54 protein-coding genes, 1 pseudogene and 2 other annotated features (1 of these 57 running past the window's edge) are annotated in these 57,671 nt (G+C 36.4%); of the genes and pseudogenes, 7 read left to right on the top strand and 48 right to left on the bottom strand.

From position 1 onward, the window contains the following. The 9 genes from BUB12_RS02790 to BUB12_RS02745 all read right to left on the bottom strand — a co-directional run. Positions 1-253, bottom strand: partial view of an ASCH domain-containing protein gene (locus tag BUB12_RS02790; protein WP_072887787.1) — the 5' portion only. Its footprint begins 206 nt before the window's first position; only the first 253 of its 459 coding nucleotides appear in the window; its start codon is at positions 251-253; its stop codon lies off the left edge, out of view. Between the two features lie 163 nt (positions 254-416). After that, positions 417-758 (bottom strand): ASCH domain-containing protein, encoded by a 342-nt coding sequence (locus BUB12_RS02785; protein WP_234982547.1) that lies wholly within the window; start codon positions 756-758, stop codon positions 417-419. A 195-nt stretch (positions 759-953) separates the two neighbouring features. Continuing rightward, complete coding sequence (gene dtd, locus BUB12_RS02780) at positions 954-1,403, bottom strand: D-aminoacyl-tRNA deacylase (protein WP_072887785.1); 450 nt, start codon at positions 1,401-1,403, stop codon at positions 954-956. 22 nt (positions 1,404-1,425) lie between these two features. Continuing rightward, positions 1,426-3,627: a RelA/SpoT family protein gene (locus tag BUB12_RS02775; RefSeq protein WP_072887783.1), complete on the bottom strand. Its 2,202-nt coding sequence runs from the start codon at positions 3,625-3,627 to the stop codon at positions 1,426-1,428. A gap of 229 nt (positions 3,628-3,856) precedes the next feature. Continuing rightward, positions 3,857-4,369, bottom strand: coding sequence for an adenine phosphoribosyltransferase (locus BUB12_RS02770; RefSeq protein WP_072887781.1), 513 nt, complete (start codon positions 4,367-4,369; stop codon positions 3,857-3,859). After that, positions 4,359-6,698: a single-stranded-DNA-specific exonuclease RecJ gene (gene recJ / locus BUB12_RS02765; protein ID WP_072887780.1), complete on the bottom strand. Its 2,340-nt coding sequence runs from the start codon at positions 6,696-6,698 to the stop codon at positions 4,359-4,361. The genes BUB12_RS02770 and recJ overlap by 11 nt, the downstream gene beginning before the upstream one ends. A gap of 450 nt (positions 6,699-7,148) precedes the next feature. Continuing rightward, positions 7,149-7,451, bottom strand: a complete 303-nt coding sequence (locus BUB12_RS02755; RefSeq protein ID WP_072887776.1) for a LapA family protein — start codon at positions 7,449-7,451, stop codon at positions 7,149-7,151. Positions 7,452-7,565: 114 nt separating this feature from the next. Continuing rightward, positions 7,566-9,857 (bottom strand): protein translocase subunit SecDF, encoded by a 2,292-nt coding sequence (secDF, locus tag BUB12_RS02750; RefSeq protein WP_072887774.1) that lies wholly within the window; start codon positions 9,855-9,857, stop codon positions 7,566-7,568. Between the two features lie 45 nt (positions 9,858-9,902). After that, a complete protein-coding gene (locus tag BUB12_RS02745; protein ID WP_234982546.1) occupies positions 9,903-10,244 on the bottom strand; it encodes a post-transcriptional regulator in 342 nt (113 codons plus the stop codon). 72 nt (positions 10,245-10,316) lie between these two features. Here BUB12_RS02745 and spoVB point away from each other — a divergent pair, with 72 nt between their 5' ends. Together spoVB and BUB12_RS02735 are read left to right on the top strand one after the other, a co-directional pair. Further along, positions 10,317-11,867, top strand: coding sequence for a stage V sporulation protein B (gene spoVB / locus BUB12_RS02740; protein WP_072887770.1), 1,551 nt, complete (start codon positions 10,317-10,319; stop codon positions 11,865-11,867). Between the two features lie 166 nt (positions 11,868-12,033). Beyond that, on the top strand, positions 12,034-12,414 hold the full coding sequence (locus tag BUB12_RS02735; RefSeq protein ID WP_072887769.1) for a TIGR04086 family membrane protein: 381 nt from the start codon (positions 12,034-12,036) through the stop codon (positions 12,412-12,414). A 57-nt stretch (positions 12,415-12,471) separates the two neighbouring features. On the opposite strand, the gene yajC is transcribed toward BUB12_RS02735, so the two are convergent. The 30 genes and pseudogenes from yajC to BUB12_RS02585 all read right to left on the bottom strand — a co-directional run bounded on the left by yajC (position 12,472) and on the right by BUB12_RS02585 (position 39,967). Then, positions 12,472-12,732 carry a preprotein translocase subunit YajC gene (gene yajC / locus BUB12_RS02730; RefSeq protein ID WP_072887767.1) on the bottom strand — a complete coding sequence of 87 codons (261 nt, stop codon included), beginning with the start codon at positions 12,730-12,732 and terminating at the stop codon, positions 12,472-12,474. Positions 12,733-12,751: 19 nt separating this feature from the next. Next, a complete protein-coding gene (gene tgt, locus BUB12_RS02725; RefSeq protein WP_072887765.1) occupies positions 12,752-13,894 on the bottom strand; it encodes a tRNA guanosine(34) transglycosylase Tgt in 1,143 nt (380 codons plus the stop codon). A 71-nt stretch (positions 13,895-13,965) separates the two neighbouring features. Continuing rightward, on the bottom strand, positions 13,966-14,991 hold the full coding sequence (queA, locus tag BUB12_RS02720) for a tRNA preQ1(34) S-adenosylmethionine ribosyltransferase-isomerase QueA (RefSeq protein ID WP_072887763.1): 1,026 nt from the start codon (positions 14,989-14,991) through the stop codon (positions 13,966-13,968). A gap of 21 nt (positions 14,992-15,012) precedes the next feature. Continuing rightward, entirely contained in the window at positions 15,013-15,210 is a 198-nt protein-coding gene (locus BUB12_RS02715) for a DUF2905 domain-containing protein (RefSeq protein WP_072887761.1), read from the bottom strand. After that, positions 15,210-16,211 (bottom strand): Holliday junction branch migration DNA helicase RuvB, encoded by a 1,002-nt coding sequence (gene ruvB, locus BUB12_RS02710; RefSeq protein ID WP_072887759.1) that lies wholly within the window; start codon positions 16,209-16,211, stop codon positions 15,210-15,212. Before ruvB ends, BUB12_RS02715 begins: the two co-directional genes overlap by 1 nt. Positions 16,212-16,223: 12 nt before the next feature. After that, positions 16,224-16,826, bottom strand: a complete 603-nt coding sequence (gene ruvA / locus BUB12_RS02705; RefSeq protein WP_072887757.1) for a Holliday junction branch migration protein RuvA — start codon at positions 16,824-16,826, stop codon at positions 16,224-16,226. Positions 16,827-17,363: 537 nt separating this feature from the next. Then, positions 17,364-18,095 carry a YebC/PmpR family DNA-binding transcriptional regulator gene (locus BUB12_RS02700; RefSeq protein WP_072887755.1) on the bottom strand — a complete coding sequence of 244 codons (732 nt, stop codon included), beginning with the start codon at positions 18,093-18,095 and terminating at the stop codon, positions 17,364-17,366. Between the two features lie 1,116 nt (positions 18,096-19,211). Next, positions 19,212-19,748, bottom strand: a complete 537-nt coding sequence (locus tag BUB12_RS02695; RefSeq protein WP_072887752.1) for a YhcN/YlaJ family sporulation lipoprotein — start codon at positions 19,746-19,748, stop codon at positions 19,212-19,214. Between the two features lie 70 nt (positions 19,749-19,818). Then, entirely contained in the window at positions 19,819-20,550 is a 732-nt protein-coding gene (gene nadE / locus BUB12_RS02690; RefSeq protein WP_072887750.1) for an NAD(+) synthase, read from the bottom strand. Positions 20,551-20,582: 32 nt separating this feature from the next. Further along, complete coding sequence (locus BUB12_RS02685; protein WP_234982545.1) at positions 20,583-21,548, bottom strand: phosphotransferase; 966 nt, start codon at positions 21,546-21,548, stop codon at positions 20,583-20,585. Further along, positions 21,529-22,392, bottom strand: coding sequence for a SafA/ExsA family spore coat assembly protein (gene safA / locus BUB12_RS02680; RefSeq protein WP_072887746.1), 864 nt, complete (start codon positions 22,390-22,392; stop codon positions 21,529-21,531). Before safA ends, BUB12_RS02685 begins: the two co-directional genes overlap by 20 nt. A gap of 161 nt (positions 22,393-22,553) precedes the next feature. After that, a complete protein-coding gene (gene obgE / locus BUB12_RS02675) occupies positions 22,554-23,834 on the bottom strand; it encodes a GTPase ObgE (RefSeq protein WP_072887744.1) in 1,281 nt (426 codons plus the stop codon). Between the two features lie 63 nt (positions 23,835-23,897). After that, entirely contained in the window at positions 23,898-24,428 is a 531-nt protein-coding gene (locus BUB12_RS02670; protein WP_072887742.1) for a Spo0B domain-containing protein, read from the bottom strand. A gap of 216 nt (positions 24,429-24,644) precedes the next feature. Beyond that, entirely contained in the window at positions 24,645-24,935 is a 291-nt protein-coding gene (rpmA, locus tag BUB12_RS02665) for a 50S ribosomal protein L27 (protein ID WP_072887740.1), read from the bottom strand. A 14-nt stretch (positions 24,936-24,949) separates the two neighbouring features. Beyond that, positions 24,950-25,279 (bottom strand): ribosomal-processing cysteine protease Prp, encoded by a 330-nt coding sequence (locus tag BUB12_RS02660; protein ID WP_072887738.1) that lies wholly within the window; start codon positions 25,277-25,279, stop codon positions 24,950-24,952. Positions 25,280-25,290: 11 nt separating this feature from the next. After that, positions 25,291-25,599: a 50S ribosomal protein L21 gene (gene rplU / locus BUB12_RS02655; protein ID WP_072887736.1), complete on the bottom strand. Its 309-nt coding sequence runs from the start codon at positions 25,597-25,599 to the stop codon at positions 25,291-25,293. 16 nt (positions 25,600-25,615) lie between these two features. Next, positions 25,616-25,691 (bottom strand) — a sequence feature (ribosomal protein L21 leader region). Positions 25,692-25,749: 58 nt separating this feature from the next. After that, the gene (locus tag BUB12_RS02650) at positions 25,750-26,610 is read right to left on the bottom strand and encodes a M50 family metallopeptidase (RefSeq protein WP_072887735.1); all 861 of its coding nucleotides are present in this window, start codon (positions 26,608-26,610) and stop codon (positions 25,750-25,752) included. Continuing rightward, complete coding sequence (locus tag BUB12_RS02645) at positions 26,597-27,367, bottom strand: M23 family metallopeptidase (protein WP_072887733.1); 771 nt, start codon at positions 27,365-27,367, stop codon at positions 26,597-26,599. Before BUB12_RS02645 ends, BUB12_RS02650 begins: the two co-directional genes overlap by 14 nt. A gap of 183 nt (positions 27,368-27,550) precedes the next feature. Further along, positions 27,551-27,856 (bottom strand): TIGR04104 family putative zinc finger protein, encoded by a 306-nt coding sequence (locus BUB12_RS18250; RefSeq protein WP_072887731.1) that lies wholly within the window; start codon positions 27,854-27,856, stop codon positions 27,551-27,553. A gap of 192 nt (positions 27,857-28,048) precedes the next feature. After that, positions 28,049-28,849 carry a septum site-determining protein MinD gene (gene minD, locus BUB12_RS02635; RefSeq protein ID WP_072887729.1) on the bottom strand — a complete coding sequence of 267 codons (801 nt, stop codon included), beginning with the start codon at positions 28,847-28,849 and terminating at the stop codon, positions 28,049-28,051. Then, positions 28,842-29,528 (bottom strand): septum site-determining protein MinC, encoded by a 687-nt coding sequence (minC, locus tag BUB12_RS02630; protein ID WP_072887728.1) that lies wholly within the window; start codon positions 29,526-29,528, stop codon positions 28,842-28,844. Before minC ends, minD begins: the two co-directional genes overlap by 8 nt. Before the next feature lie 111 nt (positions 29,529-29,639). Continuing rightward, positions 29,640-30,167: a rod shape-determining protein MreD gene (gene mreD / locus BUB12_RS02625; RefSeq protein ID WP_072887726.1), complete on the bottom strand. Its 528-nt coding sequence runs from the start codon at positions 30,165-30,167 to the stop codon at positions 29,640-29,642. A gap of 2 nt (positions 30,168-30,169) precedes the next feature. Next, complete coding sequence (gene mreC / locus BUB12_RS02620) at positions 30,170-31,030, bottom strand: rod shape-determining protein MreC (protein ID WP_072887724.1); 861 nt, start codon at positions 31,028-31,030, stop codon at positions 30,170-30,172. 13 nt (positions 31,031-31,043) lie between these two features. Next, entirely contained in the window at positions 31,044-32,108 is a 1,065-nt protein-coding gene (locus tag BUB12_RS02615; RefSeq protein ID WP_084063202.1) for a rod shape-determining protein, read from the bottom strand. A 198-nt stretch (positions 32,109-32,306) separates the two neighbouring features. After that, a pseudogene (locus tag BUB12_RS02610) lies at positions 32,307-32,447 on the bottom strand (JAB domain-containing protein); the annotation flags it as partial. Positions 32,448-32,526: 79 nt separating this feature from the next. Beyond that, positions 32,527-34,410 (bottom strand): reverse transcriptase/maturase family protein, encoded by a 1,884-nt coding sequence (locus BUB12_RS02605; RefSeq protein WP_072887721.1) that lies wholly within the window; start codon positions 34,408-34,410, stop codon positions 32,527-32,529. 550 nt (positions 34,411-34,960) lie between these two features. Beyond that, positions 34,961-35,530: a RadC family protein gene (radC, locus tag BUB12_RS02600; RefSeq protein WP_072887719.1), complete on the bottom strand. Its 570-nt coding sequence runs from the start codon at positions 35,528-35,530 to the stop codon at positions 34,961-34,963. Positions 35,531-35,721: 191 nt separating this feature from the next. Beyond that, positions 35,722-36,645 (bottom strand): hypothetical protein, encoded by a 924-nt coding sequence (locus BUB12_RS02595; RefSeq protein WP_072887717.1) that lies wholly within the window; start codon positions 36,643-36,645, stop codon positions 35,722-35,724. Positions 36,646-36,858: 213 nt separating this feature from the next. Next, positions 36,859-38,595: a sensor domain-containing diguanylate cyclase gene (locus BUB12_RS02590; RefSeq protein WP_084063200.1), complete on the bottom strand. Its 1,737-nt coding sequence runs from the start codon at positions 38,593-38,595 to the stop codon at positions 36,859-36,861. A 94-nt stretch (positions 38,596-38,689) separates the two neighbouring features. After that, a complete protein-coding gene (locus tag BUB12_RS02585; RefSeq protein WP_072887715.1) occupies positions 38,690-39,967 on the bottom strand; it encodes a bifunctional folylpolyglutamate synthase/dihydrofolate synthase in 1,278 nt (425 codons plus the stop codon). Between the two features lie 89 nt (positions 39,968-40,056). Between BUB12_RS02585 and BUB12_RS02580 the strand changes: the two genes are divergently transcribed. Together BUB12_RS02580 and BUB12_RS02575 are read left to right on the top strand one after the other, a co-directional pair. Beyond that, the gene (locus BUB12_RS02580; protein WP_072887713.1) at positions 40,057-40,971 is read left to right on the top strand and encodes an ATP-grasp domain-containing protein; all 915 of its coding nucleotides are present in this window, start codon (positions 40,057-40,059) and stop codon (positions 40,969-40,971) included. Then, on the top strand, positions 40,964-41,812 hold the full coding sequence (locus tag BUB12_RS02575) for an ATP-grasp domain-containing protein (protein WP_234982543.1): 849 nt from the start codon (positions 40,964-40,966) through the stop codon (positions 41,810-41,812). The genes BUB12_RS02580 and BUB12_RS02575 overlap by 8 nt, the downstream gene beginning before the upstream one ends. 216 nt (positions 41,813-42,028) lie before the next feature. Here the strand turns inward: BUB12_RS02575 and BUB12_RS02570 are convergent, their stop codons facing one another. Next, positions 42,029-44,671, bottom strand: a complete 2,643-nt coding sequence (locus tag BUB12_RS02570) for a valine--tRNA ligase (RefSeq protein ID WP_072887710.1) — start codon at positions 44,669-44,671, stop codon at positions 42,029-42,031. Positions 44,672-44,788: 117 nt separating this feature from the next. After that, positions 44,789-45,020, bottom strand: a binding site (T-box leader). 159 nt (positions 45,021-45,179) lie between these two features. Between BUB12_RS02570 and BUB12_RS02565 the strand changes: the two genes are divergently transcribed. Then, positions 45,180-45,368, top strand: coding sequence for a hypothetical protein (locus BUB12_RS02565; protein ID WP_072887708.1), 189 nt, complete (start codon positions 45,180-45,182; stop codon positions 45,366-45,368). Here BUB12_RS02565 and BUB12_RS02560 read toward each other — a convergent pair. After that, positions 45,365-46,369, bottom strand: a complete 1,005-nt coding sequence (locus tag BUB12_RS02560; RefSeq protein ID WP_072887707.1) for a phosphotransferase — start codon at positions 46,367-46,369, stop codon at positions 45,365-45,367. The genes BUB12_RS02565 and BUB12_RS02560 overlap by 4 nt on opposite strands. Positions 46,370-46,434: 65 nt before the next feature. Beyond that, entirely contained in the window at positions 46,435-47,538 is a 1,104-nt protein-coding gene (gene spoVID, locus BUB12_RS02555; RefSeq protein ID WP_072887706.1) for a stage VI sporulation protein D, read from the bottom strand. Between the two features lie 316 nt (positions 47,539-47,854). Here spoVID and BUB12_RS02550 point away from each other — a divergent pair, with 316 nt between their 5' ends. Next, positions 47,855-48,766 carry a nuclease-related domain-containing protein gene (locus BUB12_RS02550; protein WP_234982541.1) on the top strand — a complete coding sequence of 304 codons (912 nt, stop codon included), beginning with the start codon at positions 47,855-47,857 and terminating at the stop codon, positions 48,764-48,766. Between the two features lie 1,702 nt (positions 48,767-50,468). On the opposite strand, the gene hemL is transcribed toward BUB12_RS02550, so the two are convergent. The 6 genes from hemL to hemA form a co-directional block, all read right to left on the bottom strand. Continuing rightward, positions 50,469-51,755, bottom strand: coding sequence for a glutamate-1-semialdehyde 2,1-aminomutase (gene hemL / locus BUB12_RS02545; protein ID WP_072887705.1), 1,287 nt, complete (start codon positions 51,753-51,755; stop codon positions 50,469-50,471). 20 nt (positions 51,756-51,775) lie between these two features. After that, positions 51,776-52,753 (bottom strand): porphobilinogen synthase, encoded by a 978-nt coding sequence (hemB, locus tag BUB12_RS02540; RefSeq protein ID WP_072887703.1) that lies wholly within the window; start codon positions 52,751-52,753, stop codon positions 51,776-51,778. A 6-nt stretch (positions 52,754-52,759) separates the two neighbouring features. Then, positions 52,760-53,491 (bottom strand): uroporphyrinogen-III synthase, encoded by a 732-nt coding sequence (locus BUB12_RS02535; RefSeq protein ID WP_234982539.1) that lies wholly within the window; start codon positions 53,489-53,491, stop codon positions 52,760-52,762. A 14-nt stretch (positions 53,492-53,505) separates the two neighbouring features. Beyond that, positions 53,506-54,435: a hydroxymethylbilane synthase gene (gene hemC, locus BUB12_RS02530; protein ID WP_072887700.1), complete on the bottom strand. Its 930-nt coding sequence runs from the start codon at positions 54,433-54,435 to the stop codon at positions 53,506-53,508. 18 nt (positions 54,436-54,453) lie between these two features. Next, positions 54,454-55,275 carry a cytochrome C assembly family protein gene (locus BUB12_RS02525; protein WP_072887698.1) on the bottom strand — a complete coding sequence of 274 codons (822 nt, stop codon included), beginning with the start codon at positions 55,273-55,275 and terminating at the stop codon, positions 54,454-54,456. A 77-nt stretch (positions 55,276-55,352) separates the two neighbouring features. Further along, the gene (gene hemA / locus BUB12_RS02520) at positions 55,353-56,726 is read right to left on the bottom strand and encodes a glutamyl-tRNA reductase (RefSeq protein WP_072887697.1); all 1,374 of its coding nucleotides are present in this window, start codon (positions 56,724-56,726) and stop codon (positions 55,353-55,355) included. Positions 56,727-57,044: 318 nt separating this feature from the next. On the opposite strand from hemA, the gene BUB12_RS02515 reads away from it, so the two are divergent. Continuing rightward, entirely contained in the window at positions 57,045-57,527 is a 483-nt protein-coding gene (locus BUB12_RS02515) for a LiaI-LiaF-like domain-containing protein (protein WP_072887695.1), read from the top strand. The last annotated feature ends 144 nt before the right edge of the window (positions 57,528-57,671 follow it).

Here is a 57,671-nt window from a genome sequence, read left to right as displayed (position 1 = left end):
CTATTGCAACAGCTTTTCCATCCCCGTCGAGAATAATATTATGAAGACCCACCAACGGTAATGCTTCGTTTTCCAACTCATATAACGTATAGTTGGATGCTGTTGCTGTTTTCGTTCCTTCTAACACTAAATCAGCAAGCTCATTAGCCATTTCTTTTGAATCACCAAATGCCCATGCCTCATAATCTTTTGGTGCATTGGGATTAATTTTTCGATAGTCTTCCCACATTTGAATAATTGAATCATTACTCATATATATCAACCTACTTTCCATTGACTACTATTATACTTAAATTATAACACTTCGAATAAACTGTTCTTCTTCAACTCTTCCTGCGTCGTTAGTATAACAATATCAACACGAAAGTGCGCTAATCCTTCTTAAATTAACGCACACGATAGTGAAGTATCTTTATTTAATATTTAATTGTAATAGCTAATGTTCCCCATTCCTTTTCTTGTTCTGGACTATAAATTTCATATGTTCCTTTTATCATTTCTTCCATAGTCCAACCTTCACTATCAAAATTTTTAAAAGGTATATCATCATACATTTCCTGAAAAGTATCATATGTTCTAAGTTCAATTACTTGTACTTGCAGGGTTTCATCTTGTTCAGGAACTTTAATAAATTCAATAGTATCGCCAACTTTTATTTTCCTTCTTTTTCCATCGTTCAAGCGAACCTCAACTGTCTTTCGACCCTCTTTAATAGCTTTAAAATATTCACCATATAAACCCATTTGATGTACAGTCACTTTAAATCACCTCTTTTTACAAATTACCAACTTATTATGCTAAACTGCGTCGTTAGCTTAAGTACTTTTCTTCACAAACCTACATTTATCATACCATATTTATAAAATATTCAGAAATAAGCAGAAGAAAAAAAGGTATAAGGTTTTCGATTCCTTATACCAAAATCATTATTTTGTATACGAATATTACGGGGTTTATTTTGATTCTTTGCTATCAATAATTAATGTCACTGGTCCTTCATTGGTGAATTGGACATCCATCATTGCTCCAAATACGCCCGTTTCTACAGTTACATTCTCTTCTGCCACTAATTGATTGAATGTTTCATATAACTCGTTGGCTACATCTGGTTTTGCTGCTTGTAAGAAGTTCGGTCTTCTTCCTTTTTTCGTATCTCCATACAACGTAAATTGAGATATAGATAATACACTACCACCGACATCTTTTAAAGATAGATTCATTTTGTCGTTTTCATCTTCAAAAACACGAAGGTTCACCAGTTTATTTGCAATGTATTTAGCATCATCAATTGTATCATCATGTGTTACTCCCAGAAGAACAACAAATCCATGATCAATTTCCCCTACTATTTTATCCTCTACGACTACTTGCGCATTTTTTGCACGTTGTATAACAGCTTTCATTTAAAAGACCCCTTTTTCAATCCTATTGAACCGTACGAGTGACCGTATATATTTCTTTTATTTGCTTAATTCGATCAACTATCTTTCTTAAATGTTCTGTATTATAAATTAGAATGGTAATTTGAATTACAGCGATACGATTACGATCTGATTTTCCATTTACATGAGTAATATTTGTTTTTGTCTCATTTACTGCTTGTAATACTTCATTTAATAGACCTCTACGATCATAACCAGAGATTTCAAGGTCAACGTGGTACTGTTTTTGATACTGGTTTTTCTCCCATTCCACATGTAAGTGGCGTTCTTTTGCCTCTTCGGTTTGAACGTTAGGGCAATCGAGTCGGTGAACAGATACCCCTCTACCTTTCGTTATATAACCTACGATTGTATCACCTGGAACTGGATTACAACATCTAGATAATCGTACCAGTAGATTATCAATACCTTCAACAATAACACCTGAATCCTTTTTATGCTGTTGTTTTGCTTTGGCTTCATTATTAACTTCTTGAATCGTCTGAGCCATATCTTGGTCTTTTTCACGTTGTTGGCGAATTTTATCGGTTAAACGAGTAGCAATTAATGCTGCAGTAATTCCTTGATAGCCAACTGCAGCATATAAATCTTCTTCATTAACAAAATTAAACCGCTCATAGACTCTAGATAAATTATCTTCTGTTAGCACTTCTTTAGGTTCAATACCTAATGCACGAATTTCCTTATCGACTAATTCTTTCCCTTTTGCGATATTTTCATCTCTTTTTTGCTTCTTAAAGAACTGACGAATTTTATTTTTCGCTTGAGATGTTTGAGTAATTTTCAGCCAATCTTGAGAAGGACCATAGGAATGCTTCGACGTCATCACTTCAACAATATCGCCATTTTTCAATTGATAATCTAACGGTTCCATCTTCCCATTTATTTTAGCACCAATGGTCTGGTTCCCTATTTCCGTATGAATTCGATAAGCGAAGTCTAATGGGACAGACCCTGATGGTAACTCGATTACATCACCTTTTGGTGTGAACACATATACCATATCAGAGAAAAGATCGATTTTTAGAGATTCGATAAATTCTTCAGCATCATGTGTTTCATTTTGCCATTCTAAAATCTCTCTAAACCATGTCAGTTTCTCTTCAAACGATTTCTTTCCACCTTTGTTTAATTGCTTCCCTTCTTTATATGCCCAATGAGCAGCAATCCCGTATTCAGCAATTTCATGCATTTCTTTCGTACGAATCTGTACTTCTAGTGGATCACCTTTTGGACCTATCACTGTTGTATGAAGAGATTGATAAAGGTTTGGTTTCGGCATTGCAATATAATCTTTAAACCTTCCAGGCATCGGTTTCCAGCACGTATGGATAATACCTAAGACAGCATAGCAATCTTTAATGCTATCTACAATGACACGTACTGCTAATAGGTCGTAAATCTCGTTAAATTGTTTATTTTGCTTGACCATTTTTCGATAAATACTATATAAATGTTTTGGTCGACCAGATAAATCTGCTTCGATATTTACTTCCTTCAATTGCTTATTAACTTCACTAATAACTTCTTCAATATTGGTTTCCCGTTGATTTCTCTTCTGTTTCATTAATTGTACAATTCGATAATATTGTTGTGGATTTAAATACCTTAAAGCAGTATCTTCTAACTCCCACTTTATCGTAGAGATTCCTAGACGATGTGCTAAAGGTGAAAATATCTCCAATGTTTCATTTGCTTTCAGTCTCTGTTTTTCAGGTGGCAAATGTTTTAATGTTCGCATGTTGTGAAGGCGGTCAGCTAACTTAATTAGGATTACTCGTATATCCTTAGCCATTGCCACAAACATTTTTCGATGGTTTTCTGCTTGTTGTGCCTCTTTGGACTTATACTTAATTTTCCCTAATTTGGTTACACCGTCAACTAACATGGCAACTTCTTTACTAAACTCTTTCTCTAAATCCTCTAAAGTAACGTCTGTATCTTCAACAACATCATGTAAAAAACCACCAGCAATAGTTACAGGATCCATTTTTAAATCAACCAAAATACCAGCCACTTGGACAGGATGAATAATATAGGCCTCTCCTGATTTACGGTATTGGTCACGATGAGCATAGTCTGCAAATTGATATGCTCGCTCAATAAATGCTATATCTTCCTCAGTAAGATAGACTTTAGCACGTTCTATTAAATTATCTATAGTAACATTATCAGATTTAGCCATTTATAATCACCTTTAATTTCCCCATATTGACTGGCAGTTTATTTGGAATTAACATATGCCACAACCAGCTAAAAATCGACTGTTCATAAAAAACACTTTATAATAGTATCGATAACTTTTCGTTAAATGTAAAGAGAAACACATAATATTCATAAAATCTCTTTTAACTATTAGAATAGGTCTGATGAATGTAATCAATCCATCAGACCCTTTTTTAAACTTCTCTTACTTAATATTTCATTAATGTTAACACATCATAGCCTTCTAATTTCTCTAAGCCATCTAAATAAGATAATTCAATTAAGAATGCACAACCCACAACAATACCACCTAGTTCTTCTACTAGTTTAATGGTTGCTTCAATTGTACCACCAGTTGCTAATAAGTCATCAGTTATTAGAACACGTTGACCAGGTTTAATCGCATCTTTGTGGATGGTTAAAACATTTTCACCATATTCTAAACCGTAATCCACTTTAATAACTTCTCTAGGTAATTTCCCTTCTTTACGGACAGGTGCAAATCCTACTTCCAATGCATAAGAAACTGGGCAACCTATAATAAACCCTCTAGCTTCAGGTCCGACAACGATATCTATATCCTTCTCGTGAGCAAATTCAACAATTTCATCTACAGCAGATTTAAATGCTTTCCCATTATCCATTAAAGGCGTGATATCTTTAAATTCAATACCTTCTTTAGGCCAATCATTCACTATTTTTACATACTGTTTATAATCCATGAACTACTTCCTCCTTAAGTGCACTCTTCCGACCCAATGCATCTAGAAACCAGTTTCTCAATTCGTTATATGTCGAATAATATAAAACCTTCTCAATATGAGATTGATTTAAACGTTCTTGATATAATTTGGATTCTTGTAGGTCTTTTTTTACGGGTGATTTTTTCACTTTAATTATTCCATTATCTATCATAACAAAATCCAATTCAAAAAACACTTTTGACATAAATATTATCGCATCTTTTGACCAATTTTTTGTTTGCATTAACCTATTTAATTGCTGTTTTAAATCCAGTTCTTGTTGTTTCCAAATTAACGCGTAAAACCATTTGAAATCTTCTCTAGAAGGCATCGAAGACAAATACGTACTATTTTCTACCTGAAAACTAACATGGATATTTTCTGGATTTACTTTTTGTACAATCCTTTTAAACATGTCCAAGTTTTTCGGAAGGTCCATTACATATAATACTTCACTAGAGTTTATAGAATCAACGGCATCATCATACGTAACAAAGGATACGTGACTTGGGAATTCCTCGACATTGTCCGGTACTTTATCTACTAAGACAACATGACTAGAATGGTAGTCAAAATAAGTAGAAATTTCGATGTTCTTCTTTCCACGGTGGTCAAATAATTGCCACTCATCAATTTTCACATCTTGAATAACAATTTGTGGTTTTCGATAGCCATTCCATTCATTAATACTAAGCTCACCTACGATGGACACTGGTGTCTTAGGAGAAATTAGGGGATAAATATAACCGAATCCAAACCCAATTCCTTCTAGCATGTAGCTATCTTGTTTAAATTGTAATTTTAAATGATTCTTTCCATTCCCTAATTGACGAACATCAGAAGGTATGTTTGAAAGATGAAACACAGGTTTAGGGTTGGCCATTCCAAATGGAGCTAATTGGTTGATTTCCTCTATTAGTGCTTCATTAACTTCTGGTAACCCTAATGTCTTACTAACCTCAACTTCTTGTTTGAAGTCTTCAACGGACAATTGTTCAAAAATAATCTGATTTAACTTGTCTTGTAGTGTTTCTACATTATCCAAAGGTAAAGTCATACCAGCTGCTTGAGAATGTCCTCCAAAGTGAGTAAACAACTCTCTTACCTTCATACAATTTTGAAATAAATCGAACGCAGGAATACTACGGGCAGATCCTTTAGCCGTATTTGTTTCTTCATTGATAGCAAGTACGATAGCTGGACGATCGTATTTTCGAACAAGTCTTGAGGCAACGATTCCTAAGACTCCCTCATTCCAACCTGCTTTAGAAACGACGATAACTCCTTGGTTATCATCCACATGGATCATGTTATCGACTTCATCAACAATTGATTTAACAATATCTTGGCGTTCCTGGTTTAAAGCGTCCACTTCTTCTGCTAGATATTTCGCTTCTTCTTTATCATCCGTAATTAATAGCTGAACTGCTAAATCAGCATCTTGTAGCCTACCCACTGCATTCAAACGTGGACCAATACTAAAACCTACTGACTCTTCTGTAACCTTACCTTCAATTCTGGAAAGCTCCATTAATGCCTTTAATCCTTGTCGATTTGTATTGGTTAATTTTTTCAGACCATAATACGCTAAAATACGATTCTCATCGACCAACGGCACTAGGTCAGCAATTGTTCCGATCGCTACTAAATCTAATAGCTGCTCAGGAAAATAACCTAATAGTTCTTGAGCAAATTTAAAAGCTACACCAACTCCCGCTAACTCTTTAAACGGATAGTCTGGTGAGCATTTTGGATGTATAACAGCTAATGCATCAGGTAATTCTTCTTGTGGTTCATGATGATCGGTAATGATTAAATCTATACCTAGTTCTTTTGCAACGTTTGCTTCATGAACCGAAGCAATTCCTGTGTCTACTGTAATAATTAACCGAAATCCATTTTCATGTGCATTTTTAAAGGCCAGTTCATTTGGCCCATACCCTTCTGTAAAACGATTTGGGATGTAAAAATCACAGTTAGCTCCTAACTCTTGTAAAGCTTTCAGTAAAACGGTAGTTGAGCTCACTCCATCTGCATCGTAATCACCGAAGATAAGTATTTTTTCTTCATTTTGGATTGCTTGGTGAACACGTTCACAAGCAATATCAATACCATGTATATTTTTAGGATCGTGTAACCGATCAATACTAGGTGTTAAAAATTCATGTGCTTCCTCGGATGATTTTATTCCTCGTTGAACAAGTAATTCCTTTATCACTGGTGATAAAGAATCTTCTTCTTTTGTCCATTGTATCGAATCATCGTTAGGTATATTTGAGTAATTCCATTTAGACTTGCTCGGTAACATAAATTCACCCCTGACCAATCTATTATATCGAATCACATCAGGGTGGGCAAGAACAAATGTGGAAACGCCCGGTTAGCGACGTATGGAATGGGACAGCGATTTACTCGCCCCACCGAAAACATTTGCGTTTGGCCATGCCAGGTGGTTTAACATTGCACAAAAAGTGGCGATTTTAATTGAACATACATTCGGAGGAGATAAAGGAAACATGCCCCTTCATAGGGGTATGTCGACGTTGGACGCAAAGTCCGGTTTTAGTCGACCTTCCTTTTTATTGGAGTCGATGTTGACTTATCGTACGGAGGTGAAGGAAGTCTCACTAGTCGCTGGGCGCTGGAACTGGACGTAGCTATACTAAGTCGATTAGCCATAGTTACGTATTCTGTAATTTCATGTAGCAATATAAAATTCAATTGTTATTACTTGTTATTACTTGGAAACATCAGATTGTTATTGATTGCTGTCTGGTGTTTCTTCAATTTCTGTTTCTATTGATTCTTGTTGTGCTTCAATAGAATTCAGTTGTGATTTTAACACCTTAATTTCTCGTTTTAGTTTAAACATTCTTATCATACCAACTGCTGCAGTAATAATCCCACCCATTAGTACAGAGAATAAAATCACTAAAATTAGCGGAGATTCCATTTTCCAAAAGAAGTAATTTACTTCCACTGGTGCGACATTAGTTACGGCAAATATAGCAACAATAATAGTAAATATAAGGGCTAAAATAACATAAGATTGTCCCTTCAATGAAACACCCTCCTTTTCAAACTTACCGTTACTTTTCCCCGGGGATATTAGTTTTACACATGAATAAAGCAGAAACAAATCACAAGGATTCATTTCTGCTTTTATTAATTCATATTAAACTTGTGGTCCTTCCACACGTTTTTTCTTTCTAAAGTCAACTGGTTTTTCTTTAATATTTTTACCTCTCCAAACTAACCACAATTGAGTAGCTAGGAATAGAGAAGAATACGTACCTGCAATTAATCCTACTGCTAATGCAATCGCAAATCCAGTAATCGGTTGTGCACCAAGAATTAAGAATGAAAATACTGCTATTAAAGTGGTGATAGAAGTATTAACGGTTCTCGTCATCGTCTGAACGATACTTTCATTAACGATTTTTGCAAGTTCACTAAATGTTTTAACTGCTTTTTTCTTACGTTGAATATTCTCTCTGATCCTATCAAACGTAACAATCGTTGCGTTGATGGAATAACCAATAATAGTTAGGATAGCAGCAACTATCGTAACATCAAATTCAATTCTTGCAATACTGAATACGGCTAATGTAATAAATACATCATGTAATAACGCAATAATAGTTGTAATTGCAAAGAAAAATTCAAAGCGTATTGCGACATAGATAATCATACCGATGGATGCTAAAGCTAACGCATAAAGTGCATTTTTTACTAACTCTTCCCCAACAATGGAGGAAACCACACTCGCACTCGGAGTCATGCCATATTTTTCTTCAAAATAAGAAGTTAATTCAGTAATCTTTTTGTCTTGAATTTCTTTATCAAATCGAGCTACTGCATTTTCATTGTTATCCCCTGATAAAACAATAGATTTTGGTTCTAATCCAAGTGCTTCAAAGTCATCCGCAACCTGTTCTGCTGTCAGTGTCGTTTCAGATGCGACTTGAATTCTTGCACCAGAAGTAAAGTCAATTCCAGGATTTAACTTAAAGATAATTAGGGAAAGTGCTCCAATGATAACCAAAGTACTTGTTACAATGAAAAACTTCTTACGATTATCTACCACATTTGGATTCCATTTTATGAACTTAGGTTCAACCTCTGATTTATCACTAATATCTTTAATGTCATCTTTCTTAACTCCAAACCATGCTGGGTTATTTTTAAGGAATTTCGCTTTGATCCAGAGTTGTAATAACCATCTTGTACCAAATACTGCTGTTAAGAAACTGACAACAATACTTAGAATTAACATTGTTGCGAAACCTTTGACAGAGCTAGTACCAAACATAAATAGTACTGCAGCTGCAAGAAGTGTAGTTATGTTTGCATCAACTATTGCTCTTAGTGAGTTTTTGGTTCCAGCCTTAAAGGAAGCAATTAACGACTTCCCTTCCCTCAATTCTTCTTTTATTCTTTCGAATGTAATAACGTTGGCATCGACGGCCATACCTACCCCTAAAATTAAAGCGGCAATACCTGGTAGTGTTAAAACCCCATTCATCAATTTGAAGAATAATAGTACTAGGAAAATATATACACTTAAGTTAATAACAGAAATAATTCCAGGGAAACGATATACAACCATCATAAAGATAAAAATAATACCGATCCCAACAAATGCTGCTAGGACTGTTTCATTTAATGCTTGTTCCCCAAACTGAGCTCCTACAGATGTAGAATAAATTTCGTTCATATGTACTGGAAGTGATCCAGAATTAATAATATCTGCTAATCGCTGCGCTGAATCAACGGTGAAAGTTCCACTAATTTCTACATTAGTAGTATTTAATGTCTCTTTAACACCTGGAGCGGAAACGAATTTTGGCTCTTCTTTTTGAGCTTCTTCAACAAATGAATCTCCTTCTTGGTAATCCATCCATATAACAAGCACGTTTTCTCTTTCTGCTAAAGGTAAGAAATCCGTTACATTTGGATTATAATTCTTTGCTAATTCACTCGTTACTTCACCAAATTGAGAAGCACTCTTAAGCTGTAAGGTGACTATTGGCTCACCAGTGGTTCCATTAAAGTCTTGTTTAGCACTACCTTCTTTTATATCCGTTCCATCTAATAACTCAACGTCATCAGAATTTCTGAAAGATAATCTAGCTGAAGTAGCTAATAGCTCCCTCGCTTCAGTTTGATTTTCAACCCCAGCTAGTTGTACACGAATCCGGTTTTCTCCTTCAATATCAATTACTGCTTCACTAATACCTAAACGATTTACACGGTCGTTTAATGTTTCTACGGTTGATTCTAATAGTTTACGATTTACCTCTTGTTCTTCATCTACAGGTTCTACTTCATATAAAACCTCAAATCCACCCTGTAAATCTAGTCCAAGATTAATATCTTCTGCTGTACTTTTTCCGAACATTCCTATCACAATACCTAATGTGATTACAATGAGGAAAAAGGATATAATTCTGCCTTTATTTTTCATTGAAAAAGTTCCTCCTTCATTTACAACAAGACAATCTCTATGTATTTATTCCTCAGTATCCCCAGTTAATGCAGCAATGGAAGCCATTAAATCCTCATTGTCCTGATACGCACTTACGGTTAAGTAACTCATATAAATATTCGTGTTTAAATGCAGGATGTCTTGCGTAACCTCAAACAATCGTTTACTTGGGTTTCCTTTCCACACTTTTTCAACTAAGCATTTCCATACATCATCGATGCTCGTTTTGGAATATCCCAATAATTGTAATTCATCAACCTTGCTTTCTAATGCTGGTAAAAGAGCAGGTTTCCATTCATCGACTGTCTTTTCCATTACTTCCATTGTTTTTCCCCCATTAACTTTTTTCTTTAGACAACTTGTCATGCTTGGCCCACTTAATTGCATATATATCATTGTATATGAAATTTTATTTTTTGAGAAGGCAGGTTGTCCAAGTTGTCTAAACAAACTTTTTTAAAAGGAACACTTATTTTAATTCTAGCTGGTATGATTACACGTTTTCTTGGCTTTATTAATCGTTTAGTCATTGCTAGATTAATGGGAGAAGAAGGTATTGGGCTTTATATGATGGCACTCCCTACCCTTTTTCTAGTCATGACTTTAACACAATTAGGGCTCCCTGTTGCGATTTCGAAACGAGTTGCAGAAGCAGAAGCGAAAAAAGACCAAGTAAAGGTAAAAAAGATATTAGTGGTTTCCTTAATTATTACAGGAACATCTAGTATCATTTTTACAATCGTCATGATATTCCTAGCACCATTTGTGGCAAATACGTTGCTTACAGATAGTCGTACATTGTATCCTCTAGTCGCGATTAGCCCGATTATACCAATTGTTGCTATCTCTTCTGTTTTACGCGGGTATTTCCAAGGTAAGCAAAATATGAAACCACAAAGCTATGCTCAAGTTATTGAACAAATTGTCCGAATCAGTTGTGTCGCGTTATTTGTAAAATTACTCTTACCATATGGTGTGGAATTTGCAGCTGCAGGAGCCATGTTTAGTGTGATTTTAGGTGAATTCGTATCTTTATTATATATGATTTACTTATTCAAGCGTAAGAAAACCATAAAAATAAGATATCGGTTTTTCTCCTATTTAAAGTCCAGTAAGGATACATTAAAAGAACTATTTTCGATTGCATTACCTAGCACAGGCAGTAGAATGGTAGGTTCCATCTCAAACTTTTTAGAGCCAATTTTAGTGGCACAAGCACTAGCAATCGCCGGTGTCTCAACTACATTAGCAACCAAACAATATGGGGAGTTAACAGGTTTTGTTTTACCATTATTATTTCTACCTACATTTATCACCCACTCGTTATCGATTGCACTAGTACCATCAATATCTGAGGCAGATGCAAATAAAAATAATCAATTGATTCATTATCGCATCCATCAATCCATCCGTATTTCCTTTGCCTCAGGCGCAATTGCTACAGTGGCTCTAACATTATTTGCTGAACCTATCCTAACCTTTATGTATGGAACTGGTAATGCAAGTCGCTTTTTAATACTTATGGCGCCATTCTTTATTTTACTTTATATTCAAGCACCATTACAAGCAACATTACAAGCATTGGACCTCGCTCGACCTGCAATGTGGAATAGTTTGATTGGTACAATTGTTAAATTAAGCGCATTATTTGTACTAGCATCGAATGAAAAGTTTGGAATTATGGGTGTTGCCATTGCAATGAGTGTAGGTGTCATCCTAGTGACTATTTTACATTTAGGATCGTTACGAAAGTTAATAAACTTCTATATACCAATTAAAGATATTATCAAAATGATTTTATTAATATTGTTTACATGGGGAATTGGAAGTCTACTAAAAAATATCTATGCTTTCTTTGATCCAAACTTAATAATATTCTTCCTAACTTTAATTGCACTGTGTGCTTTCTACGTTTTCTTCTTATTTATTTTAAGTTTCATAACGAAAGAGGAATTAAAACAAATACCAATTATCCAAAAATGGGTTTAATTAGAACAAAAGCGCAGGTGCTCGGAGCTAGACACCTTTGTAATTTCTCAAATTTAAAGAGAGCTACATCTTTCTAATTTATTTTTTAGTTTTTTAAAAAAACTCGTCTATTTTTCTTGGACATGAATACTATTTTAATAAATGGACAATCAAGGGGGAGAAGTAAATGCGTCAGCAACAAATAATTGCTTTGATGTACGGTTGGATTGTAGTGTTAGCATTAATCTTTTTATCAAGCCTTAGTTTAGCACTATTACTTAAATTCTCAACGTTTAACGAGCCTACCCTTACTTGGGTAGCACTTGTCATCGGATTAATCGTCTTATTCTTAGGCGGAATGATCGCAGGTATTAAAGGAAAAGCAAAGGGATGGATCATCGGTGCTTTCACTGGTTTAGGATTCACACTATTTGTATTTCTAGTACAATTTCTAGGTTACGGAGAATCATTTAATGCACAACAATCCATTCACCACCTCTTTTATATTTTATCAGCAGTATTAGGTGGAGTAGTTGGAGTAAATGTAGTTTCAGGGGAAGAATCTTAAGTTAATAGAAGGACAAAAAGAAAAAGGGAGAATACTAGTGTATCGCTCCCTTTTTACTTATTGAGTTTTAACTTCTCTTACTGCTGAACGGTCATATGTAAGTTTCGTACCGTTTTCAGTTATTAGTACAATCGTGCTTTCATCCATTGCATGAATTGTGCCGTGGAATCCACCGATAGTAATTACAGTATCACCTTTTTGTAAATCCGCTTGCATTTGTCTTACTTGTTTTTGACGCTTTTGTTGTGGACGGATAAGTAAGAAATAGAAAATAACAAACATCAATACAAGCATAATAATTGGACTTAGCTGTTCCATGTATCAGTCACCTCTTTCTTTAAAAGTTTTTTGCATTCGGTTGATTTAAACCATATTGTTCAAAGAATGCTTCTTTAAAGTCCCCTAATTCGTCATTTCGAATAGCATTTCGGACTTGCTCCATTAATTTTAACAGAAAATATAAGTTATGATAAGTAGTAAGTCTGAAACCAAATGTTTCATTACATTTTATTAGGTGTCTAATGTAAGCTCTTGTGTAATTTTTACATACGTGACAATCACAATTTTCATCAATTGGACTAAAATCACGTGCATATTTTGCATTACGAACAACCAATCTTCCATTTGACGTCATACATGTTCCATTTCTTGCAATTCGAGTTGGTAATACACAATCAAACATATCAATCCCACGAATGGCACCATCAATTAAGGAATCAGGTGACCCAACTCCCATAAGGTAACGAGGCTTGTCCGTTGGCATTAATGGCGTTGTAAAATCTAATACACGATTCATAACATCCTTAGGTTCTCCAACAGAGAGCCCACCAACAGCATAACCAGGAAAGTCTAATGATATAAGATCTTGTGCACTTTGTCGGCGTAAATCTTCATATTCTCCACCCTGAATAATGCCAAATAACCCCTGTACATCTTGTCGTTCATGAGCTTCTAAACATCTCTCAGCCCAACGAGATGTTCTTTCAACCGAGGATTTCATGTAATCATAGGTTGCTGGGTATGGTGGACATTCATCAAAAGCCATCATAATATCAGAACCTAATGCATTTTGAATCTGCATTGCTTTTTCTGGTGATAAAAATAATTTTTCACCACTTAAATGATTACGGAAATGAACACCTTCCTCTTTTATTTCTCTCATATCACTTAAGCTAAACACTTGGAAACCACCAGAATCTGTTAAAATGGCTCCATCCCAGTTCATAAATTTATGCAGCCCACCTGCTTCACGAATAATATCCTCACCAGGTCTCAACCAGAGGTGGTAAGTATTCGATAAAATAATATTTGCATTCATCGATTGAAGGTCTTCTGGGCTCATCGTTTTAACAGTTGCCAATGTACCAACAGGCATAAAGGTTGGTGTGTCAAATGAACCATGAGGAGTATGTACTCTTCCAAGTCTTGCTCCTGTTTGTTTACACGTTTTAATAAATTCATATCTGATTGGTGTTGTCATTGTTTTATACTTCCTTTATAAAATAGATTCAGTTTGCTTCATTCTTTTCTATTTCACGTGCTTCACCCGTTTTATAGAATGAGCATTGCATCGCCAAAACTAAAGAATCGGTACTTTTCCTTCACTGCTTCCTCATAAGCGGACAGCACAGTTTCTCGGTCAACAAATGCACTAACGAGCATAATTAACGTAGATTTCGGTAAATGGAAATTAGTAATTAACCCATCAATAGCCTTGAGTTCATACGGTGGGTATATAAAAATATCCGTCCAACCACTAGATGCAACCATTCTTCCATGATCTCTTGCAATCGTCTCTAACGTTCTAGTTGATGTTGTCCCGACAGAAATTACTCTTCCACCGCTTTCTTTCACTCGGTTAATGGTTTCAGCTGTTTCCTCAGACATTTGGTAAAATTCAGCGTGCATTTCGTGCTCATCAATATTGTCTACACTAACTGGTCGGAACGTTCCTAATCCAACATGTAAAGTAATAAAGGTAACCGTTACGCCCATCTCTTTAATTTCTTCTAATAATTGGGTAGTAAAATGAAGCCCTGCAGTTGGTGCAGCAGCAGAACCTTCTTCCTTAGCGTAAACCGTTTGATATCTTTCCCTTTCAGGTAACTGCTCTTTTATGTATGGCGGCAATGGCATTTCTCCTAGTTCATCTAATACTTCATAAAAGATGCCCTCATAAGCAAAGTCCAAAATACGTCCACCATGTTCTTTTGTTCCTATACATGTAGCTTTAAGCTTCCCATCTCCAAATAAAAGAACGGTACCTTCTTTTATTTTTTTCGCTGGTTTCGCTAACACTTCCCACGTATCATTTTCTTCTTGCTTTAATAATAATACCTCTACTTTAGCTCCGGTATCTTCTTTTACACCATATAACCTGGCTGGTAATACACGAGTATCATTTAATACAAGGCAATCACCAGGTTTTAAGTACGCTTTTATATCCTTAAAATGGCGGTGTTCTACTTGCTTTTTATCACGATTCAGTACTAGCAACCGTGACGATGTACGATCTTTCAATGGTGTTTGTGCAATTAACTCTTCTGGTAAATCAAAATCAAAGTCTTCTATGTTCATGATGAAATCCCCTTACTATAGTTAACGAAATCTTCCAATGATGAAAAAGAGTAATGACAAGATAATACTTATAACGATAGACGTCATAATAGGAAAGTGGAAGGAAACATTTCCTTTTTTAAAGCTAATATCACCTGGTAGTTTCCCTATAAACTGCCAAATCAATCCTATAATTACTAAAAGGACTCCCATTACTATAAGTACTTTTCCAACATTCATTAGTTATCATTCGCTTTCAATCCAAAGTGTTGATAAGCTTTCTCTGTTACTAGCCTTCCCCTAGGAGTACGTTGAATAAACCCTATTTGTAGCAAGTAAGGTTCATACACATCTTCAATTGTTTGCGATTCTTCACCAATCGTTGCGGCAATTGTATCTAACCCTACTGGACCACCTTGAAACCCTTCAATAATCCCTTTTAAAAGTTTATGATCGACGTGATCCAATCCAACATCATCCACCTGTAACATCTTTAATGCTTGACTGGTGGTCTCAAGACCAATTTCTTTTTCCCCTTTTACTTGAGAAATATCACGAATCCGTTTTAATAAACGGTTAGCAATACGTGGCGTTCCTCTTGAGCGTCTAGCCACTTCCACAGCTGCATCTTTCGAAATAGAGGTCTCGAAAATATCTGCTGTTCTTTCCACGATCGAACAGAGATCTTTTGTTTCATAGTACTCGAGCCTACTTAGCACTCCAAATCGGTCACGTAATGGAGCAGACAGCAGCCCTGCTCTTGTAGTTGCCCCAACTAATGTGAATGGTGGTAAATCAATACGAACTGATCTAGCACTTGGTCCTGTTCCAATGACAATATCTATGAAGAAATCTTCCATAGCAGAATACAATACTTCTTCTACTGAACGTGGAAGACGGTGAACTTCATCAATAAATAATACATCGCCTGGCTCAAGTGAGGAAAGGATCGCTGCAAGGTCTCCAGCCCTATCAATTGCAGGTCCTGAAGTCGAACGAAACTGTACACCCATCTCATTGGCAATTATTGCTGCTAGAGTCGTTTTCCCTAACCCTGGAGGTCCATATAATAACACGTGATCCAATGGTTCTTCACGCATTTTAGCAGCTTTGATGAAGATACTTAAGTTCTCTTTTACCTTTTGTTGACCGATGTATTGAGATAATGCTGTGGGGCGAAGACTAAGTTCAACAGAAGAATCTTCTTCTTGTAATTCCCCTGTTACCATTCTCTCTTCCATAGTAAATCCCCCTTATTTTTTCATAAGTAAGCTTAAGCCTTTACGAACTAATTCATCCGTTGTTCCATCCATCTGTTGTAACTGCTGCGTGATTGGTTTCAACTCTTTTTCTGTATAACCTAATGCTTTTAATGCTTCTTTCGCTTCATCAACCGATTCAGAAACCGCAGGAGAGGATACATTTGGTTGTTCAGAAGCTTCTCCAATTGTAAACATTCCTGTCAGTTTCCCTTTTAGGTCTAGAATAATTTGTCTTGCTGTCTTTTTCCCTACGCCTGGGAAGCTTGTTAGAAACTTATCATCTTCTCTTTCTATTGCGCTAACAAACTCTGGTATATCGACTCCTCCTAAGATAGCAAGAGCACCTTTCGGACCGATACCGGAAACAGAGATTAGATTTTTAAACAAATATTTTTGATCCTCATTCTTAAATCCATATAAAAGTTGTGCATCTTCTCGAACATGATGATACGTATATATTTTCACTTCTTGATTTAATAACGATTGGAACACAAAAGGGTTTGGACAAATAATCTCATACCCTATGCCTTGTACTTCAACAGCAACAGCCTCATCTTGAATAGCTGTTAGCTCACCTTTAATATATGTAATCATTTTATCTTCTCCCCCTAATATCTTTCCCCATTCTACCACAATTCCAACTTAGGAGTAATGGAATACGAATATTTGAAAGTGCAGAGCGCCCGTTTTGCGACGTACGGACTGCGCCAGCGCAACGCTGGTGGTTCAATGTTGCCACGCAAAGTGGCGTTATTAATTGAACATTCCTACCGTAGGAGATAAAGGAAACATGCCCCTTCATAGGGGTATGCCGACGTTGGACGCAAAGTCCGGTTTTAGTCGGCCTTCCTATATATCTTTGGAGTCGATGTTGACTTTCACCACAAGGGTATAAGTGCGACTAAGCCTCTGGTTTCACCAATCGGCAAGTCTTCTTTATCGTACGGAGGCGAAGGAAGTCTTGTGCCTGCGATTACTCGGCACAAAGGGCAAAGAAGTAATTCTATGTAGATCCTTCGCTAGTCGCAGGCGCTCGGAGCTAGACATCTCTGCAAGATTTACTTTATCAAAAAGAAGCTATCTCCTATTGGTTAAAACATCCGAATAGAGATAGCCTCCTTTCACAAGCATTTATTCATTTTCTTTTAAATTGTGATGGATATCTTGTACATCTTCATTATCTTCAAGCATATCTACTAAATTGTTCATTTTCTCTAACTCATCTTCATTAATGGTTTGATAATTTTGTGGAATTAACGTTACTTCAGCATCTTCTAAATCATAACCTGAATTTCTTAAATGGTCACAAACAGCATCAAAATCTTCTGGTGCTGTAAAGATTTCATAAGCACCTTCTTCTGTAACGATATCTTCAGCCCCTGCTTCAATTGCCTCTAATGTAATATCGTCTTCAGAGATCGAGTGATCCTCATTTAGGACAAGAATATACCCTTTGCGGTCAAACATAAAGGATACACTACCATTCTCCCCTAAGTTACCACCATTTTTCTTAAATGCAAGACGAATTTCTGCAGCTGTACGATTTCTGTTGTCCGTTAATATGTTTACGATTACAGCCACACCACCTGGGCCATATCCTTCATAAGTAATTTCTTCATAAGTAGCACCGTCTAATGTTCCGGTAGCCTTTTTAATTGCACGGTCTATGTTATCGTTAGGCATATTGTCAGCTTTCGCTTTATCTACTGCTAACCTTAAAGATGCATTAGTGGATAAGTCTCCTCCACCTTGTTTAGCTGCCGTATAAATATCTTTTGCATGACGCATGAAGATTTTACCTTTTTTAGCGTCTTGTGCATTTTTTCTTCTTTGAATATTTTTCCATTTAGAATGTCCAGCCATAGAGACACTCCTCCCCACTTCAAATTCTTACTTTACTATATCAAAAATAATACAACAGGCAAACCCTATCATTAAGCCTTCCCTATGCACCTTTATTATTTTATAGTTAAATTTTTCTCATGACAACCATTATTGTAGATAACCCATGACATTTCCTGATTGAAAAGTATAAAGCATTCTCTATACGACGTGTGGACTGGGACTGTGGTTACTCGTCAAAAAAGTTAGATAAGTAATTCTATGTAGATTCACTGATAGGCGCATGCCCTCTTATCAAGAGGCTGGGACAAAAGTATTTTAGATGAATCAAAATCCGAGCAATTTGTTAGGACTTTTTTGATATTAAAAGTGAATTTTAGAGATGGCGTAAATTCTACCGCTACGGAAAATACACTTCGCTTTCCGCGGGCGGCTGGTGAGCCTCCTCGGACTTTCGTCCTGTGGGGTCTCACCGATGCCTCTGCTCCCGCAGGAGTCTTCGCGTATTTCCTTCGCTAGTTTTGGCATCAATATCAATTTAATAGTATTGCAATTTAGATTGTTGATTGGAGCGAATGGCAGTCGACTCCTTGAAAATGCATTTCTATGTGCATTTTCTGCGTGCGATGCGTCGCTAGAATAGCCTTTCTTGGGACTGTGCCTGCGATTACTCGGCACAAGAGCATAGAAGTAACACTGCGTAGTTTCATTGCGATTACTCGCCCCACCGAAAACTTTTTCCTGTAGGGACAGCAAGTGTCTGAAGACCCAACAAGGATGTACCTGCATCTACTAGCAAATCTTAGTAGTTAATTCCTCGGTACAAGGCAACTAAGAAGATTATTCAAGTAGTAGCCTGGCTGAACCCGTGCCCTGTGACAAAGAAGCCACTGTGAAATCGACCGAAGGAAGACTAAACAGATATCGCCCTTGTGCTGGAAATGAAAGTGACTGCCAGCAGTGTAAATCAAATAGCACTAACTTTGAGTTTTTAATAACTATAAAAGCAATCAATCCTATGAATATCTACATTCACAATTTGTTCAACTATAATTGTTCGTTTATAGATTGATTATAGTTAGTTATTTCCCAGCCCAATCTCAGCTTTCAAAAAAGCCTCTGTAAAACAAAGGCTTTTTAGTCATCCGTATTAAAGAAGTTTTCAAGGAATTCGTCCATTTCTTCACCAAAATTGGATTGTCTTGCATTTAAGTTTTTCATACGTTTCCAGTAGTAATCATCCGTATATACGACAATCGCTTTATCATCGACAAACTTGCGTACATCTTTTTCAATATCTCTACTGATTTCATGATGCTCTAAATATTCGTTAAGCGTTACAGCAACAACTACTCGGTCATCTGTGATTGCTACCTGTGCTTGTTTTATATCCTTTCTCTGGTGTAAATGATCTGAAATTTCCTGTGCTTCTTCCGTGAAAAATTGATCTCGAGTCTTCTCATTAACACCATCATCATGTAACCCATTTAATTCACTTTGAGGATAGCCGCCTCTTTGTCCAATATCTTTTTGTTCCCTATCATCCTCTGTTTCATAACGAATCGGTTGTATATTGTTATGATCTTGACCATTTCTTTCTGGACTAGCATCATCTGTTGTATTGCATGCCGATAGTAACACAAGTGAACCTATGATAAAAAGTAATCTTTGCATAGAAATACCTCCCTTAACAATAGTCTGTAATAGGGAGGATAATTTACTCATGGAAATATTTAAATTTTAACTAACGCTTGTATTGTGGTAATGGATTTCGTTTATGAGCCGAGCGTGCATGCATGCGCTCAATTACAGCTTTATCCTCTTCTGGAATTGTCTCACCTTTTAGATAAGCATCGATTTTATCGTAAGTTGTTCCCATTTCCGCTTCATCTGTTTGACCTTCCCAAAGATCAGCACTTGGCTTTTTATTAATTACTTCATCTGGAACACCTAAATACTGTGCCATCTCTCGTACTTCACCTTTTGTGAAATCTGAAATAGGTAAAATATCAACCCCACCATCGCCGTACTTAGTGAAGTAACCAGTGTACCACTCCGCAGCATTATCTGTACCTACGACCAAATAATTAAAATTAGTTGCAATTGTATATAATGTGCTCATGCGTAATCTGGCGCGCAAATTAGCATCAGCAAGCTGCTCATTACTTTCATTAAAGTCATTTTTTAACTCATTTTTTATTGTAGAAAACATCGTTTGATGCGTTTCTGTGAGGTCAACTGTCATCCCTTTAATACCACATTGATCAATGACACTCTGAGCATGTTTCATGCCTTCTGGATCACTATTTAAAGGCATAATAACTCCAACAGAATCATTTGGGCATGCTTGTTTAATTAAGTTAGCGACAACTGCAGAATCTAGACCACCGCTAACACCCACTAGAAGACCTTTCACACCTGTAGTTTCTACTTGTTCTTGTAACCATTTGACAATATTCTCTACTTCATTTCTCATTTCGATTCTCCTTTATCTCTTACTGCATCTTTTTATTTTATCACTGATTTGGCATTTTTCAAAAATATTTTACGTTTTAGCCATTGCATTTCCACGTCTTTTAAGAATTCTTTTATCGGCTTTTTTGATGGTTTACTTAAGTAAAATAACCATTCCCGAATTAAATCGCTCGGAATATAGACAGACAGAAGCCATCTCTTAACGTCCTTATCAGGAACCATCTCATACGCCAATAATTGATTCACATCCCAATTAATATATGGCAAAAAGCGTTGGCCTAGCTGAATATAATCATAAATTTGATCGGTATTTTGTAATAAATCAAAGTCGATTAACCATACTTTTTCATCGTTTAAGATAAAGTTATGACTAGCAACATCGCCATGCACCCAATTCCCATCATTTATAGCTTGTTTCTGGTATTGTTGCCATGGATACTTTGAAATTTGAATAATATAATATTCTGTATGTCTTGAAATATCTTTAAAAAGATTGGGATACCCGTATGATGTGAACAATGATTCTGTTTGCTTAAACCGTTGTAATCGATTGTACCAGCGCTCATAAAAAAGTTTCCTTTTAATCGGTTGATTCACATAGATACTAGTTGCTTCTTTATGAAAATCTTGTATTGTTCTTAGAGCCTTTAATCGATCATCTGGATTAGAGTAATATAATTTCCGTCCATTTCGATACGGAGATATTGTCCAATACCCGTTTTCACCTATAAGTATCTCTTTATTATTTGGAAAAGAAAGAAATGGAGTTAGATGCTGACTATTAACTTTTTGAAAAAACTCCCATTGCTGAGTGACCGTCTTCATTTTATGATGTCTTTTTAATATATATTTTTTTCCGTTATGAGTCTCTATAAGAAAGACATCTTGTTTTATATTTGTCATTTTCCCAACTTCTAATTCTCCTTGCCAATACAAAAAAGAAGAGAGACGTTGATAATGTCTCTCTCTTCCCCCTAAATTACTCACTTGATGACTCATCTCCATCAAAATTTCTTAAACCTTGAAATCCCGGTGGAGTTGGAAAAGGTGCGAATGAATTAGGTTGGGTTGGTGGATAAGTTGTTGTAGATTGTGGTGCTTGGGACATTTGTTGACTAGGGTCAAATCCTGTCATTGGAGGTGCCATATATCCCATTTGAGGAGGCATAGGAGTACTTCCCTTGCATCCACAGTCTTTTTCTTGCATTGGCATCTCCATTCCATACATTGGCTGTTGATGTCCCGGAAGTGTTGCTTCATCCACCATCATTGTAAAAGGTACCGGTGGATAACATGGATGCATAACATGACAGCATAGTGGTATTAAGTTTTGTGGCATAGGTTGCGGCATTTGTTGTTGGATTGGTTGTTGCACTGGTTGCTGCTGCACTGGTTGTTGTTGGATTGGTTGATGGTACATTGGTTGTTCTTTACTTTCAGAGCTCTCAGGACTCTCTGGCATATCCGGGAATTGAACGGTCATATTTTGTTCCATGATTGGCATTTGCATGATTGGTTGCATAGGTAATTGCGGCATTTGAGGTAAAGGCATTTCAGGCTTAACCTCTTTCATCGGTTTCATGTCATCTTCCTTAATAGCAGGCATTGGTTTTGGCGAAATATCTTTATATGGCTTCTCCACCACTGGTTTTTGCATTTCCTTTTTCGGCATTTCTTTCTTTACGGTTTTTGCTGAACTAGGTATTTTAATTTTCATACCTGGCATAATCATATCCGGGCTGGCTATTTGTGAATTAAGACTTTTCACCTCGTCAAAATCGACACCATATTGCTTTGAAATCTCCCATAGTGTGTCACCTTTTTGTACTACATGAATTTTCAAGTCTAACCGAACTCCTTTCATTTCTATTACTGGGCTAATACTCTATATCAACATATGCAAATAATTCCTAAAAGTTGAACCAATATCACAAAAAAGAGGTTTCTACAATCTGGGTAAGTAACCAGTTTGTAGAAACCTCTTGATTTTTATAGTATTTTTCGTTATTCCACAAATTCAAACTCAAAGTCCATTAAGCGTATGGTATCTCCATCTTTTGCACCTTTTTCACGAAGTGCATCATCGACACCCATTGTTCGCATTTGTCTCGCAAATCGCTGAATAGCTTCATCTCTATTGAAGTCCGTCATTTTAAATAACTTTTCAATTCTAGGACCTGAAAGAACAAAGGAACCATCATCATCACGCGCAATTTCAAATCCTTTTTCTTCTTTCTCATAGCGATAGACAACTTTTTCTTGTACTTCTTCCAGTTTAGGAGCAATCTTCGGAATCTCATCTAATAAATCTGCAACTGCAAACAGAAGATCACGCAGTCCTTCTTTTGTTATTGCCGAGATAGGAAAAATTTGATATTCTTCGTTTAATTGAGATTTAAACTGCTCCAGATTATCTTCTGCTCCTGGCATATCCATTTTATTAGCTGCAATCACCTGAGGACGTTCCATCAAGTTCTCATCATATTCTTTCAATTCTTGATTGATTTTTATAAAGTCATCATAAGGATCACGGCCTTCTGTACCTGCCATATCAATGACATGAATAATAACCCTTGTCCGTTCAACATGTCTCAAGAATTGGTGGCCTAAACCAACCCCTTCGTGAGCACCTTCAATTAATCCTGGTAGGTCAGCTAACACGAAACTTCGTTGGTCGGTTGTTTCCACTACCCCTAAATTCGGTGCAAGCGTTGTAAAATGGTAATCAGCAATTTTAGGCTTAGCGGCACTTACAACCGATAAAAATGTCGATTTCCCAACACTAGGGAAACCTACTAAGCCTACGTCAGCAATCAGCTTTAATTCCACCTTAATATTGCGCTCTTGACCAGGTTCCCCATTTTCAGCAAAATCTGGTGCAGGGTTTCTAGGTGTAGCAAAACGACTATTTCCTCTACCACCTCTACCACCTTTAGCAATGATTGCTTCCTGATTATGTGTAGTTAAATCTGCAATCACCTGGTCTGTATCTTCATCAATTACAGTTGTACCAGGGGGAACAGGAACGACTAAAGGATCAGAATTTCTACCATGCTGATTTTTACTCATCCCATTTTCACCACGTTTTGCCTTGAAATGACGGTTGTAACGAAAATCCATTAATGTATTTAATCCTTCATCTACTCTAAAGACAACATCTCCACCATTTCCGCCGTCTCCACCAGCTGGTCCACCTTTAGGTACATATTTTTCACGGCGATAGGCTACTAAACCATTTCCACCGTCACCTGCTTTTACATAGACCTTGACCTGATCTACAAACATACTGCTCACCTCATTATTTAAAAAGTAAAAGTAAGATATCTGGTACTTTCACTTCTTATCTGTTCAATTGGAAGTGTTGATTGAAATTCTACAAATAACTTCATTCTCTTCCCATTGTGTATCAATATCTTCTTGCTCACTTAACTTTTCGGTTAGCTTACCCATATGTTGAAAAGAACCAGATATTGAAAATTCTATCCAAACTTCTTTTCCGTCATTCTCGTTGGATAAAACCAATTTTGCTTCGTATAATTGATCACTATCCCCATAAGATTGAACCATTTCTGTAATGTATTGGCATTTTTTTAAAATAAATGCTTCATACAGGGTTAATTTTTGTTTCTCAATACATATATCGTATGTTAAACGGATATTCTTATTTATCGTATTAAATTGAATCAGCCATAAAGCAAGTTCATCTGTTTCTAAGTTCATTAATTTTCGCTCGTTTGCAAAAGATTCTATAACATCTTCCATCTTTTTATGTACTTTATCAGTCTTTCCCATCGATAAATACCCTTGCATCACTTGTAAATGATTCATCATGTCATGACGTTGGTGTCTAAGCAATTGAATAATATCCTTTGTATTCAATTTTCTTCCCCCCTGCCTGTACAAATTATATCAATCCTCATTCATAGTAACAACTTATAGTTAACTCAATAAAAGCGCAAGCGCCTTGGTCACCCCCGACTTTATAGGAAGTTCGACTAAAAACGCCTCAATAAAAGATGCCTTATTACCTATAGGACTTTTGCTAACAAAAAACTCCAACCATAGATTTGGTTGGAGTTTTTATATTTCGTAAGATTATGCTTCTTGAGCAACTGGATAAACACTAACTTTTTTGCGGTCACGACCATAGCGTTCGAATCGAACAACACCGTCGATTTTAGCATAAAGTGTGTCGTCTCCTCCACGGCCAACGTTTTCACCTGGATAAATCTTAGTACCGCGTTGACGATATAAAATAGAACCACCAGATACGAATTGACCATCACCACGTTTCGCACCAAGGCGTTTGGATTCAGAGTCACGACCGTTCTTCGTACTACCTTGCCCTTTTTTCGTAGCAAAGAATTGTAAATCTAAGCGTAGCATATTGCTGCACCTCCTTATTTACGATGGATTTGTATAAACTGACTATAATCCCGTTCAATAGTTTCTAAGGATACAATCATACCTTCGAGCAGGGTTTGTGCCTTCGTCATCATCTCTTTATTCAAAGATTCAGGAAGACGAACATGAAGATATCCACCTTCAGCACCTTGCTCAATATCAAGGTCTGTTTCGCATAATTTGATAACTGCATTGACTGCCCCAAAAGATACAGCAGATACACCTGCACATACTAGATCATAACCATATGGTCCACTATCTGCATGTCCAGACAACTCAAATGCTTGTATTTGATTTTGACTGCGATATACAGTTACATTTATCATACAAAGGACCCTTATTTGTTAATTTTTTCGATAACTAATTTCGTATAAGGCTGTCTATGACCTTGTTTACGATGGTAGTTTTTCTTAGGTTTGAATTTAAATACAGTAACCTTTTTCTGACGACCATGTTTTTCAACTTTAGCTGTAACAGTAGCACCGTCAACATAAGGAGAACCAACTTTTACATCGTCTCCACCTACGAAAAGAACTTTATCAAAAGTAACTGTTTCGTTTGCATCAGCTGCAACTTTTTCAACATAGATTTCTTGGCCTTCTTCTACCTTTACTTGCTTACCACCTGTTTCGATGATTGCGTACATGAACTTGCACCTCCTTGAATTAACCCAGACTCGCCATACAGGTACTTAACTATGTAAGTTTAAAAACCTGTTCTGCGCGGTTGTAGCACGGGTGCTACGATGAATAACGTATTGATATTATCATGTATGCTTATCCTTTGTCAAGTAAACTTAAGGATTATATGCAAGTTCACCAATTGTTTTATTCAATTCTTTCTCATAAAAATAACTTCGTAAACAATCATTCTCATCAATAGATATTCTTTCTCGATCAGGTAGTGTTATGTAAATGGAATGTTTAATATCTCTCCTAAACTGTGTAAAAACGTCCATAAGGCTAGTTTGTGCCGTTACAACGATAGGTCTAACAGCTTTCACTTGATTTTCTCCTTCAAATCGCTGTAATAAAAACCGAAGAAATACATAATATCGTTGTTTCCAACCAACCCTATTTTCCATAAATAAAAAGATAAAAATTAAAAAGATACTTAATGTAAATTTAAAAAATAACAAATGGCCTAACACTAGCAAAATAGAAATCACCATTGATGAAATGATAACAAAATTATAGGCCTTTCGAAATGGAATAAATTTAGAAAGAAATAAAAATAACAATTTTCCTCCATCCAATGGCCAGATTGGTAATAAATTAAACAATAAAATAACCGTATTATAGTAAAATATTAATTCAAGAATCGATGTAGGCAAAATATTTAAGACTGTACTAAAAACTATAAATCCATAAATAAACAAGTGTTGCATCGGACCGGCGATGGTGACTAATACTTCTTGATAAATAGGCTTTCCACCATGTTCATCTGTCTCCATTACCCCCCCAAACACCCATAACATAACACTTCTTATGCGCCAATTAAATAATTTGGCCATTGCGAAATGGCCAAATTCATGGATAAAAACAATGCTTAAAATGATAAATAACTCTACAAATGTACCTGTTAGTATAGATATTAGAATAAATGCTATTAAAATTGGATGGATACGGATTGGAGGAATAAACTTATGGATTGTCATCAACTTCAATCACCTGAATAGGATCGATATATTGATTATCCTTTTCAATAGAAAAGTACACCGTCTCATTTTCAGTGGTTGGACTGAACTCACCAATTATTTGGTTTGCTTGAACCGGCTGATAGAGATGAACATCTATTGAACTTAAATTACCATATGTCGATTCACTACCGTCCGTATGTTGAACAGTAATCGTTCTTTGTGTTTCGTTCGTTTTCCCAGCAAAAATAACGACCCCACCACTTAGTGCCGTTACTGGAGATTTTTCGGTTGGTGCAATCTTAATCCCCGTTCCATTTGCCTGAAACGATTCCGTAACACTACCAATAACAGGTAACACTAATGATTGCATTTCTCCATTAGCCGTATTTGTTGGAGAAAATGCCATAGGACTGCCAAAGGTTTGATTATACCAATGATAGACATTTGCAAATGGAAATTCTTCTGTAAGTGCATTGCTTGTCCATTGTTTAGGCTTTTCCAACATAGCCGAATCCAATTGCCACATAATCCCTATACCAAAAAATAAAATGATGGAGAGCGTTCCTTTTAAAATCATTCCGGAGATAAGTTCACTTTTTTGGTTGCCTTGGCCAATACCATCAAATATATTCGGATAATAGCCATGCTTCTCCTCATCAGTCGGTAGCGGAGAAATGAATTGTTTGGTTGTATAACTTCTATTTTTTGGTGTAATTCCACGCATCTTTTTTCGTTGCATGATTGCTTTACGTACTTTTTTAGCATCCCTATTCATATTTCCTCACATTCCTTCACATAGCATTTGTACAAGTGTATGAAAAGAAATAACAAGATATGATAGAGGAATTAAAAGTTTAGTTGATGTTGGTTACAATTTGAAGAATATGGTGGTCTCTTGATTCTTTTCCTTTTGCTAGGATAGTAAACTTGTAAAGGTCCTATAGTTGAATACGTCAACTTATTCAACTAAACTACACTTTGCAAAAAAAGGTATAAATAATGAGATAATCATAATAAGGACGAGTGTTATTGCTACTAAAACAACTAGCCCCATAAAGATTGATGAAAATGACATAAAGTTAATTATTACCAGACTTAATGGTCCAGTTTGAGCAGCAAGTATTGATACATATAAGGGCGTAGTAATATTGTGATTCGACTTGCATTTATTACATTGTGTCTTCTTACGAGGAAACCATAGTGATGTATAGAGTTCTTTCCACTCAAGTTGGTGGTTACATGATTTACATTTTGGTGTTTTCATATTAACCTCCTATTTCCTCAGAAAATTCCCCGGTTAATTACAATACTTTTCAAACGACATTATGTTCAAGTCTCAGGTTTTGTTAATCTAATAATAACATAAGCTTCCGAATTTTTCGTTAGATTTACGAGTAACGCAGAATGAAAAAAGGTAAAATGATCGCTAACTCATCATTTTACCTTTTCCATATCGTTATCTAGTTTTCCCAAAGAATCGTTTCATTCTTTTAAACATACCTGTTTCATCTTCTAATGATTGCAATGGTACGGTTTCACCTAATATTCTTCTTGCAATATTTCTATAAGCAATTGATGCTTTTGATTTTGGTTGAAATGCGATTGGTTCGCCGTGGTTAGAGGCTTTAATAACATCATCATCATCCATAACGATACCGATAAGATCGATCGATAAAACTTGTACAATTTCATCAATATCAAGCATGTCTCCAGATTTAATCATATGATTTCTAATTCTATTAATCACTAAACTTGGCGACTCAATACTTTCCTCTTTTTCTAGTAAACCGATAATTCGATCCGCATCTCGAACACTAGATTTCTCAGGAGTTGTCACAACAATGGCACGATCTGCCCCTGCCACAGCATTCTGGTAGCCTTGTTCAATACCAGCAGGACAATCGATAATTATGTAATCATATTCCTGTTTTAGCTCTTTAATAATTTCTCGAATTCCCTCAGTCGTTACTGCTGATTTATCGCTCGTTTGAGCTGCTGGAAGTAAAGAAAGATAATCAAAGCGTTTATCTTTAATTAAAGCTTGTTTTAATTTACAACGACCTTCAATTACATCAACAATATCATAAATGATTCGATTTTCTAATCCCATGACAACATCTAAATTTCTTAAACCAATATCTGTATCTATTAAACACACTTTTTTCTCCATTAAAGCTAATGCTGTTCCTAGATTTGCAGTAGTTGTTGTTTTACCAACCCCGCCTTTACCAGACGTAATTACAATTGCCTCACCCATTAATAATTCTCCTTTCAAAACGATTTAAACTTTTTCGTTTTTGTGATAACACCTGTAGCCGATCGATAACAATTTTGTCTTGCTCCTCGTCAATATAACCACATTCCATGTATACCCCATCTGAATCATAATCGGGTGCACGGCTAATATAATCTGCAATTCGTAGTTGACTAGGATTCATATAGGATGCTGCAATCACTGCTTCCGCATCCCCATCTGAACCTGCATGAGCAACTCCTTGCAAGTTCCCCATTATATATATATTTCCAGTTGAAACTACTTTTCCTCCTGGATTTACATCACCAATTAACAATAAATCGCCTGTTTCCTCTAGAACTTGTCCCGAACGAACGATTCGATGAACAATTTTTACTTCACTATCTTTCAACAGATCATATGCTGATTCTTTTAATATGACATCTGATTCAAACGATTGGATAGCAAAGCGTTTTTGATCCATGATTACATGACGAATGCGCTCTTTATGCTTGTCCTCAATATAACGATTTCCAACCTTAATTGTTACTGGAACAACCGGTTCATCTTTATTTGGACGGTTTGTGGAAAGTTTATTTTCTAATTCTTTTAATGCATCCTCAAAAGAACATGAATCATCAATCACTAATGTAAGACCATCCCTCGTCCCTTTAATTGTTACTAACTGTTTTGTGTCTTGCAAAATGTTCACCTCATTAAGATACCTTATCTACTATTTATATATGGCCATATTTAGACTGTCAATCTAAGAGTAGGTAATATGAGCTCTATAACTCGGAAATTTCTTTTAATGCTAGTCTGAGTATTCTTCTTTACTCCATTTTACAAGAAGTTTCACTAAAATTGGGTAAATAATTAATAAAAAGAGTATATTGGCTAATAAAGATGGCAAAAGCCTAACGGTAAAATAATTTTTCCAAGAAATTTCTGCAATTCCTATTACCGTATAAACAAAATGAATAAAGACATCAGAGGCTATTAATCCACCGATAACAACTGCTAGTGTTACGTAAAAATTACTTTGTAACACTTTCATTAAACTATGAATGAGATAGATGACAACAGCATATGTAAACATATAGACGCCTAAAATCTCTGTATAAACAATATCAATTAGAAATCCAAAAACAATGGCATAAACTACTGCTATGTACGTATCTTTTTTATCATAAAAGATTGTTATTAACGCAAGAAATACAAGCACCCAATGTGGAGCCATCATATAGTCACCGACCACCAATATTGGTGGTAGTAGATCGATTGCCACACCTTCCAAGACTAAAAAGAAAAAAAGGATAAGAGGTAGAATTAATTTTTTCACGACTAATCCTCCTCCACTTCTAATACTCGATCAACTACAATTACGTGATTGATTTCATATAGATCGGCTGCTGGATCGATGAGTGCGGTTCGTGTTAAACCATATTGATCCGGAATCACTTCTTTAACCGTTCCGATTGGTAAACCAGCAGGGAATACACCACCCATACCAGAAGATACAACCAATTCCCCTTCTTCTAAATCCTGATCCGATTCCTCAATAATTTTGAATAGTAAGGAATGTGTTTCTTTATCGTATTCTTCTATTAGGCCAAAGATATCGTTGCCTTCTTCTTTGTCACGAGAGATGGTTGCAGAAATACGGTTAAACTGGTCAAATCCTGTTAATAGTTGAACCGTTGAATTAAACTGACTAGCACTCTGGATTTTCCCTACCATTCCATCTGCTGTGATAACCGCCATATTTACTTCTACACCATGCTGTAAACCTTTATTTATCGTTACTTGCTGAACCCAACGTTCAGGAGATCTTGCCGTAACAGTAGCGTGAATAGGATTATAATCACGAATTGTATCGTCCTTATCAACGATTTTACGAAGTTCTTCATTCTCTTTTTTTATCTCCTGTACTTCATAAATAAGTCCTTTGTATTCAGCTAGTTTTTCTTTTAAAATTCGATTTTCCTCATACGTAAGCTTCCAATCATCAATATTTGAGATAATCGTCGTTACATAATTAACTGGAGTATGAATTGCACTTTGTGCCCATCCAACTGTATCTTTAATAAACTGTTCTACCGTCGTTAATTCATCTCGTTCCCTTAATGAATAACCTATTAAAACCACTAGAACAATAATTCCTATTAGTATTGTAAATAATCTCTTCTTACGAAAAAACGACATGTAAAACACCTACTTATTCAATCGTCGGTCTTGTGGAAACATTTGGATTTGCTTTAAATTGTTGAATATAGTCTAATGATTTCCCTGTTCCTATTGCAACACTATCTAATGGATTCTCCGTTACAAAGACCGGCATCTTTGTTTCGTCACTGATTACAGAATCAAGATTTTTTAACAATGCCCCTCCACCAGATAACACAATACCACGATCCATAATGTCTGCCGATAGTTCTGGTGGTGTTTTTTCAAGGGTTTGTTTTACAGCATCAACAATAGAGTCTACAGTATCCTGCAATGCATCCGTAATTTCATCAGATGTAATCGTGATCGTTTTAGGCAACCCTGTTAATAAATCACGGCCTCTTATTTCCATTTCTTCATTTGTACCGTCTTTTACGGCTGACCCTATATCTATTTTAATGGATTCAGCAGACCTTTCACCAATCATTAAATTATAAGTTTTTCTAATGTACTGAATAATAGAATCATCCATATTATCCCCAGCTGTACGTACGGATCGGCTAGTGACGATTCCACCTAAAGAGATTACAGCGACTTCTGTCGTACCACCACCGATATCAACAATCATACTTCCAGTTGGTTCCCAAACAGGTAGTCCTGCTCCAATAGCTGCTGCAAATGGTTCGGCAATTGGAAAGGCATCTTTTGCACCAGCTTGTTTCGATGCATCAATAACCGCTCTTTCCTCAACCATTGTAATTCCAGAAGGTACGCACACCATAACATTAGGTTTTTTAGCAAATACAGAACGACTTCTCATTGCTTTTTTTATATAGTATTTCATCATTACTGCTGTTGTATCATAATCGGCAATCACGCCATCTTTCATCGGGCGAATGACAGATATGTTACCAGGTGTTCTACCGATCATGTTTTTTGCAGAACTACCTACTGCTTCAACTTCACCTGTTTCAATATTTTTAGCAACTACTGAAGGTTCTCTTACTATAATACCCTTCCCCTTAATAAACACCAAAGTATTTGCTGTCCCCAAATCAATTCCCAAATCTTGCGAAAATCCTAATCTACCCAATAAAATCTCCCTTTCCTGTTGCATTTCTATAATCTATATGTAACTTCACCTTTTAAAATTATCCTTCCCCTTAGGCAAAACTTAATTACTATAATTAACTCTATGTACAAGTACATAATATCTTGCATAATTTTAAGAAGCGCCACTTTCATAACAAAGAAAAATGGCGCTAAATACATTTCTCTATTCAATTATACGAAAAAACGTTAAAAATAGATAGTACTATAGGTATCCTTTTTCTTTCAAAGAAACAAATTTTCTATCTCCTATTACTAAATGATCAAGCACTTCAATTCCAATCATTTTCCCTGATTCTACAAGACGCCTCGTAACATGAATATCTTCTTGTGATGGTGAGGGATCGTAGGGTAGAAGCCATACGCCTTGCTTTGTTTCCAAAGCAGTTTTCACAACTTCCCCCTCAGAACCGTACATACACCTTTCAGCGTATACGGCTCGCCAGTTGACTAATCGGAATTTGCTTTTCATGATGGTCATGATGGCACTTATAGCATAGGACAATGGTTTTTCTATTTCGTTCTATCATTTTCTTGTCCAAATATGTTAAGTGTTTCTTCTTCTTTAAGTCCTTTAACTTACGGACATGATGAACTTCCATCTGACCTTCTGTTGCACCACACGCTTCGCATTTGTTTGCTAGTAAACGCTGTTCAAATTCAGACCTTCCCGAATATTTCATTGTATTGACCAATACATCTGTACCAGGAGAATCTGCTTTGATTGCACCTTTATGCTTCGGCAGGTCTTTCAATTTTACGAATTGATAAAGTTTTTCATTGCCGTGTTTATTTTTCCTAACAAGGGATAAAACACCTTGTTTATGAGTTCGCATACTGGAAGCAACCTTCATAGAGGTACTTCTTCTTTTATTAGCGATTGTTTTTATGAAACTACTTTCAGCTAAGTAAAATAGTTTATCTAAATGATGATAGTTATTAGCTAACTTGTAGTAGTTTGCGATTCCCCGCAATTCAGCGTTATAGGTGTGAAGAATTTCCATTTCCGAATTGTTTATTAGTTTTGCTCTGTGTATAATTTTAAAGTTGTCCAAATTACCATATCCGTTTTTAATTGCAAATTCTTTGATTTTCTTTTCAGGAATTTCTAACTTTATCGCACCTGATAAGGTTCTCTTTTTTAATGGATGTTTGTGGTTTTTATATGTGACCCTTTTTACCTTAACCTCATTCCATCTGTGGAATTGGTATCCAAGAAAGGGAATTGGATTTTTTAAGTGAGTGATGAGCGTTTTTTCTTCACTAAGGTCAAGATGGAGTTCCTTTTCGAGAAACGTTTTAATCATTTCCTTTACATATAATGCACTTTGTTTGGAACCTGCAATCCCTATCACAAAATCATCAGCATATCGAACATATTTCATTCTTTGATAATTTTTATCCATTGGATCGATAGAGGGAAATTTTATCTGTGTTGCTTTTAGTTCCTGAATATTGCGGATTAGTTCCTCTCTACCCTGCCAATTAGTATGTTCGTTTCTTTCATCAAGTCTTTTAACTTTTCGTGATAAAGTGTTGATTTTTGAGCGAAGTTTACGATATTCATTATTTCTGGCTCTAGTTATGCCTTTATCAAATTCCTTCATTTGTTTCTCCATAAAAAGGTCAAACTCATGAAGATAGATATTGGCAAGAATTGGAGAAATAATTCCTCCTTGTGGCGTACCACTGTATGTTCTACGGTATCTCCAATTCTCCATTACTCCACTGGCAAGTGCATTATGAATCAAAAGCAGGAAACGATGGTCATTAATTTTCTTATAGATAAGTCTTAATAGCACAGTATGGTCAATATGCTCAAAGAAGCCTTGTATATCTCCTTCAATGCACCATGTTAGTCCTTTCCATGTGTTTTTGATTTGGGAAAGTGCTGTATGACAGCTTCTACCTTCTCTAAACCCATGTGAATTCTCAGAAAAAATTGGTTCATAAACGTTTTCCAATATCATTCTCATAACTTCCTGTGCTAACTTATCTTTGAAATTAGGAACTCCTAAAGGTCTCTTTTTTCCATTTGATTTGGGAATGTAAACCCTTCTTACAGGTGAGAAACGGAATCTTCCAGCTTTTAACTGCTCTATGATTTCATCTATTTTTTGTAAATTGAAACCATCTATTGTTTCATTAGATGTTCCTTTGGTTAGATTTCCTGCATTGGGATATAGTTTTGCGTATGCTTTAATCCACAGTTCTTTCTTATACATGAGGCGATAACAATCCGTAATAATTTTTCCATTTTGAGAAGCATTCCTAATAACATCTAACTGTCGAAATGGATTAGTTGCCATATTCATGACTCCTTTCTAGTTAATGTTAATCAACCTGTCTCCCTTCCCCATGCTAAGCTCATTACAAGCAAACGTTGGGTACTATGGAGACTCCGTTACCATATGCAATTTTCATAGACCGTTGTCTAATAGCCATTCGGCACTTGCACTTAGGTAATCCCTGCATAATGACATAATTTTAGATACGTGATGGTTAGGTATCCCTTTCGACGGTTTCCCCATACAGAGGATTGAAGGACAAACCTTACTATGGACAGGGCTCTGGCGATACCCAGTAGACACTCTGGAGATATGTCTCCCATTTTGTCCTCATTGCCTGTTAGCTATCGTAGACAACGGCGCACCCATCGCTCATTCGTCTAGGATTCAAGCAGTATAGCTTTTACCATACATCACTTGGTCTGAAGAACTGACTCAGGTTTAGATAGCTTCCCTGTCTTTTCTCCTTTTCACATCATGCTCTGTTCCCCATATTGGATTTCTCCTCAAGGTAAGATGCTAACCATAGAACATTGTAAGGAGTTCTAGATTTCCTAAGAAACCGCTAAAATTACGCACCTTGCAGGCGCACGCCGGATGGATGGTTATGGGCCACGATTATTGAGGCGGCAGATCGTTTTACTGCTTCGCGGAAAATCTCGCGTGGATGTACGATTGAGGCATTAAGACTACCAATGAAAATGGTTTGCCTATGAATGATTTGGTTCTTTGTATTCAGAAATATAACGACGAAATGCTCCTGTGTTAAGCTTCTCATTTCCTCCATAACATAATCTGCACCATCTTCTGGTGAACGAATAACATATCGCTCATTTGGTTTATATTGATTCAATCTCTTCCCTAGTTCTAATGCAGATAATAGGAGTACCCCTTTTGCACTTCCTATTCCTTTTATTGCAGTTAACTCCTCAATTGTCGCATCCTTCATTAGCTTTAAACCCTCAAAATGCATGAGAATACGATTAGCTAGTGTCATGACAGATTCATCTCTTGTACCACTTCCTATAAGAATTGCAAGTAACTCTTGATTCGATAAATGAGATGAACCATATTTTAATAATCTTTCTCTTGGACGGTCCTCCTTTGGTACATCTTTAATTTTTACTGCTTCCATTTGCATTCCTCCTTATTAAGATTAATTGGAGCATACCTAATTTTATTTTTTTATTCAAATTACTAAAATTGTATTTCTAGTATCGTTTTCCTATTAAAAATACAATTTTCCTATAGAGAAAATTGCATTTTAAAACCATATTGAATAGGCAAAAAGAAAAAACAGGTATTTGACGTTTACCTGTTTTCCTTTTAATCTTATTGAAAGACCTCTTCATAAGCCTTCCATATTTCAATTAAATAGAATCCTATTTCATTGGAATTAGCTTGAACTAAATCTTCTTGGTAAGTCGTTGTTCTTTCAACAAATTCACTGATTAGTGATGAATCGCTCGGATATTCATCATATAGTTTTTCTAACGTATCGATAGAAATGATGCCCTTATCACCTGTTGCGTTTACAATCTTATGCCATTGTTCTTGGAATGACTCTAACCATAATAATTCTTCTTCCTCTAAACTAATTTCAGCATTTTGAGTAGTCCATTCTTTAACAAATACTTCCATTTCATCGTTATTTATATTGTCAGCGATCGATTTCCCATTTTCTTTCGTATGAGCAATTCCATTAATCAAGAAATATTGTCCATCTCGTTCCCAAATGACTGCGGGCATCCCCTCATCAATAAAAAGGCTAGCATAATCATTCGCATTCGCTAGGTCTGAAAAAACTCCACCCTGTAGAATGAATGCGCTCAATGCTGGGATAGTTGCTAAACTACCAGGATCAGGTACAGAGTCATTTTCTTGACTATCTTCATCATCATTCTCATCGTTATTTCCAACACTAGGAGTTGTAACTGGATTTACTCCTGATGGGTTGCTTAAATCTTTTTCTAAATTGACATATAAACCTAATAATAAAAACCCTAAAACCGTCCCAATAACTACAGCAGATGCTACGGAAAATACGATAGGTTTCAGATTTCTTTTTTTTGTAAAATTATTACTACCACCCTCGTACTTCCTTATAAATGGTTGAATATCATCATCTTCTGTAGTTGCAGCTTGTTCATTACTAGAATGAAAGTTAGACGAAAGAGTAGTTTCTTTTTGTTTCTTTTCTATCTTTTTCTTCGGATGATCACCAAATTTAACTACTATAGGCTTTTTATTGGTCATATTTGAAGTCTCCTTATAGCTAGAATCTTCTTAATCAAATCTATTTAAAAAGTCTGTTTACTCACTCTAGCATAAGACACTTAAAAAGTAAGGAGAATTATGTCAAACTAGTTAGTTTTTATTTCTACATAATTTGAGGTATTTTTAATTGCCGGAGCTGGTTGTTTCTAGAACAAAAAAGACTCAACAAACATCTTCCGTTTATTGAGCCCTTTATAATATTGCTTCTTCGTTTATATGGTTGTACACCGCAACTTTATTTCTTCCCATTCTCTTAGCGCCAATATACATAGCTCGATCAGCATGACGGATTAATTCATTTGGTTCTTCACAATGTTCTGGATAAGAAGATACACCTATACTTGCCGTCACATTGACTTCTACCGGATTACTATGAGGTAATATGTGCTGGTAGACGGTAAAAGAAGTACCACCTATACTTAATCGAATCCCTTCTGCAACATGTAATGCTTTCGTTAAATCAGAGTCAGGTAAGAAGATAATAAATTCTTCCCCACCATATCGGGATACATATCCCAGCGTTCCTATCATTTCTTTCAACCGAACAGCCGTCTCTTTAAGTATTTCGTTCCCTGCTTCATGGCCATATGTGTCATTAACCTTTTTAAAGTGATCTAAGTCAACGATAAGCATTGAGCAGTGGAGTGAAGTTAAGAGTTCATCATTTACATTAAAATGTTCATCAAGCACTTTATCTAAGTATCGATAATTGTATAATTTAGTTAAACCATCTTTTTCACTTTCAGCTTTTGTCAATTCATAGTGCTTAGCATTCTCAATTGCTACCCCAAGGTAATTGGTTAAAATATCAGCAATTCGATGATGTGTCTTATCATATGCTTTTTCCTTTTTAGACACAATCGTTACGACACCAATAATTTCTTCTCCATACTCAATAGGTAAAGACAATACACTTTCTGCTTCTTCAGGGATAATCGGGTTCTTTATATCTTCCCATTCCCTTGAGTTTTTATATAAAATAGAAGTTCTTGATGAAAAGACCCTTCCACTAAAGGCTTCATCCCTTTTAACATACTCATGAGAAACCTCTAATTGATTACTAGCATCAAAATAGCGAACTAGTTTCAATTTATCATTGCTAGTAATGTAAATATAAGCATAGTCTACAGGCATTAATTGAACCATCTCGCGCATGAAAACATCATATACTTCTGAAACCTCTAGCTTCTGTGCTAATCGATGTCCAACTTCTCCTGTTTTCTTTAAATATTTATTAATCTCTTGATATGAATATAATAGTTTTAAAATGATTGAGATACTTATAAAAGGAACGCTCAGGAAGAAGATAGCAGCATTCCCAATCTCAGAATATAAAATGTATAAAACAAAACCTACTGGAATTATTAATAAAGACGAAGTAAATTCCCATTTAAGACTTTTATCAAATAGTTTTTCTTTTATTCCTAGGAAAGTTCGTTGTACGATCTTTATAATTGCCTGATTAAAGATAAAAATAGATATAGCGTATCCAGTCATTGCGAATAATTCTGCTTCATTTTGATAATGTATTAAGTCATTCCTACCACCTAATAGACTGTAGACTTCTGCAGACAGCATAGAGACAACAGTAAACATCAAAATGTTAAGGGGAATCCGGTAAATTCCTTTTTTGCCAACCCTTAATTTTGCCATAACCATAATAATTGCTACAAAACTTAAAATGATTTCGACAAATAAGCCAAACGTTAAAAAGATAGCAATACTTATACCATTTATAAAGAAGATAGACGTATTATTAATAGTTAAAGGAAAAAGTGCAACGATACACATAAACACAGCAAATAGAAGGATGTCTAAAAATTGCCCTTCTATATTTAGGTAATAATGCTCATATGAAATCCACAACAAAATTGGCCATGTTATAAGCCAAATCAACCAAACTGAGTAGAGCTTCCATTTAGCAATCATTGGTTTCCCCTTCCATTCCCTTTTAACCTATTATGCAAGCCATATGTCTATTACAAAAATTTCTGATAATAATACTAAAATTGTACCATAAGTCCTATTTTTTTACAAAATATTTCCTTATTTTTCCGATAAAATTTAAAGAACCTGTAAAAAAATGCAACTCATTGTTATTTTTGTTCACTATCTCCCTTACAACCTGCTTCCAGTCCGAATTTATTTTAATCTTATTTTCCCCATCAATCTGTAAGTCTTCTAATTTTATTGCTCTTGGATGATCAAATGTAGTAACCGTAATAGAATCAAAGTGTGGGAGACATAGTTTTAACATCTCCATTAATTCTTTGTCCTTAAAACCAGAAAAAATGAGATGTTTCGTTTTTTCCTCATCGTTTTCTTGTACTGTGTCAATAAATGCTTGAATACCTGCTATATTATGGGCACCATCTATGATCACTCTTGGATTAGTACTTATCTCTTCATATCTACCTGGGATTCTCGTTTCTTTAAACCCTTCTAGACATTTTTCAATAGTTAATGATAGTCCCTTATCTTTTAGGGCGAATAGCACCATCATGGCTAAAGAAGCATTTTTAATTTGGTAGACTCCGTTCAACATAATCTTGATATCGATTTTTTGATCCTGATGGAACCATTCAAACGATTGCGAATCAGAGGTGGTTTCTATGCTTTCAACAGAAAAATCCTTATGGAATTCAAAAAGCGGTGCTTGGTTTTTATCCGCCTCTTGATGGACAACTGTAAGTGCCTCTTTCGATAAATCTCCAATTACAACTGGTACTTTGGGTTTAATTATTCCTGCTTTGTGTGACGCAATTTCAGTAATTGAATCACCTAAAAATGCTGTATGATCCCTATCAACTGTCGTAATGACCGAACATATTGGTGTAAAACAGTTGGTTGTATCTTCTTTTCCACCCATGCCAGCTTCAATAAGTGCAATATCTACACAGTCCTTAAAATACATAAACGCTATAACCGTAATAATTTCAAACTCGGTAGGATGGTTTTCTTGCCTATCCAACTCCTCAATATGAGGAAGTAATTGATTAAATAAGTTTAAAAAGACTTCTTCTGCAATTTCTCCATCATTGGTTTGAATATGTCCAAGTACTCCATTCAAGCTCGGTGACGAAAACACTCCCACTCTTAATTCATTTTTCATCAATGCATGACGCAAAAATTGAATAGTTGAGCCTTTCCCGTTTGTTCCTGCAATATGTACTCCATTGATCTTCTGTTGTGGATTTCCGACATTTTTTAATAAAAACATCATTCTTTCTAATCCTGGTTTAATACCGAACTTGTACCGATTATTAAAAAACGATTCTACTTGTTTTATATTTTCTATCATTACTTAACCAACTTTCTTCATTGGATAGTTTTCTTATTAATGTCCTTACGATAAAATGAGTATAGCATATAGGGAAAGGAAATCGTCAATTGAATAAAACAGGTTGGATTATATATAACGGAAGTCTCTCTGGAGATAAATTTATAGACTTTGCAGAAATGCTTTATAAAGCAGCAGTTGATAGAAACCATACGGCTAAGATTATTAAAAATAATGAATTATCAACGATGCTAACGAAAGATTCGTTAACGATAGAAGCTGAAACAGATGTAGAATTGCCAGACTATGTTATTTTTACTGACAAGGACTTATATTTAGCGAGGCAATTGGAGTTATTAGGTGTCCCAGTTTTTAATAGTGCTAAAACAATAGAGATAAGCGATGATAAAATTACTACTTATCAATATTTAGCAAAAGAGAAATTGCCAATACCAAAAACAATCGTTGCTCCTAAAGTTTTTGTGCGAAACAATAACATTTCAAACTATATTAATCTAAATCAAATTGTTGAAACGCTAGGTATGCCTATCATTGTAAAAGAGGCATTCGGTTCCTTTGGAGAACAAGTATATTTAATAGAAACGATGGAAGAACTACGGGAAAAAGTTGACCAATTATATGGAAAAGCGTTCATGTTCCAAGAATTCATCTCTTCAAGCTATGGAACAGATTTGCGTCTGCAAGTGGTGGGAGATGAAGTTGTGGCTGCTATGAAACGGACTTCAAACGATGACTTTAGAGCTAATATTACAGCAGGAGCGACAATGGAAGCGTACACCCCGACTGAAGAAGAAATATCATTAGCTGTCAGAGCTGCAAAAGCGATTGGTGCCGACTTTTCTGGAGTCGACCTCCTATTTGGACCTGACAATAAGCCAATAATTTGTGAGATTAACTCAAATGCTCATATTCGAAATTTACTAGATGCAACAGGGATCAATGCAGCAGATTTTATGATTTCATATGCAGAACGAGTAATTAATGGAGGACTTATTCGTGAATAAAGAAGGTTGGATTATATATCAAGAGCAAGATGCCATTGAGAATGAATCCTATATTAACTGGTTTATTGAAGAAGCTGAAAAACAACAACTATCCCTTAAACTCGTCCTAAGAGAAAACATTCAATTCGGTATTAAAAATAATAACCTCACTCTAAGCTCTAGTCTAGAAACTGCAATGCCTGACTTTGCCATCGTTCGTACGATTGAACCTTTATTAAATTTACAGCTTGAACAATTAGGCGTAGCTGTCTATAACTCATCAACAATTGCATCGATTTGTAATCATAAAGGACGAACACATTTTGAGGTAAACAAGCTGAACATTCCGATGGTCGACACTTATTTTTATAAAAGGGAACTACTTTTAAATCCACCATTAAAATTTCCATTTGTCATAAAAGAAGCAAGTGGCCGTGGGGGAAAACAAGTATATTTCATACAAAATGAGGACGACTGGAAAAATTGTATTGCCTCTATATCTACTACCGATGTCATTGTACAAGATTCCAATGTTCAATTAGGGAAGGATTTGCGCGTCTTTGTCGTGGGAAAAATTATTATTGGTGCCGTTTTACGTGAATCGAGCAACGATTTTCGCGCAAACTTCAAACTTGGTGGAACTGCTAGATTGTACGAGCTAAATAGCCAAGAAAAAGAAATCATAGAAAAAATCGTTCATCATTTTGAATTTGGCATGGTTGGTATTGATTTCTTATTAGATTCAGATGGAAATTTATTATTCAACGAGATTGAAGATGTTGTTGGATCCAGAACTTTAAGCCATGTAAGTGATATTAATATAGTAGAAAAATATGTGGAACATATTAAAAGGAATTGTTAGTGCTTAGGGGATTTTTTCCTAAATGAAAAAGCCGGATTTCCCACACAAGGAAATCCGGCTTTTGTTCTGGGTAGGAAATTATAAAATTTATCTCCAAGGATAACTTACATGAAAGTATGTCCTCGTCCAGCTCCAGCGCCCAGCGACTAGTGAAAGTACTTTAAAGAAATGTCTCTTTGCACATACGTCGCTAACTGGGCACTAGCACTTTTGTATTTACCCTTTTAATTCAGTTAATCTTGCTTTTACTTTTGCTTGTTTATCTAGATAATCTTTCTCTTTTTTCTTCTCTTCTTCTACAACTGCTTCAGGTGCTTTTTTAACAAAACCTTCATTGCCTAGTTTTTTCTGAACTCTCTCTACTTCTTTCGTCCACTTATCAAGTTCTTTTTCTAAACGAGCAATTTCTTTATCGAAATCTATTAATCCTTCTAGAGGTAGGAATAATTCTGCACCAGTTACAACTGCAGTCATCGCTTTATCAGGAGCAGATATTGATTCACTAATTGTTAACTTGCTTGGATTACAGAAGCGCTCTAGATACCCTCTGTTTTCTTCTAGCTCACCAACAATTTCCTCATTTTCTGCTTGAATTAATAGTTCAATTTGCTTCGACATTGGTGTATCTACTTCTGAACGAATATTACGTACAGATTTAATAATAGAAACAAGTTGAGCCATTTGATTAGCGGCTTTTTCGTCATGGAATTCCGTGCGAACTTCTGGCCATGATGCAACCGTAATAGACTCTCCTTCATGCGGAAGCTTTTGCCAAATTTCCTCGGTAATAAATGGCATGTACGGGTGTAGTAGGCGCATCGTCTGATCTAGTACATAAGCTAAAACAGAACGAGTTGTTTTCTTTTGCTCCTCATCGTCACCATATAGAGGTAGTTTAGCCATTTCAATATACCAATCACAGAACTCATCCCAGATAAAGTTATATAGATGGCGACCTGCCTCACCAAACTCATATTTATTGGAGTTTTTAGTTACTTGCTCAATCGTTTCATTCAATCGAGTAAGAATCCATTTATCAGCTAGTGATTTTTCACCTGATAAATCAATATCTTCATAACGGAAACCTTCCATATTCATTAAACAGAAACGAGAAGCATTCCAGATCTTATTGGCAAAATTCCAAGTAGATTCAACTTTTTCCCAATAGAAACGTAAATCTTGACCTGGTGTTGATCCAGTTAATAAGAAATAACGTAACGAATCTGCACCATATTTTTCAATAACATCCATTGGGTCCACACCATTCCCAAGGGATTTACTCATTTTACGTCCTTCAGAGTCTCGAATTAATCCATGTAGTAGTACATCTTTAAATGGTTTTTCATCCATGAACTCTTTTGATTGGAAAATCATTCGTGCTACCCAGAAGAAAATAATGTCGTAGCCTGTTACAAGTACGTCCGTTGGGAAATAACGTTTTAGGTCTTCTGAATCCTCATCAGGCCAGCCCATTGTAGAAAATGGCCATAATGCACTGGAGAACCATGTGTCTAGTACGTCTACATCTTGCTCCCAGTTTTCAATATCCTCTGGTGCTTCTCTTCCAACGTAAACTTCTTTTGTTTCCTTATGATACCAAGCTGGAATACGATGGCCCCACCATAATTGACGGGAAATACACCAATCTCGAATATTTTCCATCCAGTTTAAATAGGTTCTTTCAAAACGTTCAGGAACGAAATTAACTCGTTCATCCCCTTCTTGCATCTCCACTACAGCATCAGCAAGTGGTTGCATTTTTACAAACCATTGTGTAGAAAGATACGGTTCCACTACTGCACCACTACGTTCAGAATGGCCTACTTGGTGGGTATGATCTTCTATCTCGAAAAGTACACTTAGATCTTGAAGGTCTTTGACAATTTGTTTTCTACATTCAAAACGATCTAGCCCTTCATATTTCCCAGCATTTTCATTCATTGTTCCATCTTCATGCATTACTAACACACGTTTTAAATTGTGACGGTTACCAATTTCAAAATCATTTGGGTCATGTGCTGGAGTGATTTTCACTGCACCTGAACCAAACTCCATATCTACATAGTCATCTGCAACTATTTCAATTTCACGTCCTACAATTGGAAGAACAACTGTTTTTCCAATTAGATGTTGATAACGCTCATCTTTTGGATGAACAGCTACTGCCGTATCCCCTAGCATTGTTTCTGGGCGAGTAGTTGCAATTTCAATCGTTTCATCACTATCTTTAATAGGATATCGCATATGATAGAATTTTCCTTGTACTTCTTCATAGATAACCTCGATATCCGATAAAGCCGTCTTGGTTTGTGGATCCCAGTTGATAATGTATTCGCCACGGTAGATTAAACCTTTTTCATATAACGTAACAAATACTTCACGAACTGCTTTTGATAAACCTTCATCTAACGTAAATCGCTCTCTTGAGTAATCTACCCCAAGCCCAAGCTTTTCCCACTGCTGACGAATGAAATCTGCATATTCTTCTTTCCATTCCCAAGCAGTATCAAGAAACTTTTCACGCCCAAGGTCATATCGACTTTTCCCTTGTTCTTTTAGTTTCGCTTCAACTTTTGCTTGTGTTGCAATTCCGGCATGGTCCATACCAGGAAGCCATAACACATCATACCCTTGCATTCGTTTCATACGAGAAATCGTATCTTGCATCGCTGTATCCCATGCATGGCCTAAATGAAGTTTCCCCGTTACATTTGGTGGTGGAATTACAATCGAGAACGGTTCTTTCTCTGGATCGCCAGTTGCTTCGAAAAATTTTCCATCAACCCAGTATTTGTACCTTCCCTCTTCAACTGCCTTAGGATCATACTTTGGTGGTAACGCATTGTTTTGTTCTGACATAAAAATACCTCCTCTAAATTTATGTAAAACCATGTGTAGATTTTTTTGTGGACCCTTTCCTGAACCAGTGAGTGCTGTGACTACCTTTTTAACATCAAAAAACCCTTTTCATCCTAATTAAAGGACGAAAAGGGTATAGTTTCCGTGGTACCACCTTTGTTTACAAGACAGAAAAATCTTGTACACTCAATGTCTGATAACGGTCAGGAACCGGCATTCTCCTACTACATGTTCAAAGAAGCTGCATCAAGGGCGACCTTCCAAAACTTTCATTCCTAGGAAACTTTCAGCTCATGGTTTCCCTCTCTGAAGGCGATTGTTTCGTACTCTTCCCTATCATCGCATTTCATTTAAATTGTTATTGTCTTATTTTAGCCAATAATACCGAGAAAATCAACTATTATTATATAATTGCACCAAAAATCATGGTTTATACATATAGTATTGTAGATGCACTACATTGGTGAGGGGTATTTTTATCAATTTTACATTAGAAAGGATGACATATATGGCAAGATATTATCGTTATAAGATTCCACCATGGGCTAGAAAATGCATTATCGTAGCTGAGCGAGTAACATTGCCAATCCTAATCTTTCAGGCGATAAGAACGTTGCTCATTCCAACCACATTGGATATTTTAATAACTGCACTTTTAGTCGGATTATTTTTTGCTTTTTATTTAGAATGGATTTAGCTTTCTAGATCCTCTAGATCGATCATTTCATACTTTTCTTCAACATAAGCCGAAAATTGAAGACCAAACATTAATTGTCTATGTACTTGTTGAAGTTGTTGGGTTTGATGAACCATTGATTTTTTCGTTGCACCTTGTTCGTACTGTTCAACTAGATCAAAATATGGTTTCAGGTCCAATAAATAGATGATTAGTAAAAATAACTCATCCTCATCTAAGCTATTTTCATCGGTATATATATCAAATTTATCGAGTAATGGTTTTGCTTCACGGTCGTAATGCTGAGCATATTGATTCATAAAATAATACAAATCGATGATAGGGTTATTTAACGAAGCATATTCCCAGTTAATGATCATGGTTTGATTACTGCTTAAAATATGGGATGGATGGAGTCTACCGTGACATAGACTATACTTCCATTCCTCTTTTTCATCCAATGTTTCCACAAACTGCCCTAATCTTTGTTTTAGTATTCGATTAACCTGAACTAAATCCCGGTACTGCGTACATACTAACAATTCAAAAGGAGACATGTATCGCTTTTGCTCAAATTGTTCCACATAATAGAGTAATTTCTTCTCAATAGATTCACAAGTTGTTTGATAGGATTGAAACTGTTTTTTTATAGAAGGACCTTTAATGGATTGGGTGCGTTTGGTTTTCGCATGGATGTGACCAATACTACGAAATGCTGCACCTAATTGTGGAATTTCACGAGTTTCATTAATCCATGGCATAACATAATAAAAATAATCGCCTTTTGGTTCATATAATTTTTGTTGATTCGTTAAATATACTGGGAGAATGTCCGTAAAATTATTTTGATAGGCCTGATGATACACATATTCCCAATTTCTTAAGGTTTCCGACGTTAACTTGCTGCGTTTGACCGCATACTCCGACTGATAATCCTTTACATAATATAAGGAGTTTGTGATTGGTTGTATATCATGTGGATATATACCATAGGATTTTAATACTTCCCTTATTAACTCCACCAGTTACCACTCCTTTTAACTCATGAAAGTGAGTTACCCCTTGATATGATTCAAGGGGTAACCATCTAGTTTACTTTTTTATGATATGGGATGTACAGAAGCTGCCCAGCCGAAACATCATCAGAATCTAATTTATTTTGACTGGTTATTTGTAATGTAGTCGTTTCATAACGTTCAGCAATGCTCTCCAATGTATCATTTTCTTGAACAATACAGAGACGCATTTTCGTATACCTTTCTTCTTCCTCTTCTTCACCTCTGAACAATTTAGAAAGGAAATTCAATCCTTTCACTTTCTCTGAACTACTTTCAGAACTCTCATCATCATCAGTATCAGGTGAATCGTTATATTCTACTGATGGTGATGGACTCGGTGATTCATAAAACACATCGGGCGATTCATTTGGTGATTCATTATCCTGCTCTTCATTGTCCTTGTTAAAAAACTCACTGAGTGTCTGAGTTTCTTTATATTTCCAGCGGCCCTTCTCTTCAGGACTTTCCGATGATTCTTCTTCAACATAATCATCTTGTAAACTAGGAATATTCGTATTGAGCGATTCACTAGATTCGACTTCATCATTTTCCTTTTTGATTTCGAATTCAAAGGACTCTTCTGCTCTTTCTGATGATAATGGTTCTGATTCGGACTCAGGCTCTAATTCAACAGCATCAGCACTCGCATCATTTTCTTCGGTAGTCTCCGTATAACGAGGCTCCTCTACTTGATCGCTGATTCCATGTATCTCAATGGTTGATTTCAGCTGCAATTGATTGGATGCTGGCAATTCATAATCAAATTCCGTAATCATCACGGATACATCATTCAAATCATCAACTCGATAAGATGGAATAGAAATTTCTACAGGAAAACGGTGAGAAAACACAGCACCACCACTTCCTCCATCCTCTACTCTTTCCATATATCGTTTTGCTTGATATCCCTCAGAAAAGAATGATTCTTCATCCGAATCACTTGTATCATACTGTGCCATCAAATAGGACCCTTGTAGTTCAACAACACCCCTAATCGAAATATAATCATTAAATGGTTGAATGGATATTTCTGGATCTAACGAAATTCCTACTATCTCTTCGACTTCCTGTCCCTTTTCAAAAAATAGAGACTCATTTAATTCAAAACTAAATACAGACTGTTCATTGGACAAGTGACTTCCTCCCTTCAACATATAAAATTCATATGCCCCATATGTCTTAATTATCTATATGAACTTAGGTGGGAGGATATGCTAATTTTATTAGCCTCACCAGACGACTATTCATGTCTAAATCGAAATATTTCCATTTTTTTCAATATAGAATATAATAGACTTGTACACTAAAAGAAAAGTTGAGAGCGCCCGCTTGGCGACGTAAGGACAAAGAAGTAATTCTTTGAAGTGCCTTCGCTAGTCGCAGGCGCTCGGATGCTAGACATCTCTGAAATTTTGTACATTCTTATCTTTAAAAGAAAGGAAGTGAGTTGTGCTGCCGGTACCGTTTAAAGAACGCACCCCATCAAAAGAATTAATCACGATGGAATTATTAAATCAAAGAAAACAATTAGCCACAAAGGACAAACATCATTATCTAAATTTAAAAAAAGGCTATGAAGGAGAGGTGAAATTTGATAAGTTAACAGAAAAACTGCAGTGTAAATGTCTTATACTAAATGATTTGTTGCTTGAAGCGAACAATACTACCTTCCAGCTAGACTCGACAATCATCTTAAATGGAAAACCATTTATTTATGAAATAAAGAACTTTGATGAAGATTATTATTATAATTCTGACAAGCTCTATAAGAAACCAAACCTAGAAGTTCTTAACCCTTTGCATCAAATTAGCAGAAGTGAATCACTACTACGGAGATTACTTAACAACCTCGGATACAATCTTCCAATTGAATCTTTCGTTATTTTCATCAATTCCAATTTCACGTTATATCAAGCCCCAATGGATAAACCAATTATCCTTCCAACTCAAATCAATCGATTCTTAAATAATTTGAATTCAACTACTTCACAGATAACCGAAAGAGACCTTAAATTAGCTCATCAATTAAAGTCACTTCATATCACTGATCCAAAGTATGACAAAATACCACCCTATCATTTTGATGAATTATATAAAGGAATAGCCTGCAAATACTGTCAGTCAATTTCTACTGAACTAATTCGTAGAACAATCGTCTGTCAAAATTGTGGTGGGAAAGAACTGTATTCAAATGCTATTATAAGGTCAGTAAGAGAATTTCAAGTTTTATTTCCGGATAGAAAGGTTACTACTAATATTATTCACGATTGGTGTCAGATAGTATCTAAGAAGATGGTTAGGACGACTTTAGTTAATAACTTTAAAATGATTGGTGAAAATAAATGGATATATTTTGAATAAGACAAAAAGTCCATCACTTGTTTGATGGACTTTTTGTGTTTTTGGTAAATTCATTAATTTAAGGCAAGGTAAGGTTCTCTCGATTACCGTAGAGGTGACAGTATTTGGTCTACGGGCATCGAGAGCGTCTATCGATTACCCTAGTACCTCCAACTCTCGTCCTTCCGGCATTGAGAGGCACTATCGGTTACCGTAGTACCTCCAACTCCCACGCTTCCGGCATCGGGAGGCTTTATCGATTACCGTAGTACCTCCAACTCCCACGCTTCCGGCATCGAGAGCCTCTATCGGTTACCGTAGAACTCACAACTCTCGTCCTTCCGGCATCGAGAGGCACTATCGATTACCCAAGAACACACTACTCCCGCTCTTCCGGCATCGAGAGGCACTATCGATTACCGAAGAACTCACAACACCCGCTCTTCCGGCATCGAGAGGCACTATCGGTTACTGTAGAACCGACAACACCCACGCTTCCGGCATCGAGACAACCTTTCGATTACCGTAGAACCACTAACTCCCGCTCTTCCGGCATCGAGAGGCACTATCGATTACCGTAGTACCACCAACTCTCCCACTTCCGGCATCGAAACACCTTATCGATTACCCTAGAACCAACAACACCCGCTCTTCCGGCATCGAGAGACCTTATCGATTACCATAGAACACACTACTCCCGCTCTTCCGGCATCGAGACAACCTTTCGATTACTGTAGAACCTACTACTCTCGCTCTTCCGGCATCGAGAGGCACTATCGATTACCGTAGTACCTCCAACTCCCGCGCTTCCGGCATCGAGAGGCACTATCGATTACCGTTGAACTCACAACACCCGCCCTTTCGGCATCGAGAGGCACTATCGATTACCGTAGAACCACCAACTCTCTCGCTTCCGGCATCGAGACAACCTTTCGATTACCCTAGAACCACTAACTCCCGCGCTTCCGGCATCGAGAGGCACTATCGATTACCCTAGAACACACCACTCCCGCTCTTCCGGCATCGAGAGGCACTATCGATTACCCTAGAACACACTACTCCCGCTCTTCCGGCATCGAGAGCCTCTATCGGTTACCGTTGAACTCACAACTCTCGTCCTTCCGGCATCAAGAGGCATTTTCGATTACTGTAGAACCTACTACTCTCGCTCTTCCGGCATCGAGAGGCACTATCGATTACCGTAGTACCACCAACTCTCCCACTTCCGGCAACGAGAGGCACTATCGATTACCGAAGAGCTCACAACACCAGCTCTTCCGGCATCGAGAGCCTCTATCGGTTACCGTAGTACCTCCAACTCCCGCTCTTCCGGCATCGAGAGGCCCTTTCGATTACCGTAGAACCACTAACTCCCGCTCTTCCGGCATCGAGAGCATCTATCGGTTACCGTAGAACTTACAACTCTCGTCCTTCCGGCATCGAGACAACCTTTCGATTACCCTAGAACTCACAATACCCGCTCTTCCGGCATCGAGACAACCTTTCAATTACCCTAGTACCTCCAACTCCCGCTCTTCCGGCATCGAGAGGCACTATCGATTACCGTAGAACCACCAACTCCCGCTCTTCCGGCATCGAGAGACCCTATCGATTACCCTAGTACCTCCAATACCCCCGCTTCCGGCATCAAGAACATTCCCAAATACCCCGAGACGAAAAAAACCCACCACAGTAAAACTGCAGCAGGCTTTCACGATACCGTTTATTTAATTTTAGCAAATGTGTTCTTCACTGCTTGGATTGTTTTTTCGATATCCTCGTCTGTATGCTTAGTAGAAAGGAAAAGACCTTCGAATTGAGACGGTGGTAAAAATACGCCTTCTTCAATCATTCCACGATAGTATTGTGAGAAGTGATCGAGATTCGATTTTTGTGCTGTTTCATAGTTGATTACTGGCTCACTAGAGAAGAACACCCCAACCATGGATCCTGCACGATTTATTTGTAATGGTATATTAAACTCCTCAGATGCTTGCGTAAATCCTTCAATTAGCTTTTCAACTTTTTGATTGATTTCTTCATAAGATTGTTCGGATAAAGCAGTCAAAGTCTCATACCCAGCTGTCATCGCTAATGGATTCCCAGATAATGTTCCTGCTTGATAAATTGGGCCTGTTGGAGCAACTCTTTCCATGATTTCACGTTTTCCTCCATATGCACCAACTGGTAAACCACCACCAATAACTTTTCCTAAACAAGTTAAATCAGGGGTAACACCAAAATGGCCTTGGGCACAATTATAGCCAACACGGAAGCCAGTCATTACTTCATCAAAAATTAGTACGGTACCATTTTCTTCAGTAATTGTACGTAACTCTTGAAGGAAGTCATTTTGTGGTGGAACAACACCCATATTACCAGAAACAGGTTCCACAATAACGGCTGCAATATCCTCACCAAATTGTTCAAATGCAAAACGAACACTTTCCACGTCATTATATGGAACGGTAATGGTATTTTGAGCAATTGATTCTGGCACTCCTGGACTATCAGGTAACCCTAGTGTTGCAACACCAGAACCAGCTTTAATAAGTAAAGAGTCCCCATGACCGTGATAGTTTCCTTCAAATTTAAGGATTTTATCTCGTCCTGTATATCCGCGAGCGAGACGTAACGCACTCATTGTTGCTTCTGTTCCGGAGTTAACCATACGTACCATTTCAATCGAAGGTACTCGGTCAATAACAAGTTGTGCTAATTTATTCTCGATCAAGGATGGTGCCCCAAAGCTTGTTCCTTTTGCAGCAACTTCTTGTAATTTACTTACAACACGGTCGTCTGCGTGTCCTAAGATTAGAGGTCCCCAACTCAATACATAATCAATGTATTCATTCCCATCGATATCATAGATTTTAGAACCTTTTCCACTCTCCATAAAAATCGGTGACATACCTACAGATTTAAATGCACGCACAGGTGAGTTTACTCCACCCGGCATTAAATCAACGGCTTCTTTGTATGCATCAATTGATTGATCAAAGTTCTTCATTATTTTCACCTCACCTATTATTATTCAGCTAACCATTTAGCAACATCTTTAGCAAAATACGTAATAATTAAATCAGAACCTGCTCTCTTCATCGCAGTTAATTTTTCCAAAACAAGTTCTTTTTCACTAATCCACCCATTTTGTGCTGCAGCTTTTACCATGGAATATTCGCCACTTACATTATAAGCAACGACTGGCACATTAAAGTTATTACGGACATCACGTACGATATCTAGGTATGACAATGCAGGTTTTACGATTAGAAAATCTGCCCCTTCTTCTACGTCTGACTCTGCTTCTCGTAGTGCTTCTAGACGATTGGCTGGGTCCATTTGATATGTTTTACGATCTCCGAATTGAGGAGTACTATCTGCCGCATCACGGAATGGACCATAAAATGCAGAGGCATATTTAACGGCATAGGACATGATTGGGATGTTCGTATACCCCGCCTCATCTAGCGCTTCACGAATGACGGCAACAAATCCATCCATCATATTAGAAGGTGCAATAATATCTGCGCCAGCTTCTGCTTGCGATACAGCTGTTTTCGCTAAAAGCTTCAATGATTCGTCGTTGTCGACATCATGATTATGAATGACACCACAGTGACCGTGTGACGTATATTCACATAAACAAGTGTCCGCAACAACAAGCATATCTGGAAACTCTTTTTTAATAAGACGAGTTGCTTGTTGAATCATTCCTGTCTCCACATATGCACCAGTTCCCACTTCATCCTTATCGTTCGGTACACCAAATAGAATTACAGCTTTAATTCCTAAGTCATAAACTTCTTGTACTTCTTCTTTAAATAAATCTAGAGAAACTTGAAAAACTCCTGGCATCGAAGGAACTTCATTTTTAATGTTTTCCCCTTCAATGACAAACATCGGATAAATAAAATCTTCCACGCGAAGATGATTTTCCCTAACTAATGATCGCATTGCATTAGAAGAACGCAAACGACGATGACGTTTAAATTCTACATTACTCATGGCAATCTAACTCCTCTTATTAAAATTAATCATTGCTTCTATCATACCATCCACTGTAAATGTATCAGCAACTAGAATTCGCTCAAAACCTACTTGCTTCGCCTTTGCCTCTGTTGTCGTTCCAATACAGACAATTACAGGGTCATTGTTTATGTACGTCTGACCGTGTGATTTTACAAAAGCCTCAACAGTTGACGGACTAGTAAATGTTATAAAATCAAATGAATGGGTATTAAGTGCTTCCATTAACTTCGATTCTATATTATGAACCGTTTCATAGACCTCAATAGAATCATAGTTCACGTTTCTCTTTGTAAAAAATTCTGGGAGGACATCTCTCGACCGATTTCCGCGCACTAATAAAATCGTACCAGGTTCTGGATATTCTGTTAAGAAAGTATCCGTCATAGAATCTGCCGTGTATTGCTCGGGCAAAAAGTGAACATTGAATCCATATTGCTGAATTGCTTCTTCGGTTTTATTCCCAACAGCAGCAATCCGAACAGACTTCATTAAGGAAAGAGCACTTTTATCTAGGTTTTTAAAGAAGCAATGAACCCCATTTGTACTCGTGAAAAAAATCCATTGATAGTTTTGAATATCAATATATTCTTTCGGTTCCATACATTCAATTTTCAAAAGGGGAACCTCAATTGGAATGCCACCTTCTGCTTTCACTTTTTCCGTAAATACTTTCGCTTGACTTTTTTCCCTTGTGATCAGGACTTTTTTCTCCAATAATCGGGAGGACATTACTGGTCCAACTCCGCTTTCACTTTTTCTACAATATCTTTTGCCCCTTGAGCAATAAGTTTGTCTGCAGCTTCCTTTCCTACTGTTTCAGGATCTTCACCGCGAACAACTTCTTTTAAAATCGTTTTTCCATCTGGAGTTCCGACCAATGCTGTTAGTACAACGTCATCGTTCTCAAGATACGCGTATCCACCAATTGGAACTTGGCAACCACCTTCTAATAAATGAAGGAAAGTACGTTCTGCCTTTACTGTTTTCGTTGTTTGCCCGTCATTGATTTTTGATAATAGCTCAATCAACTCATGATCGTCTTCACGACACTCGATTGCTAATGCACCTTGGCCAACTGCTGGGACACATACTTCTGGTTCAAGATATTCGGTAATTAATTCTTCACTTAACCCAACACGCTTTAATCCAGAAACCGCTAAAATAATTGCATCATAGTCTTCTTCTTGTAATTTGCGGATTCTCGTTTCAATGTTTCCACGAATCCATTTAATCTCCACATCCGGTCGTGCTGCTAAAATTTGAGCACCTCTTCTTAGACTACTTGTTCCAACAATTGCACCTTCACGAAGGTAACTTAGAGGAACATTTCCTTTTGAAATAAAAGCATCTCGGTGATCTTCACGGACAGGAATGGTTGAGATCACTAAGCCTTCTGGAAGTACAGCTGGCATATCCTTCATACTATGTACAGCAAAATCAATTTCCTTGTCATACATGGCTTGCTCGATTTCTTTTACGAACAATCCTTTACCACCAACTTTAGATAACGTCACATCAAGGATTTTATCGCCTTTTGTAACAATTTTCTTTACTTCAAATTCATTTTGAACGCCGGCTTCTTTTAATTGATTAATAACCCAATCCGTTTGTGTTAAAGCCAAATTACTTTTTCTAGAACCAACAACTATTTTTCTCATACTATATCCTCCTAGAAATTAAAAATGAAAATTCGATAACATATTAAATAAAAAGAAATTGATTAATAAAAATAAAAATGCACCAGAATTATAGATCGCTATGGATTTCCCTCGGTATCCGGTAATTAATCTCAAGATCAAATACCCAATATATACCAATAATACTAGTATCGACCCAATCGTCTTTAAATCAAACCAATAAAATTCCTCATTTGACGTAAACGCCCAAACAAATCCTAAAATGATACCAATTAAAAGCAGTGGTACACCAATCGTGATGGACGTGAATGACAATTGATCTAATCGTTGAAGGTCACCAAACCTCCATATCCATTTTAAGCCTTTTTTCTCTTTTAAGAAATAATATTGTATTAAGTACATCACAGAAAAGATGAAAGAGAATGTAAAGAAACCATAGGAAAGGATGGTAATCATCACATGAGTAATGATGATTTCATGGACTAATTGCGACCCATTATTCACATGGATCCCCTGATTTGCACTCGTCAATATATGAAGCAACAAGATAAAAAAGCTAAATAAATTGGTAAAAAATACGATAAAATATACTTTGAAAATTTTATTGATAATAAGTGAAAAAATGACGAGTATCCAACTATAAAAAAATAAGCTATCCGTTAATGTTGCAACAGGAAAACTATTTTCGATAAATATTTGCAGGCATAAAAAAATGGTTTGAAGGACCCAAACCATACTAAGTAACCAGAAGGCAACTCGATTTGCCTTCCGGTTTTGTTGAATAAAATCAATAAAATATCCAATCAAACTTAGTCCATATATGAATAATATAAGTTCATATAACCACTTGGTTTCAAGCATAGAGTAACCTCTCTTGAAAAAACTAGCCTTACATACAAAAATCGTTCTTACTAATAATCACTTCTACAAAGTAGAATTTATCTAGTAGCAAGCTTTTCCATTAAAGGAATAAAACCATGTTCTTGTTTTGCAAACTCAATGATTGTGTCATTCTTTAGGGCTTGCTTTTCGATTTCTTTCTTCAGTTCTTCATTTATACCAAAGATTTCCACAAACAATTGTAACGCATGCTCTGAATGATCACTAACAGCTAATTCCTTAGCTTGATTGATCGGCTCTTTAATTAATTGGTTCACAATACTTTTCGTATGCTTGTTTAGCACCTTTTTCTCTCGTTCTGTTAAATCAGGCATTTTACGTTCAATACTCTTCATCGTTTCTGATTGAATCGTTAACGCCTTCTGTCTAAGGGCGGAGATAACAGGCACCACACCTAGCGTTTTTATCCATTCATTAAAAGCAACAATTTCACTTTCAATCATAAGTTCAATTTCTTCTGCTGCTTTCTTGCGTACTTCTAAGTTTTCATCAACGATATTTTGTAAATCATCAATATCATATAAGAAGACATTATCTAGCTCACTAATAGCAGGATCTAAGTCACGTGGAACAGCAATATCGACTAAGAATAATGCCCTTCCTTTACGTTGTTTTTGAATTGGCGATAACATTTCCTTAGAAATCACCGTACTATTTGAGCCAGTTGAACTTATTAAAATGTCTGCTTGTGCTAACATCGCATCCAAGTTCTCGATTTTTTCAGCTTTTGCATTAAACTTCTCTGCTAAAGCAACCGCATTTTCATAAGTACGATTAATTACGGTAATATTTGTCGCACCAGATCCTTGAAGGTTTTTTGCAGCCAATTCACCCATTTTACCTGCTCCAAGAATCACAACATGTTTATTGTTCAATGAACTAAAGATTTTCTTCGCTAACTCTACAGCAGCGTAACTAACGGATACTGCATGTTCACCAATCGCTGTTTCCTTTTGTGACCGTTTAGCAAATGTAACAGCTTGCTTAAACAATTCGTTGAAAACAGTACCGGTTCCTTGTGTTTGCTGAGACGTTAAGAATGATTGCTTTACTTGACCTAGTATTTGGGTTTCGCCCAATACCATCGAATCAAGTCCAGCTGTAACACGAAATAGATGCTCTAAGGCACCATCTGCTTCTCTTATTTGTAAAAATGTAGAAAATTCATCTTTATCAATGTTAAACCAATCGGCTAAAAACTGTTTAATATAATAACGCCCCGTGTGCAATTGGTCGACTACGGCATATATTTCCGTACGATTACACGTTGAAACAATAACGTTTTCTAAGATGCTTTTCTGCTCTTTTAGAGTAGCCATTGCTTCTTCTAAAGATGACTCATCGAACGTTAGTTTTTCTCTAATTTCTACTGGAGCTGTTTTATAATTTAAACCAACATTTAGTATATGCACCGTATCTCTCCTCTTACAAAACTTGGCCCCTTGCCAAGAATTTTTGGCAAATGCCAAAGTAGTTTCTTAGTAAAAATAATGTTTTACTAAGAGCAACAGAGGTTCAAATAATTTTTGAACTCACATTCATAACTATAGTATTCCACTTACTATTCTAACATAGCTTTTCCATCCAATAATTTTAATTTGTGAACATAATTTGAAATAATATGATAGGATAATACGTATAGAAAAATGTTCATACAATTCGATTGTACTCTATCATAATTGTCTAAATGAATCAAGGAATCCACAGCCTTGTCGAAATGGGGGAATGAAATGAAAAAGCAATATTCTTTTTTAGGTTATTTATTAGTTGGTTTCGGTTTGTATTTCCTCCTACGGGAATTGAAAATACCGATTTTGACTGATTTTTATTCTTGGACTACCTTACTCATAATTCTTGGGGTCGTCCTACTCGTTCATGGATATAAGTCCTCTGATTTCAACAATCTGTTTGCTGGAACCTTCTTATTAGGATTAGGAATTCACTTCCATGGTCTCAGACATTATAGCTTTTGGATTGAACATTGGGCCGTATATTTGTTGCTGATTGGTATTGCGTTTATTGTTCGATCGTTAAAGTCAAAAAAAGGTCTATTGTTAGGGATTAGTTTAAGCAGTTTAGCCATTCTTATGATCTTTTCGACGAAACTCCCGGATACTTTTCCTTGGGTATACGATATTATTCATATTATTGACCGCTTTTGGCCAATCGCCCTTATTATTATTGGTATTTATTTTATAAAATCAAAAAAATGAAGCCTAGCTTGGTTCAGTAGAAACAGATCCAAGCTATGTCACACAAGGAAGAGGCTGGGACAAAAGTATTTTAATAAAGCACAAACCCGAACAATGTTATGTTTGTTAAAAATCATCGCTACGGAAATATACTTCGCTTTCCGT

This window comes from Ornithinibacillus halophilus (genome assembly GCF_900129485.1).
In the GTDB taxonomy this organism is placed as follows: Bacteria; Bacillota; Bacilli; order Bacillales; family Amphibacillaceae; genus Ornithinibacillus; species Ornithinibacillus halophilus.
The sequence above is the reverse complement of the archived record's forward strand: the minus strand, read 5'-3'. Positions and strand labels throughout refer to the sequence as shown.

Excerpts from the sequence above, each read along its gene's own strand:
- dtd (WP_072887785.1), bottom strand. The coding sequence starts at position 1,403 with ATGAAAGCTGTTATACAACGTGCAAAAAATGCGCAAGTAGTCGTAGAG.
- BUB12_RS02775 (WP_072887783.1), bottom strand. The coding sequence starts at position 3,627 with ATGGCTAAATCTGATAATGTTACTATAGATAATTTAATAGAACGTGCT.
- BUB12_RS02770 (WP_072887781.1), bottom strand. The coding sequence starts at position 4,369 with ATGGATTATAAACAGTATGTAAAAATAGTGAATGATTGGCCTAAAGAA.
- recJ (WP_072887780.1), bottom strand. The coding sequence starts at position 6,698 with ATGTTACCGAGCAAGTCTAAATGGAATTACTCAAATATACCTAACGAT.
- secDF (WP_072887774.1), bottom strand. The coding sequence starts at position 9,857 with ATGAAAAATAAAGGCAGAATTATATCCTTTTTCCTCATTGTAATCACA.
- BUB12_RS02745 (WP_234982546.1), bottom strand. The coding sequence starts at position 10,244 with ATGACAAGTTGTCTAAAGAAAAAAGTTAATGGGGGAAAAACAATGGAA.
- BUB12_RS02735 (WP_072887769.1), top strand. The coding sequence starts at position 12,034 with ATGCGTCAGCAACAAATAATTGCTTTGATGTACGGTTGGATTGTAGTG.
- yajC (WP_072887767.1), bottom strand. The coding sequence starts at position 12,732 with ATGGAACAGCTAAGTCCAATTATTATGCTTGTATTGATGTTTGTTATT.
- tgt (WP_072887765.1), bottom strand. The coding sequence starts at position 13,894 with ATGACAACACCAATCAGATATGAATTTATTAAAACGTGTAAACAAACA.
- queA (WP_072887763.1), bottom strand. The coding sequence starts at position 14,991 with ATGAACATAGAAGACTTTGATTTTGATTTACCAGAAGAGTTAATTGCA.
- BUB12_RS02715 (WP_072887761.1), bottom strand. The coding sequence starts at position 15,210 with ATGAATGTTGGAAAAGTACTTATAGTAATGGGAGTCCTTTTAGTAATT.
- ruvB (WP_072887759.1), bottom strand. The coding sequence starts at position 16,211 with ATGGAAGAGAGAATGGTAACAGGGGAATTACAAGAAGAAGATTCTTCT.
- ruvA (WP_072887757.1), bottom strand. The coding sequence starts at position 16,826 with ATGATTACATATATTAAAGGTGAGCTAACAGCTATTCAAGATGAGGCT.
- BUB12_RS02700 (WP_072887755.1), bottom strand. The coding sequence starts at position 18,095 with ATGGCTGGACATTCTAAATGGAAAAATATTCAAAGAAGAAAAAATGCA.
- BUB12_RS02695 (WP_072887752.1), bottom strand. The coding sequence starts at position 19,748 with ATGCAAAGATTACTTTTTATCATAGGTTCACTTGTGTTACTATCGGCA.
- nadE (WP_072887750.1), bottom strand. The coding sequence starts at position 20,550 with ATGAGAAATGAAGTAGAGAATATTGTCAAATGGTTACAAGAACAAGTA.
- BUB12_RS02685 (WP_234982545.1), bottom strand. The coding sequence starts at position 21,548 with ATGAGTCATCAAGTGAGTAATTTAGGGGGAAGAGAGAGACATTATCAA.
- obgE (WP_072887744.1), bottom strand. The coding sequence starts at position 23,834 with ATGTTTGTAGATCAGGTCAAGGTCTATGTAAAAGCAGGTGACGGTGGA.
- rpmA (WP_072887740.1), bottom strand. The coding sequence starts at position 24,935 with ATGCTACGCTTAGATTTACAATTCTTTGCTACGAAAAAAGGGCAAGGT.
- BUB12_RS02660 (WP_072887738.1), bottom strand. The coding sequence starts at position 25,279 with ATGATAAATGTAACTGTATATCGCAGTCAAAATCAAATACAAGCATTT.
- rplU (WP_072887736.1), bottom strand. The coding sequence starts at position 25,599 with ATGTACGCAATCATCGAAACAGGTGGTAAGCAAGTAAAGGTAGAAGAA.
- BUB12_RS02650 (WP_072887735.1), bottom strand. The coding sequence starts at position 26,610 with ATGACAATCCATAAGTTTATTCCTCCAATCCGTATCCATCCAATTTTA.
- BUB12_RS02645 (WP_072887733.1), bottom strand. The coding sequence starts at position 27,367 with ATGAATAGGGATGCTAAAAAAGTACGTAAAGCAATCATGCAACGAAAA.
- BUB12_RS18250 (WP_072887731.1), bottom strand. The coding sequence starts at position 27,856 with ATGAAAACACCAAAATGTAAATCATGTAACCACCAACTTGAGTGGAAA.
- minD (WP_072887729.1), bottom strand. The coding sequence starts at position 28,849 with ATGGGTGAGGCAATTGTAATTACGTCTGGTAAAGGCGGGGTTGGTAAA.
- mreC (WP_072887724.1), bottom strand. The coding sequence starts at position 31,030 with ATGTCGTTTTTTCGTAAGAAGAGATTATTTACAATACTAATAGGAATT.
- BUB12_RS02615 (WP_084063202.1), bottom strand. The coding sequence starts at position 32,108 with ATGCAACAGGAAAGGGAGATTTTATTGGGTAGATTAGGATTTTCGCAA.
- BUB12_RS02605 (WP_072887721.1), bottom strand. The coding sequence starts at position 34,410 with ATGGCAACTAATCCATTTCGACAGTTAGATGTTATTAGGAATGCTTCT.
- radC (WP_072887719.1), bottom strand. The coding sequence starts at position 35,530 with ATGCAAATGGAAGCAGTAAAAATTAAAGATGTACCAAAGGAGGACCGT.
- BUB12_RS02595 (WP_072887717.1), bottom strand. The coding sequence starts at position 36,645 with ATGACCAATAAAAAGCCTATAGTAGTTAAATTTGGTGATCATCCGAAG.
- BUB12_RS02590 (WP_084063200.1), bottom strand. The coding sequence starts at position 38,595 with ATGATTGCTAAATGGAAGCTCTACTCAGTTTGGTTGATTTGGCTTATA.
- BUB12_RS02585 (WP_072887715.1), bottom strand. The coding sequence starts at position 39,967 with ATGATAGAAAATATAAAACAAGTAGAATCGTTTTTTAATAATCGGTAC.
- BUB12_RS02570 (WP_072887710.1), bottom strand. The coding sequence starts at position 44,671 with ATGTCAGAACAAAACAATGCGTTACCACCAAAGTATGATCCTAAGGCA.
- BUB12_RS02565 (WP_072887708.1), top strand. The coding sequence starts at position 45,180 with ATGGCAAGATATTATCGTTATAAGATTCCACCATGGGCTAGAAAATGC.
- hemL (WP_072887705.1), bottom strand. The coding sequence starts at position 51,755 with ATGAAGAACTTTGATCAATCAATTGATGCATACAAAGAAGCCGTTGAT.
- hemB (WP_072887703.1), bottom strand. The coding sequence starts at position 52,753 with ATGAGTAATGTAGAATTTAAACGTCATCGTCGTTTGCGTTCTTCTAAT.
- hemC (WP_072887700.1), bottom strand. The coding sequence starts at position 54,435 with ATGAGAAAAATAGTTGTTGGTTCTAGAAAAAGTAATTTGGCTTTAACA.
- BUB12_RS02525 (WP_072887698.1), bottom strand. The coding sequence starts at position 55,275 with ATGCTTGAAACCAAGTGGTTATATGAACTTATATTATTCATATATGGA.
- BUB12_RS02515 (WP_072887695.1), top strand. The coding sequence starts at position 57,045 with ATGAAAAAGCAATATTCTTTTTTAGGTTATTTATTAGTTGGTTTCGGT.